The sequence below is a fragment of the Dyadobacter tibetensis Y620-1 genome (assembly GCF_000566685.1).
GTDB lineage: Bacteria > Bacteroidota > Bacteroidia > Cytophagales > Spirosomataceae > Dyadobacter > Dyadobacter tibetensis.
The window spans coordinates 519,043-576,713 of the sequence record NZ_AZQN01000004.1; the positions used below are offsets into that span (position 1 = coordinate 519,043).

Sequence of the window (57,671 nt, forward strand, 5' to 3'; positions counted from 1 at the left end):
ATCAACCTCCTGTCAGTCATGAGTGCTTTATATTTTCTCATTTTGGTAAGTTTAATGGTCGCCCTCGCATTTTTAGGAGCCTTCATCTGGTCGGTAAAAAAGGGGCATTACGACGATGACTATACCCCAGCTGTGCGCATATTACTCGACGAAGATGACTCAAAATAAACACTTCATCAACATTCCATAACTGTAATATAATCCCTATCAGTATTCTTCAACCAAGGGGGCTAGGTTATGCCCGGCCCCTCCTTGTAAACCAATTCGATTATTCACCTTCTATACCATTTCTTTTATGTCTAACGTCCCTAATCCCAGTCTGGCGTCGCTAGAGTTGGACGAGTTTCAATACGACAACCGGCTCGTAAGAGACTTTGCCATAGCCACGATATTATTTGGACTCATCGGCATGCTTGTCGGACTACTTGCGGCCTTTCAGCTCGTATTCCCCAATCTAAATCTAGACTTGCCCTATACCACTTTTGGAAGAATACGCCCCCTACATACGAATGCTGTTATCTTTGCATTTGTCGGAAATGGTTTTTTCACCGGCTTATACTATTCCGTCCCTCGAGTACTTCGTACGCCATTATGGAGTCCCCTACTTGGCAAATTCCATTTCTGGGGCTGGCAGCTAATTATATTAGGAGCAGCCATATCCCTTCCTCTGGGTTTCACCTCATCAAAGGAATATGCAGAATTAGAATGGCCTTTCGATATCGCTATAGCGGTGGTATGGGTAGCGGCGTTAATAAATATTATTATGACTACTCTGAACCGTAGAGTAGAGCATATCTATGCGGCCGTGTGGTTTTACATTGCCTCCTTTGTCACCGTAGCCATGTTACATGTGGTCAATAATATAGAAATCCCCGTAACATTCCTTAAAAGCTACCCGGTTTATGCGGGCGTGCAGGATGCTTTGGTACAATGGTGGTATGGCCATAATGCCGTAGCCTTCTTCCTTACGACCCCTTATTTAGGGTTGATGTACTACTTTCTTCCAAAGGCGGCCAACCGCCCCATCTATTCGTATCGATTGTCTATTGTTCACTTCTGGGCATTAATTTTTCTTTATATCTGGGCCGGACCTCACCATTTACTTTACACTGCGCTTCCTGAATGGGCCCAAACACTGGGAACGGTATTCTCCATTATGCTACTTGCACCCTCATGGGGCGGTATGATGAATGGACTCATGACCCTACGAGGAGCCTGGGACAAAGTACGGGAAGATGTAGTACTTAAATTTATGGTGGTAGCCATCACGGCATACGGCATGGCCACTTTCGAGGGCCCCATGCTTTCCCTTAAAAATGTGAACGCTATAGCGCATTATACCGACTGGATTGTTGCCCACGTACACGTCGGCGCTCTTGGATGGAACGGATTTTTAACCTTTGGTATACTTTATTGGCTTTTCCCTAGACTATATGCTCGCCCTTTATACTCAGCTAAGGCTGCAAACTTCCACTTTTGGATCGGTACCCTTGGAATATTATTCTATACCATCCCCATGTACTGGGCAGGATGGGTACAGAGCAGTATGTGGCAGGAATTTACGCAAGAAGGGCTTTTGAAATACCCAAATTTCCTTGAAACAGTTACTCAATTGGCTCCTTTGTATTTCATGCGTAGCCTAGGGGGTACCCTTTATCTGGTGGGTTTTGTTGTCATGATTTACAACTTGTGGATGACCGCTGCCAAAGGAACCTTTGTCCCTACAGAAAACGCTAAAGCAATGCCGCTGAAAGCAATATGGCATGCAGAGAAGAGCGAATACTGGCACCGTCGCCTTTTGGAACGCAAGCCATTGGCCCTTACAATATTCTCACTGATTGCAGTCGCTATAGGCGGTATGATCGAGATGATCCCAACCTTCCTGGTAGAGTCCAATATCCCTACCATTGCGAGTGTGAAACCATATACCCCCCTAGAGCTTCAGGGTCGTGACATCTACGTAAGAGAGGGCTGCTACGTTTGTCATACCCAGATGATTCGCCCCTTCCGTGCGGAAATTGAACGATATGGAGAGTACTCAAAGTCCGGTGAATTTGTATATGACTTCCCGCATCAATGGGGCTCCAAGCGCACCGGCCCTGACATTCAACGTGTAGGTGGCAAATATTCTGATGCCTGGCATTACAACCACATGGAAGACCCCACAAGCATGTCGCCTGGCTCAATCATGCCACGGTATGGCTGGTTGCTGGAAGATGACCTGGATACGACCACTACAGCCAAAAAGATCAGAGTGATGCAGCAGCTGGGGGTGCCTTATGAAGAAGGTTACGACCTTACTGCCAACCAAGATCTGCATCAGCAAGCGCTTGGCATCCAGTCAAGTTTGAAGCAGAATGGCATTATAACCAGTGAAAACAAAGAAATAATCGCCCTTATCGCCTATCTGCAAAGGCTTGGAACGGATATCAAGACGAACAAGAAGTAATTACGATACCCCGCTACTGCTCCATTTCAGCAGTAGCGGGTGGCCGACGGCGTCTCGCTAACTAAATCATATTAATACTGCGCATTATGAAATTCCGAAATTATCTCGAAACTATTGTAGGAGTAGAAGTATATCCTCTCATCTCTCTTATGATTTTCTTTGTCTTCTTTGTGGCTTTGGTCATTTATGTATTCCGAATAGACAAGTCGAGTCTGGACAAAATGAAAAACATACCTTTTTCAGACTCTTCCACAGCGAAATCATTGTTAGCATTCCTGACATTATTCTGCACGGGCACTGTTGCCAAGGCCCAAGAAGTTGAAAATGTTAAAAGAGCGATGAGCGGATCCGACTTTACCCTTTTCATAACCCTGAGCATTCTGTTGATCATCTTCATCCTGGTTATGATTGTCCTTGTAAACGCCTTGACAGTGCTACGGCAACTCAACCAAAAATATCATCCAGAGACCGCATCAAAAGCCCTTTTCACAACCAATTGGTGGAATAATTTCAAAGGCATTGGAGTAGCCTTGACTGAGGAAGAAAGGATTCTTATCAAAGGTCACGACTACGATGGCATACATGAGCTAGACAACCGGATGCCCCCTTGGTTACAGTCGATTTTTGTGATGACCATAATTTTTGCTCTTTTCTATTCAGCATACTATTTCGGAGGCTTTGGCGATTCTCAGCTTGTCGAGCTGGAAAAGGAAATTGCCCAGGCTAAAATTCAACAGGAGCAATATATAGCCAAGGTTGGTGCTAGTATGGATGAAAATACGGTTACCATGCTGGCCAGTGAGAGCCCCGGAGTAGAAGCCGGAAAGTTAATTTTCACTGAAAAATGTTCCGCTTGTCACGGAGTAGACGGCGGAGGAGGCGTGGGACCCAATCTTACAGACCCTTACTGGCTACATGGTGGTGGAATTAAGAATATTTTTAAGGTCATCAAATATGGAGTGCCTGAAAAGGGTATGATATCCTGGGAGAAGCAGTTAAGCCCTGCCGACATCCAGAAGGTAGCCAGCTACATCGTAACCATAGCCGGGACAAGCCCTGCCAGCCCCAAAGAACCACAGGGTGAAATATATAATAATGAAATGACTGCTGCACCCGATAGTATTATTGCATTCAAATAGCGTGAAACATGAAGGAGAAGCAATTACCAAACAGTTCCGACTCATTTCGAGACCAGTTTAACGCAGTTTCGGAGGACGGAAAAAGAAATTGGTTTTACCCACAACAACCCCAAGGCAAATGGCATGACCGTCGCGTTTGGTTTACTGTGGGTATCCTTCTCATACTTTTTGTGCTTCCTTTTCTGAAGCTTAATGGCCAGCCCCTGATTCTGCTAAATGTTGTAGAGCGGAAATTTATCATCTTTGGTGTGTTCATAGGTCCCCAGGACTACTGGCTTTTTGGGCTTAGTATGCTGTCTTTCATGCTCTTTATAGTGTTATTTACCAGCATATTCGGGAGGCTATGGTGTGGGTGGGCCTGCCCGCAAACCGTATTTATGGAAATGATCTTTCGTAAAATCGAATATGCCATTGAAGGAGATTCGGGGAAACAAAAATTATTGAATAAGGCACCCTGGAACAGTCAGAAAATAGTAAAAAAAGGGTCTAAATATCTGATCTTTTTAGCTGTTTCCTTTTTGATAGCCAATCTGCTCCTGTCCTATGTTCTGGGAGTCGATGAACTTTCCCGAATTATCCACGAACCTATAGAAGACCATCTGTCACTTTTTGGAGGGATTGTGATCTTTACGCTTGTATTTTATTTCAATTTTGCCTGGTTGCGCGATCAGGCCTGTACAGTAGTTTGCCCGTATGGGCGCTTACAAGGAGTGTTAATGGATCGTAACTCCATCGTGGTTGCCTATGACTACGAGCGTGGCGAGCCACGGGAAAAACTCAGAAGGGGGCAGGACCGTTCCGCCGGAGACTGCATCTCTTGTTATCAATGTGTAAGCGTTTGCCCCACGGGGATCGACATTCGTAATGGAACCCAAATGGAATGTATCAACTGTACCGCCTGCATAGATGCCTGTGACCATATTATGGACAAGGTAGGACTGAAACCTGGATTGATCCGGTACACTTCCGAAAATGCCATTATACAAAAATCCAAGAGGCTAATTACACCCCGGGTAATCGGATATATGGTAATTTTGGCGCTTGTTTGGAGTGTACTGGGCTATACACTCGTCACGAGATCCGCTACCCAAACGACCCTTTTCAGAGCTCCCGGAAGCCAATACATCGACAATGCCAATGGTACAATCAGCAATCTGTATACCTACAAAATATTCAATAAAACGAACCATGGTATCCGGCCCGAAATTAAGTTGGATATGCCGGAGGCTAGGCTACAATTTGTAGGACAACCCGACTGGACCTTGCCTGCTACGGGCATGTTGGAAGGAACCGTATTCATTAATATTCCAAAAACATCACTCAATAAGAGAAAGACGAAAATACGCCTTTACGTGTATGATGGACAGGAAAAATTAGAAACCCTTGAGACGACCTTTATGGCTCCAGCCAGGTAGTTTCATTTAAATCATAAAACCATGAGAACGTTCAAAATTAACTGGGGTGCTGGTATCGCAGGTTTGTATCTGAGTTTTGTAGCGATGATTATCCTTTTGGTGATAATGAGTAGTCAACAAAAAATTGATTTGGTCACCACGAATTATTATAAAGAAGAGCTGAATTTCCAGTCTAAAATAGACAAAAAAAATGCTTCTCAAACCTTAGACACTCCGCTTAGCTGGGCGGTGGGCACACATGATCTCACCATGAGTTATCCTACAATATTCGCCGACAGATTATTAACTGGAACCATTCATTTTTACTGTCCTTCTGATGATACAAAAGATCGTAAGATGCCCTTAAAATCCAGTGATCATAAACAGATAATCGCCTTATCTGAGTTGGCAGCCGGTAGGTATAAAATTGAAATAGACTGGCAGGCCGGTTCCCAGTCCTTTTGGGACGAGGGAGTAATTGTAATCGACAGAAATACCAAATTGAAAAATTTTTGATTCCAATCAGCAATATGACTTCCTCCCTACCCTTTCTGGCTCTCAGTATGGGGCTGTTAAGCAGCTTCCATTGTCTGGGTATGTGTGGACCTATAGCGCTGGCCTTGCCGGTTTATGGAGGCAGTAGCCTGAGGCAGATAGTGGGGATCCTGACCTATAATTCGGGCAGAGCCCTCACCTACGCGCTGCTGGGAATGTTGATGGGGAGTTTAGCCGCTACAATAACCTGGATAGGATATTTCCGATATCTCTCCATTGGAGCAGGCATATTGATATTGCTTAATGTAATCTATTTCTCCAAAATGGAGCGCCTGACCATGACACCTGTCATGGCACAGCGCCTAGTTTCCTGTATTAAAATATCCATGGGGAACATGCTTCGGAAAAAGAATCCTATTGGCTGGTTTTTACTAGGCTCCCTTAACGGACTATTGCCCTGTGGTATGGTGTATCTGGCTTTGGTCAGTTCCGTAGCAACGGGAGGTTCCTTTGCTGGGAGCCTGTTCATGTTCTGGTTTGGCGTGGGCACCATGCCCATGATGATCGGAATTGGATTTTTCAAACAGTATATCACCCCCTTAGTACGTGCCAGAGTAAAGCGTTTAATACCGGCTATGCTTGCCATTGCCGGCCTTTGGCTCATCATACGGGGCATCACCATCGAGTACCCAAAAAGTCAAGATGGTAATTTGCCAGTTTGCCATTCCCCTTCCGATTCTATCGGGGAAAAATAAGGATAAAATATGAGTTAGATCATGTTTTATCCTTGTCACCCTGTCTAGATTTGGGCTTACGTTCAAATACCAAATCTTAACATTATGGATAAGGATCTGCTTTTTAAATATAATGTACCAGGACCTCGATATACCAGCTACCCTACAGTCCCTTACTGGCAACAGAGCCCCCCAACCCAAACCGAGTGGAATAACCTTATCAAAGAAGCTTTCTCGTTTTCGAATCGCAATGAAGGTGTCAGCCTTTATATACATCTCCCCTATTGCGAAAGCCTGTGCACCTATTGTGGATGTAACACCCGAATTACAATAAACCACGCTGTGGAAAAGACATATATAGAATCCTTACTTCATGAGTGGAGCATTTATAAGCGTTTGTTCGAGGGACAGGAGCCTGTTATTAAAGAAATCCATCTGGGAGGTGGAACACCCACATTCTTTAGCCCCGAGAACCTTACCTGGCTTATCAAAACGGCCATGGAAGGATGTAGGATCCATCCCGAGGCTCAATTCAGTTTTGAAGCGCATCCTGGCAATACCACCGACTCCCACTTGGAGGCTCTTTACCGGGTGGGTTTCAGAAGAATCAGTATAGGGGTGCAAGATTTCAGCCCGATCGTGTTAGCGGCAATTAACCGTCATCAAACTTTCGAACAAATTAGACATCTGACTCAAAAATCCAGAGAAATGGGCTATACATCCATCAATTATGATATGATCTATGGCTTGCCCTTTCAAAAAAGCTGCAGCATGATGGAGACCATGATCAAAGTGGTACAATTAAAACCTGATCGAATTGCTTTTTACAGTTATGCGCACATTCCCTGGATTAAACCCAGTCAACGAAGTTATTCAGAGAATGATCTCCCCGATGCAGATAAAAAATTGGCATTATACCAAACCGGCAAAAACGTTTTGGAACTTGCCGGTTACCAAGACATAGGAATGGATCATTTTGCCCTCAAAAGCGACGCTCTGTTCAAAGCCAGCCAGGAAGGAAAACTCCACCGTAACTTCATGGGCTATACTGAAGCGAATACCCGAATGCTCATAGGCCTGGGAACTTCTGCGATTAGTGACACATGGTTTGGTTTTGCCCAAAATGAAAAGAATATTGACACCTATACCAAAAGGCTTCAGAAGGGGGAACTACCAATATATAAGGGACATGAACTCACTAAAGAGGACCTGATCATTAGAAAACATATTTTAAACCTGATGACCCGTTATGAAACGCACTGGCCTCAGCCCAACCAGATTTGTGAAGCCTTTAATGAAGGGTTGCAACGTATGGATGAGATGGTGAAAGACGAGCTCGTAATTTTGGAACCCTACAGACTGCGCATTACCGATAAAGGACGTGCATTTATCCGCAATATCTGTATGGCCCTGGATGCCCGCTTATGGGCCGACAAACCCATAAATCAAATCTTCAGTAAGACCGTCTGAATAAATTCCTTACGCTACTGCGTTTGTCAGGAGATAAAAGAATCTTACTCACCTGAACGATCCTAGTCCCAGCCATATGAAGATAATATTTGCTCCCTTCAACAATGTCGACTAATTTGGTATGTTAGAATTAATTTCATTAAAACATGCAAAAGTAATGACTCGGCATATCGAAATGCTGGATGCGCTATTCAAATACGCAACGGAAGGGATTGTGGTGGTCAATAAAGAAGGCGTAATTGTTAAGCTTAACCCAAAAGCCATGCAATTATTTGGCTATACAGAGGCCGAACTCACAGGCAAAAAGATAGAAGTTCTTATTCCGCATCGCCATGCACATCGGCATCAGCACCATCGCGACACCTATTTTGAGGCGCCACGAGCCAGAGGAATGGGGGGAATGCTCGACCTATTCGCACGTCGTAAAGACAATAGTGAATTTCCTGTTGAAGTGAGCCTTAGCCCCTTCAAAACAAGTGAGGGAGAGTTTGTAGTGAGTTTTGTGATCGATATTACAGATCGTAAGAATCAAGAATTACTAATTGCCGAGGCCAATCGTGAAATTACTAAGCTAAATGCCGAACTGGAAGAAAGAGTGGAGCAACGAACCCAGCAACTAGCACGTGCGATCAGGAAAGTGGAACAGTCTCAGGAAGAGGTAATGAGGGCTTTAAAAAAGGAACGGGAGCTTAATAATATGAAGAGCCAGTTTGTAACCATTGCTTCTCACGAATTCAGAACCCCACTGGCAACTATCCTTTCTTCCGCCTCGCTTATTGGCCGCTACCAAACCAGTGAGGAGGAGGAAAAGCGGCAAAAACATGTATTGAGGATTAAATCTGCGGTCACCAATCTAACAGAAATATTGAATGATTTTCTCTCTTTAGGAAAACTGGAAGAGGGTCAGGTCAAGGTTGCATCTGTAGAAACCAATCTATCCGAATTTTGTGGCGGACTTATAGAAGAGATAAGAGGTCTCTGCAAAGAAAAGCAGAACTTAAATTTTCTTCATTCCGGCATTAATTTGGTATGGCTGGATAAGCAGCTATTAAGAAATATTCTGTTCAATCTACTTTCGAATTCCATTAAATACTCAGAGCCATACCGAACCATCAATTTAATGGTGCAGGGAACCGCCGATCAGGTGCGTATTACGATCCAAGACGAAGGTATAGGAATACCGGAGGGAGATAAAGATCATATTTTCGACCGGTTCTATAGGGCCAAAAATGCAGGCACTGCGCAAGGCACTGGTTTAGGCCTCAATATTGTCCAACATTATGTTGAGCTTATGGGAGGATCCATTGACTTTCAGAGCGAAGTGGGAGTAGGTACTACTTTCGAGGTAGTCCTGCCCAATCATCATCATTTTGATGAATGATAATTAAGGAAGTGAAGCAACTTATTTTGTACCGAAGAACCCCAAAAAGTGGAAACTAAAAAAATATTACTGATAGAAGATAATCCTGAGATGCGGGAAAACACGGCCGAAATCCTTGAACTGGCCAATTACCAGGTCATTACGGCTACCAATGGAAAGGAAGGGGTTCAAATGGCACAGGAGACCGCTCCAGACTTGATAATCTGTGACATTATGATGCCCGAACTGGATGGTTATGGCGTGCTTCATATGCTGAGCAAAGACGATAATTCCAGTAGCATTCCTTTCGTCTTTCTTACTGCTAAGGTCGAAAAGGACGACTATCGCAAAGGAATGACCATGGGAGCCGATGATTATCTAACCAAGCCCTACGATGACGTCGAACTTTTAAATGCCGTTGAAATGCGGCTCAAAAAGAGCGAACGACTTAAAAAGAAATTCGAACGTACTGCCGACGGTTTGGATGAATTTATCAAAGAAGCAAAATCTTTTGACCTTATCATGAAGTTGGCGGAAGATAAAAAGGTTAAGACCTTAAAGAAAAAGGAAACCGTATATACAGAAGGCAGCTACCCGTCTCATGTTTATTTCCTACAAAAGGGTAAAATAAAAGCTTATAAATCCAACGATTACGGAAAAGAGTTTATCACTGATCTTTATAAAGAAGGAGATTTCTTCGGGTATCTTGATCTTCTTCAGGGAGAGCCCTATCAGGATACAACCATCACCTTGGAGGCCGCTGAAGTAGCCATAATCCCTAAGGAGGATTTTTTCAATTTGTTACAAGGCAGTAGGGAAGTCGCTACCAAATTCATCAAAATGCTTTCTAATGAGATCAAAGACAGGGAAGAGCGCTTGCTTCAGCTTGCTTACAACTCTGTCCGCAAGCGAGTAGCTCAAGCATTGGTGGTACTTGTGCAACGATACCAAGAAGATAAAAATAAGCTTTTTTCCATTGCCATAACCCGGGAAGATATTGCATCTATGGCGGGTACGGCCACTGAAACGGTCATCAGAACCCTTTCGGACTTCAGAGAAGAAAAACTGGTAGACATGAAAGGAAGCCTTATTACCGTATTAGAGTACGACAAACTAGCTAGGATGCGCAATTAGGCTCGGCGAAAGGTGACTGGCTCGGCTACCTTGGTGATTCGTCAAGGTAGTCGACCATAAGTTGGCCCGCACGCTGAGAGGCACCAGCTCTGCCCACCAACTCCTGCAGCTTTTTGTAATGCTCAAGTTGCTGGGTTCGTTTGGCTCCGCCTATCAGGATCGCCCGGAGCTCCGTTATTATATTTTGCTCATTCAATTCGTCCTGTATCAATTCCCGAACCACTTCTTGATCCATAATTAGATTGACCAAGGAAATGAATCGTACTTTAATAACTCTTTTGGCAATGGCATAGGAAAGTCCACTTGTCTTATAACATACCACTTCGGGAACCTGAAGCAGGGCGGTTTCTAGCGTAGCCGTTCCCGAAGTTACCAGAGCCGCCTCGGCAATATGAAGTAGGTCATAGGTAGACTCGTAAACTAGGCCACAATCTACCTGAGAAACGTATTGCTGATATAAATCCTGTGGTAGATTCTTCACTCCAGCCACAACGAACTGGTAATCCGGAAAGGCTGAACGCACCTTCAACATTTGTTCCAGCATAGCCTTCACTTCCTGCTTCCGGCTTCCTGGCAGAAGGGCTATCACAGGTCGGGGATCTGGAAGGAATCTGGAACGGAAACAGGGATCGGGTTGAAAATCCTCAATGGCATCCATTAAGGGATTTCCGACATAATCTACCTGATAATCATATTGTTTGTAAAAATCAATCTCAAAAGGGAAAATAACGAACATCTTATCGACGTTCTTCTTGATATTCAAGGCACGCTTCTGGTTCCAGGCCCACACCTTAGGGGAGATATAGTAGAAAGTCCGTATACCCTTTTTCCTGGCAAAAGCCGCCATCCGTAGGTTAAACCCTGGGTAATCTATCAGGATCAGGACATCGGGTCGATAGCTGAGGATATCCCTTTTGCATTGTTTCAGGAAGCCCGCAATTTTATGTAGATTGGCAACCACCTCGGCAAAACCCATAAAAGACGTATCGCGATAATGCATCACCAGATCGAAGCCTTCCTGGGCCATGGAATCGCCTCCCCATCCTCGGAATTGAGCCTGGGGATCTTTTGCTTTGATTCCTTTGATTAAATTCGCCCCATGTAAATCGCCAGACCTTTCGCCAGCTATGATATAATATTTCATTTGCTTCCGATGATTTCAAGGGTAGTACTCCGGGCCTTTATTATTCGCCGTAGTACTCTACGTAATTCTTCGGTGTTTCCACCAATTTGATATAATGCAGCTGGGCATTGGGTGCCACCGCATGGATTGCCGGTGCCAGAATGTTCCATATTTCCATAACAAATATCTCACAAGAGGCCATCTTCCCTTGCATAAAATCGACGTCAAGATTAAGATTCTTATGATCGACTTTATCGATTATATGTTCCTTAATAATGTCGCCTAACACTTTCAGGTCAATAACAAAACCTGTCTCTGGGTCGGGTCGACCTTTTACAGTCACGAACAGGTCGAAATTATGACCATGCCAGTTGTTATTAGCGCAGGGTCCAAATACTTCCTGATTTTTTTCTTCCGACCAATTGGGGTTAAAAAGTCGGTGAGCCGCATTAAAGTGCTCTTTTCTTGTTATGTAAACCATAATTTTGCCTTCCTTCTTGAAAATTGAGTACAAAATTACAGCTTGTATTGGTAGTTTTACGTTTCTTAATCGTAATAAGTGCATTAAAACTTTTCAGGACCGGTGCAAAACCCTGCTAACCCAAAAAGGAAAGCAAACACAAACATCTGATTATCTGTATTTTACAGGAAATTTTTAATTAGCTCGGTTGGGATTTAAATAATATATAAAGAAAACCAGAATACTATGATTATTGTAACAGGTGCCGCCGGATTTATCGGCAGCGGACTCATAGGAACCCTTAACCAACAGGGCTTCAAAAGCATTATTGCCGTCGATGATTTTTCTCAGATACAAAAGGCTGAAAACCTCGAAGGCAAAACCATTCAGGAGCGGGTTGAACGGGAAATATTTTTCGAATGGCTAGACAAGAACTACCGGGATGTCGAATTTATCTTTCATATTGGAGCTCGCACCGATACTACTGAATTTGACAAAAGCATTTTTGATAAGTTAAATGTCAATTTTTCCAAAGACATCTGGAAAGGTTGTGTAAAGTACCAGCTCCCTCTGGTTTACGCCTCATCGGCGGCAACCTATGGGTTAGGAGAACTTGGCTATGACGATAATGAAGCCGTTATCTCACAACTTAAGCCGTTAAACCCCTATGGTGATTCCAAAAACGACTTCGACATTTGGGCCCTTCAACAGGAAGAAAAACCCTTCTTCTGGGCAGGACTTAAATTCTTTAATGTTTATGGGCCCAACGAATACCATAAAGCCCGCATGGCGTCCGTAATTTTTCACGCCTTTAACCAGATTAAGGCTACAGAAAAAATGAAGCTCTTCCGCTCACATCATCCCGACTTCAAAGATGGAGAGCAGATGCGCGATTTTATTTATGTCAAGGATCTGATCGATGTGTGCTTGTTTTTTATGCGCCATCGCAAGGACTCAGGCATCTACAACCTGGGGAGTGGGCAAGCGCGCACCTTCAAAGATCTGGTACTGAACACCTTTAACGCAATGGATAAAGAACCTGTAATTGAGTTTATAGATACCCCAGCCGATATCCGGGATAAATACCAGTATTTTACAGAAGCCAATATGGCCAAGCTTCGTTCCATAGGTTACGATAAAGCCTTCCATACTTTGGAAGAAGGTGTTGAAGATTATGTAAAGAATTACCTGATGGGCCACAAATATTTATAAGGCATTTTTTAGTAACTACCAGGAGCGTTGTCGTTTTAGCTTCAGAATGACTTTAGGAACGGACAGGAATATCTAAATAGAGCTAAATTTACTATTTTTTGTCTGCCCTCAAATTCAGGCCTATTTACCTGAAAAGGCGTAATGCTGACATAAGTTATGATCTTGGTCATAACTTTGTCAGCATTTTTGCATATTTTTGGGCTTTTTAATAAACTCATCATCGCTACTCTGTGTTACTCTTTGGAAAGACATGTGCGATAATCATTAGACTATGAGCAAAGAAGAAGAATTGTTGGAAGAAATCACCAGTTCGGAATATAAATATGGGTTTGTCACCAATATCGAAGCTGACGAAGCCCCTCCCGGACTGAATGATGATATTGTCCGTTTTATCTCAGCAAAGAAAAACGAACCGGAATGGATGCTTGAATGGAGACTGAAAGCCTACCATATGTGGTTGAACATGACCGAACCAAAGTGGCCCAATGTCCATTATCCTGAAATTAATTTTAATGCGATCAAATACTACTCGGCACCTAAGAAAAAGAAGCCGGTAGAAAGTCTGGATGATATAGATCCAGAATTGAGAGATACATTTGAGCGCCTGGGAATATCCTTAAATGAGCAAAAACGAATTTCGGGAATTGCTGTAGATGCGGTAATGGACTCTGAGTCGGTATTTACCACCTTCAAAGAGTCTCTCAAGGAGAAAGGAATTATATTTTGCGCAATCAGTGAAGCCATCAGGGAGTACCCCGATTTGGTAAAAAAATATTTAGGATCGGTTGTACCGCCAAAGGACAACTACTATGCAGCCCTTAACTCAGCTGTATTTTCTGATGGATCCTTTGTGTATATACCCAAAGGTGTACGCTGCCCTATGGAGTTATCGACCTACTTCCGGATAAATGCTTCGGGCACCGGGCAGTTCGAACGTACGCTGATAATCGGGGATGCTGACAGTCATGTTAGCTACCTGGAAGGATGTACGGCCCCTATGCGCGATGAAAATCAATTGCATGCAGCCGTAGTAGAAATATTTGCTCACGAAGGAGCCAACGTTAAATACTCTACTGTACAAAACTGGTATCCCGGTGACAAGGATGGTAAAGGTGGTATTTACAACTTCGTTACCAAGCGTGGAATCTGTGATGGCGATAATTCCAAAATCTCTTGGACACAGGTAGAAACGGGGTCAGCCATCACCTGGAAGTACCCATCGGTAATTCTGAAAGGTGACAACTCCATTGGAGAATTCTACTCAGTAGCTGTTACCAATAATATGCAGCAAGCCGATACAGGGACTAAAATGATCCATATCGGAAAAAACACCAAAAGTAGAATCGTTTCCAAAGGAATTTCTGCTGGTAAAAGCCAAAATTCTTACCGGGGATTGGTAGAGGTATTTAAGCGTGCCGACAAGGCTCGAAACTTCTCTCAGTGCGACTCATTGCTCTTAGGAGACAAATGTGGAGCCCATACCTTCCCTTATATAGAGGTTAGTAATCCTTCCGCTACCGTGGAACACGAAGCTACCACCTCGAAGATCGGCGAAGATATTCTGTTCTATTGTAACCAGAGGGGTATCCCAACCGAACAAGCTGTGGCTCTAATTGTGAACGGGTATGCCAAGGAGGTACTCAACCAACTTCCTATGGAGTTTGCAGTAGAAGCTCAGAAGCTTCTGGAGATCAGTTTGGAGGGTAGTGTTGGATAAGCCCTACATTTTTTAGTAAAGATATAAACAAGAGCCTTTGATTCGTCAGAGGCTTTTTGTATTTTATTGCTTCGGTCTTTTTTGCTAACATAAAATATAGATGGCGCACGTTCCACAACTCATCGTTGATCTCTCCCTTATCCTTACGATAGCGGGTATTATTACTCTTATTTTCAAGAAGTTAAAGCAACCCGTCGTACTGGGATATATCCTGGCAGGCTTATTGGTAGGGCCTAATATATCTTTGTTTCCAACTATTTCCGACATTAAGACCATAGAGATATGGGCCGAAATTGGTGTAATTTTCCTTCTATTTAATTTAGGTCTGGAATTTAGTTTTAAGAAGCTGGTTAAAGTGGGAAGCACGGCGGCCATTACGGGCCTCTTCGAAGTGACGATGATGCTGGTGGTAGGTTTTACAACAGGCCAACTCCTAGGCTGGACCAAAATTGACAGTTTGTTTTTAGGAGGTATCATTGCCATTTCCTCGACAACCATTATTTTCAGAGCCTTCGATGAGCTAGGGCTTAAAACGCAGCAATTCACCCGTATGGTTTTCGGCGTTCTTATTATAGAAGACCTGACGGCCGTATTATTGATGGTCTTGCTATCCACCCTGTCCATCAGCCAACAGTTTGCAGGAATGGAGCTGATACAGTCCATCTTGAAGTTATTTTTCTTCCTTACTTTCTGGTTCTTGGGGGGAATATTTATCTTCCCAACCTTGCTAAGGCGGTACCGCAATCTGATGAATGATGAAAGTGTCCTGATAACCTCTATCGCCTTATGCTTTGGAATGGTACTGCTGGTAACTCAGGCAGGGTTTTCAGCGGCATTAGGAGCCTTTATTATGGGCTCTATCCTGGCAGAAACCACGCATGCCGAAAAAATCGAGCATTTACTCAAGTCGGTAAAAGACTTGTTCGGGGCAATATTTTTCATCTCGGTTGGGATGCTGATTAACCCCAATTTACTTATGGAGTACGCCTTACCCACGGCGATCCTGGTATTCGTGGTTATCTTTGGCAAAATACTCTTTGTTACCATAGGAGCCATGATATCGGGCCAGCCTCTGAAAACTTCTATGCAAGCGGGAATGAGCTTATCACAAATAGGTGAATTTTCCTTTATCATTGCCACTCTGGGTCTCTCCCTAAACGTAACCAGTGATTTCCTGTACCCTATAGCGGTAGGCGTTTCGGTAATCACGACCTTCACCACCCCTTACCTCATGCGAGCCGCTGAGCCCTGTTATGAATGGCTCAATGTAAATATGCCGGATCGCTGGAAGGCCTACCTTAACCGCTACAGCAGCGGCACCGAAAAAATAATACAATCGACCCATTGGAACCTGGTTATGCGTTCCTATGCACAAAATGTAGTCATTAATACGGTGGTAGTGATTGGTATCACTTTGATTTGCTCCAGACAGCTAGCCCCTCAGATTTACAAACGCATTTTGCCAACCAACATGACCGATGCTGCCTTGGCCGCAATCACCTTTATGCTTACGGCACCCTTTCTATGGGCATTGGTCTTTAAGAGAAACAATCGCAAGGCATATTCTGCTCTTTGGCTTAACCGTCGTTTCAGCCGCGGACCGCTAATACTATTAGAATTATCGAGGGTGTTTATCGCCATCATATTAATGGGTTTTTTGTTGAGCTCTTTCTTTGCTACTCCAACGGCCCTGCTGGTCGCCGGAGTAGTGATGACCTTAGCCATTATCATTTTCTATAAACGCCTTCAAAACTTTTATGTTAAAATAGAGGAGCGTTTTATGCAAAATTTAAACGCCCGAGAACTGGAAGGAAGCGGAAAGTCCAAAAGGCTACTCCTGCCCTGGGATGCACATTTTGCTTTTCTAGAGGTAAGCGCCGATTCACATTTTATTGGAAAATCCCTCCAGGAATTAAAGATTCGAGAAAAGTTTGGGATTAATGTCGTGCTGATAGAACGTGGAAGTAAAACCATCAGGCTACCCAAGCCTACCGAAGTTCTGTACCCTTGCGACCGGATTGAGGTTATTGGCACTGATGCCCAACTGGAAGAATTTAAAGGGCATATTGAAATCAACACCATTGACCATATGTTTCTTAATACGGATGATCTGATTGTATTGGAAAAAATTGAAATTCTGGCCGATTCTCCCTTAAAGGGTAAAAGCATACGGAACAGTAAGATTCGAGAGATGATTCATTGCATGATTGTCGGCCTGGAAAGAAATGGTGAACGAATCCTAAACCCTGACTCGAATATGATCATCGAACAGCAGGATCTTTTGTGGATAGCGGGTGATAAAAATTTGATCCGTGCGTTTTTTAATCCTAAGCCAAAGGCTGCCCATCACCCCGATATAGAAGAGACGAGCAGTAGCGCCCTCTAGGTTAGCGAAGGGCGACATCCAGGCCTTGCAGACCACCGGTATGCAGGGCCACTACGGTGGTTCCTGGTCGAAAAAACCCTTTACTCATCAGATCATAGAGTCCATACATCATTTTACCAGTATAAATTTGCTCCAAAGGAATCTGAAACCGATCTCGAAAATCTAAAATAAAACGAACCAATTCGGGATTCCACTTGCCATATCCTCCGAAATGATAGTCAGTAAATAGGGATAAGGCCAAATGAGCAGAATGATCTGAAGCAAGGTCTAAAATAACCTCCTTCAAAAACCCGCCATTTTTAAGTACAGGAAAAGCCAGTACTTGTTGCCCTGCCGACAGAAGACCGGCCGTAGTACCCCCGGAACCCACAGGAACGGTATAATAGTCAGGATGCCTACCCAACTGATCATACACCTCCTGCGCCAGCTCTCCTACCCCTTCCAGGGCCATTGTGCTGGTGCCGCCTTCCGGAATGATGTAAGGCTTACCGAACTGTCGGGAAAGTGACTCTAAATAATCTCTATTGTAGCGCAGACGATAACTCTCCCGGGATACGAAATGAAGTTTCATGCCCTGAGCTTCGCAAAAAGCCAGGGTATCCGAACGCTTCTTACCTGCCAACTCCTCCCCTCTGACTATACCAATCGTAGATATCCCCGTTAACCTGCCGGCTGCAGCCAGGGCATATAAATGATTAGAATAGGCTCCCCCAAAAGATAGAATTGTAGCGTTGCCGGAACGATGCACATCCGCTAAAGCATATTTCAATTTACGCCATTTATTGCCCGATACCAGGGGATGAATGAGGTCGTCCCTTTTCATGTACAAAGATATTCCAGCGTCCTGAGTCCATGAATCCTTTAGGGGAACCAGAGGGCTAGGAAGCGCGCCTGATAATAAGTCCACTATTTTTTAATATTTTTGTCTATAAACAGGCTTCCGCAGTTCAGTGGAAGGCCTCTAATTAATATACTGCCGAATGTCTAATGAATTACCAGAAATACCAACCGAAGAAGATGATCTGTTTGAGCACTACCGAATTGTAGTGGACAAGGGGCAGACACCAGTTCGCCTCGATAAATTCTTAAATCAGCATGTAGCGAATGCTTCCCGGACAAAAATACAAAATGGAATCGAAGCGGAAGCAGTAAAAGTAAATGACCTCGCCAGTAAAGCCAGCTATAAGGTAAAGCCTTATGACGTCATTACCCTTTCTCTGCCAGAACCTCCTCGGGAAACGGATATAATACCTGAAAATATACCCTTAGATATCATTTATGAAGATGATGTTCTCCTGATCGTCAACAAACCTACGGGTATGGTGGTCCACCCAGCACATGGAAACTGGGAAGGAACCTTAATTAACGGTCTGGTTTACCATTTTAATAACCTTCCTACGGGCCGAAATGGGGAGGGGCGTCCAGGCTTAGTACATCGCATCGATAAGGATACCTCCGGGCTATTGGTAATTGCTAAAACCGAGTTCGCCATGAGTTTTCTTGCTAAGCAGTTTTTCGATCATACCATTGAACGTACCTATCAGGCCATTGTTTGGGGTGAGCTCTCAGAAGCGTCTGGTACCATCACCGGGCATATTGGCCGTAGCGCTAAAGATCGTAGAGTCATGTCGGTATATGCAGATGGTAGTGAGGGCAAACATGCTGTGACACATTATGAAGTGCTTAAGCCTCTTCGATATGTTTCTCTAATTAAATGCAACTTAGAAACGGGACGTACTCACCAGATTCGTGCTCATATGCAATCTATAGGCCATCCGATTTTCAACGATACTGCTTATGGCGGCGACCGGATACTCCGGGGAATTTCTAATGGTACCTATAAAGCAATGGTGCGGAATTGTTTCGACGAACTCCCAGGGCAGGCCTTACATGCCAAATCTCTGGGCTTTATACATCCTACCAGTAAAGAATGGGTACAGTTCGACACCGATCTCCCAAAAAATTTCCAGAACATACTCGATAAATGGGAAAGCTATGTTCAGTATCAGTAAAATATACTAATTTAGCTATATTCCTTTTTTTAAATTTTGAATCTTAAGCAAATGAATATTACGACCCGACAAGGTACTCTAGAAGATATCCCCGCCGTTTTTGAACTCGTAAAAGAATTGGCCTTGTATGAAAAAGCACTGGATCAAGTGATCAATACTGAGGACAAAATGAGAAAAGACTTCCAGGAAAAACTCTATGAATTCTTTCTGGCTGAAGTCGATGGGAAGGTAATCGGACTCTCGTTGTATTACTACCGCTATTCTACCTGGAAAGGGAAGCGCCTATATCTAGAAGATATTATTGTAACGGAGTCTATGCGTGGAAATGGTATTGGTAAAGTGTTATTTGATGCGACTGTGGAAGCAGCCAAAGCATCGGCATGCTCGGGCATGATGTGGCAGGTTCTTGACTGGAATACCTCGGCGGTAGGATTTTATAGAAAGTACGGAACCAGCTTCGATAATGAATGGATCAACTGTAACCTAGACTTTTAGAATCATCCCCACCTAATCGAGCAGATCCGGGCGCCTTTCACGTGTCCGGATCAAAGCCTGCTCATAGCGCCAGTTTTCTATTTTCGCTTCATGTCCCGATAACAAAATCTCTGGTACTACATGGCCTTCAAATTCAGCCGGTCTACTAAATACGGGAGGAGCCAATAAATTATCCTGAAAAGAATCGGTAAGCGCGGAAGTTTCGTCGTTAAGCACCCCGGGAATTAGCCTGACGATAGAATCAACCAAAACGGCAGCACCTAGCTCGCCCCCCGACAGTACATAATCCCCAATACTGATTTCACGAGTAATAAACAGGTCGCGTACGCGTTGATCCACTCCTTTATAATGCCCACACAGCATGATAAGGTCACCTTTTAATGAAAGCTGGTTGACTATTTTCTGGTTGAGTCGTTCCCCATCGGGGGTAAGGTAAATTATTTCATCGTAATCTCTTTGTGACTGCAATGCTCTGATACAGCGGGCAATAGGCTCGATCTGCATCACCATGCCGGCTCCACCGCCGAAGGCATAGTCATCGATAGTCCTATGCTTATTGGTCGAATAATCACGCAAGTCGTGAACAACGATTTCGGCATGGCCGGCCTGTTGGGCACGCTTCATAATGGAATGAGAGAAAAAGCTGTGCAGCAAGTCGGGCACGCAAGAGATAATATCAATCCGCATCGTCAGCTATATTTTCAGACTCGTCGTTCAAATAAACATCCAACAATCCTTCAGGTAGATTGACGAATAAGGTATTTTGCTCTTTATCGGCCTTCAGAACAATGTCATGAGCCGTTGGAATGAGCACTTCTGCTCCTTTATAATCCATGCTGATCAAGTCCTGACCATTCAAAGAATAAACCTCCCTAACAATACCGAGCATTCCTAGCTCTTTGTCCAGGACTTGATAGCCCTTTATTTCGTGATAATAAAACTTACCCTCTTCTAATTCTTCGAGCTCATCTAAAGGCAGATATAGAGAAGCACCGACCAAAGCCTGGGCCTTTTCTATGGTGTCTACTTCTTCTAAGCTGACAATGGCATTATTTTGCTTCTGGATATTTAGGTCATCGATAAAATAAGGAACTAACTCCCCTTTTAACTCAACGAATACTGTTTCCAGATCATCGTAATCGTAGGCGTCGTCTACATCCATAAAAAACACTACGTTGCCCGACATCCCGTGGGTACGAACAATATAGCCTAGCAAAAAACAATTATCCTGAGTCACAGTTATATCTATTTGAGGTAATTACAATAATTTCATCGAGAAATGAAGGAACCCAGCTCCTTCCACTTTCTATTCCTCCCGCTTCCTATATAAACAAAGATGAGTCTGACGGAACACCGCAGACTCATCCTTACAGATTACTATCTATTGACTACTCCGCTGCAGGGGTTTCAGTAGATTCGTCAGCCGCCGGAGCTTCTGCCTGATCTACAGTTTCCTCAGATTCGGCAGCTACCTCAGCAACTTCCTCTTCTACAACTACAGGAGCATTTTTCTTGGCGATGGCTTCCGCACGGTTTTGACTCACCTTACGTTCCGCATCGATTTTAGCATCTTTATCGGCCTTCAATTTCTGAGCCAGGCTACCAGCTGCAGTTTCTTTACGACCGGTTTTAGAAGTAGACCACTCTTCAAAGCGAGCGTCGGCTACTTCCTGAGTGATAGCACCTTTAAGTACACCGATTTGTAAATGCTTACGTAGCATCACACCTTCATGCTGAAGGATAGAACGGGTAGTATCTGTAGGTTGCGCACCTTTTAACAACCAATCTACAGCCTTAGCCGATTCCAAAACGATGGTCGAAGGGTTGGTTCCTGGGTTATAACTTCCCAATTTTTCAATAAAGCGACCATCACGTGGTGCTCTGGCATCAGCGACTACGATATCATAAATCGCCTTCTTCTTGCGTCCGCGACGCGCTAATCTAATTTTAACTGCCATTTTCTGAAATGTTATGTCGGGATCTCGTCCCTGGTTCTAAATAGGGTGCAAATATACAAAATATTTACTTATCTATTTAATTCATTTCCAAAAGAATGTTTTTCTGCTACAGTATTTTCTACAGCAGCGGGAACAGAAGCCTCTGGCAGATAATTATCCGATGCCAAGCGACTCGTGGGTTTCTCTTCAGTGGCCTGCTTCACCCACTTTAATGCCTTGATTAGGACATCACGCCCATAAGGCACCCCATGCTTCATTATAATTTTCTCCGTTACAAGGGGAACGGCAAAATTTAAAGGTACTGGGAGACGGCGAAGTAGTGTTTTCCCCAAAATGGTGCTAACACTAAGTTCAAGACCCTGAGCAACCGGATTCTTAGGACCAGCCGTCATTAGACCCTTAGCATAACCTGTAATAGATGATTTCGATTTATTATTCATAATTCATGGCTAATTGAATAGTAGGATAACAGATAATTTTGGCATGGCTAATAGCTTCTTCAGGCGATTTCTTCATCCCCATAGCCGAAGAAAAATAGCCCCGTCATACGCATCGCAACCAGACTTATCAAATCTTACTGTATGCGGAAACGTTAGACGGAGCCATAAATTAAGTGGGTGTGTGGTTATAGGGCTCCTACGTCGCTTTTAGCCGCTTTAAGGTCTTCTACCACTTTTTCTGAGCGGTGCGCATAAGACTCTCCTTTGGACTTCAGTGCATCCACTTGGTCCATTGCTTTGGCCTTGCTTTTTTCTAATGCATCTAATAGTTCTGATGCTAAATCATTAGTCTTCTTCTTTAGCTTTTTACGGGTGTTGTCTCCATCTTCGGGAGCAACCAACATTCCGATAACTGCTCCTACTACTGCTGCCGATATAATTCCGATGAATGCTTTGCTACTTTTCATAATCTAATTTTATTTAAATGATTACTGGTTTGGAATGCTACATCAAAAAAAATATTCCAACCACTACAAAAACCTTTTCAACCTATTAATCAACCAGTTAATATGAAACAAATCCCCCACCCCTACTCCCATATTGCTGCAAAAATGGGATATCTTTCCCCAAAAGCCTTTCCCATTTACACCCCTTACCCTACCAAAACCGTCCCATATGAGAGTAACCGGTCTATTTCTGGCAAGATTCTTGTTGCTAAACATAGAAGCGATTTTGTTTATTACGGAATACTTGGCAGTTAATATAGATATTAAAGTAGAATGGTTCACCTAACCCTCTCTCTTAAAACTTATGAAACGATAAAATAGTAGTATGAAAATTGTAATTATAGAAGATGAGGAAGATTTGGGTGTTTTGATGCGAAATTTTCTCATGAATCAATTCAAATCGATATCCCCAAATACTGAGGTAAAAATAGCACATACTTTATCAGAAGGGAAGGATTGCATTGATTCACTTAAACCAGACTGGGTGTTTCTGGACAATAATCTTCCTGATGGGAAGGGTATTAATGAAATTGTATGCATTCGCTCCACATCCGTTTCAGAGAAAGTAACCATTGTAATGATGAGTGCTATGACGAACTTGAAAGAAGAAGCTTTAAGTAAGGGGGCTGATTATTTTTTGGACAAACCTATAAGCTTTGCTGCCGTTTCTCAGATCATATCCAGACAAAATCCTATTGATTTTTGAGTAAAATAAGGGTCAAAAACCTTATCAGCTTTCCCAAATCGTAGAATATTTTACGCAACCCGTGTTTCCGGCTTTTTAGCGCCACAACAGCGGACACTGAGTACCCGATTTACTCTTTCTCCCGGGCATTTTAATCTTCTGACTCCTATACTTTACTTTTCGCTTCGCTTCTACTAATGCTGGCTTACTGTCATAAGCGAGCAAGTTAAAATCTAACTCGGGTATAAAGTAATCTTCCTTGTACTTTGACACAGGTAAGGGCATAAAATGCCGTCCTGGAAAAGTAAGGGTATCGTAAACATAATCGTAAAGATAGATCGTTACAAAGCCGTCTCTGCTGTATTTAATTCCAATGTCCGAATAAGGACCATCATCACCTGTCGAAGCCACTAACCGCATCATCTCCTTTTGTTTACCTTTTGCCAGAATATCCATATTATACTGGAATACCCGGTGTAAAGAATCAATCTGCAAAGCCACACCTAAATAATACTTTGCATCTTTGAGCATCTCCCTTCCTGCAAACATCACTGCAGTATTATTGAGGGCACTTTTATCCTGATAGTTTTGGTAGCTGAGCTGAGCCTGATCATATTTTTCCCAATACCGGTAGACATTCCCTTGATTTACATTATAAAACTTCCTTGTCGGTGCCACTTCCATGGCTTTTTTGAAATCTTTAAAGGCACCTTCATACCTTTCGTTGGCCTCTTCCAATTGCCTTCTCTGTTCGTGTCTATTACCCAGGTAAGACTGAACAATACCATGATTATTATGCAAAAAAGATTTATCAGGATGCTCTGTAATCAGACTATCAAAGAGAGCCATTGCCCGATCGAGACGGTCATTCTCCAGCATTACTACCCCCCAACCGTTTTGAGCATTCAGGTTGTCGGTCTTCAAAGAGATTGCTGTTTTAAATACTGGATAAGCTTTATTAAACATATCAAAGTGAAGTAATAAATTACCATAATTACTCCACATTTCACTATATCCCTTCTCTAAATTAAGGGCCTTAGCCAGAAAGGTGCCAGCACCGCTGTATTGTTTTCTAGAGATTAAGATATTACTTAACCCACCCATAGCCTCATAACGTTTAGGATCTAGGGTAAGTGCAGTCTGAAAGGCTTTTTCCGCTACTTCTGTAAGCCCGAGGTGATAAGCAGAAAAACCTTTAGTGACAAAAAGGTCTGCATGGTAGGGATTCTGTTCACTCAGGGCCAGCGCACCAGATTCGAAATCAGAAAGTGCCTGACTGAAATGCTGCATTCCGTAATGAGCCACCGCCCTTCCAAGAAAGGCATTAGCGAAGCTGCTGTCAATTTTCACCGCTCTATCGAATAAATTGAAGGCAAACTCATATTCCCTTTTGGACAGATGAACATTTCCGATTCCGCAAAGAAGTGCAGGGGTTTCGCGCATGGTAGAGGCTGCCAGCCGGTAATATCGCATCGCTTCATCCAACTGCTGCAGACCGTAATAGGCATGACCTAATCCCAGATAAGCTTCATTTTTATATCGGGTTTCTTTCGTAGCCAGATAACGGTCAAACATTTCCCTGGCCTTACCATATTCATGAGTCGAAAGCAGGGCATTGGCATAGCGAATTTGAGCCTTAGGGTAGCGCCGAGAGACTTTCTCAAAATCCTTTACAGCCCTTTTGTCTTCCTGCTGGGACATATATAGGTCCCCCCGTAGTAGCCGATAGACCCCTAACTCATTTTTTTGTTTGATTGCAGTCGAAACTTCCTCGATTGCCTTCTCATATTGCTGGTTATGTTTATAAAAAAGCCCGCTATTATAATGCCATTTGCCCGGTTGACGACCCGCGTTCTGTCCTTCCAAATAGTTCATCCCCTCTTGGATGAGCCCTTTCTTTCCATATCCATAAAGGCTATTAATGAGCACACCGGCATTCGATTCCAGGCCTGCCCAGTCAGCCTGAGCCGATTCCAGCTTTCCCGCCATAATCGAGATTAGTCCACGATTGTATCGCATTTGATCGGGCTGCCCTGTAAAATCGGCATTACCAAATATTCTGTGGGCTTGGTGAAAGCTCCCACTAAGGGAGGCCAATACGGCTTCATTATTTTGTTTGAGCAGGGAATCGCCAACCTCGTACCGGGAGGCATGATAGCGGTCATATGCGATTTGTAATTGTCTGAGTTTTTTTTGGTATTCGGGCGCTTTCAGCAATGACATATTATGCTCTTCGAATGCCCGATTGTAATCAGGCAAAATAGCCATAAACTTTTGCTGGCAGTCGGCAAAGGTTTGTGCATATAGCCCAGCAATAGAGCCCAAATAAAGCGTCAATAGAATGATCCAACGAAGAAGACGGGTACCATGTCTTGTCATATGAATACAGGGCGGAAACGGGTTTCAGCCTTATTTAGAGGAAGGGTCAGAACAATGGCAGTAAAAATACCAATAATTTGTCTAAATCATTAACCGTTCGCTCAGAATATGCTTATTTATAACCAGTTGCTTTGAGTTTGATATTCCGAAACCATACGGAGCTCCCCCAATCTTGCAGGCCAATTCTACCGGAAAGATCATTCTGAGCAATCGGTGCAGTACTGATTTTACTATTTGCAATCTTTTGCTTCCAATCCGCACTTCCTACCTGATGCTCTTGTACAATAAATCCATTTTGTATTACTGTGAGTTTACCTTTCTTAAATATCACATGTACCGAATTCCATTCTCCAACGGGATTGATTTCCCTCAATCGGGCATTGGCAACCCCAAAAAAATCGCCAGCCCTGTGCGTATTCTCCTTGGCTCCTTCATAAATCTGATCATCCAGAACCTGAAGTTCAAGGCCTGTATTGTAGATATGGGGATATTTCTTCTCTTCTTTAACAAAAAAGAAAATTCCACTATTGGTATATTTTTCGACTTTCCAATCGGCTTTAAACTCAAAATCACCCTTAATCGAAAAATCAGTAACCAAATCACCCCCGTCCGGTGCCTTATTACCCGCCCGCTGTGGAACATGAAGCTTTAAGCTTCCCTGATCTACCAGCCAGCTTTTCCCGGGTAGCCCGGCACCGTAAACATGCCAGCCCTTTAGGTCTTTCCCGTTAAACAGCAGGGCCCATCCCTCTGTTTTTTCCTGAACCGACAAGCTGTTAATCGCTTGTGCCCAAGCAAACTTGCTACTTATGAGGCAGAGTAATCCTATTAATAAAATGCGCATGATTCGGAATGATTGGATCAATAAAAATTAAATATAAACACATCCTTCCAATTTTTCCTTATTAAATAAAGAAGGGGCAGGCCTACAATGCCCCATATTTATAAATAAAATATTGCGTCCAATTTGGGGAGAGGATTTTGATCAGGATCCTATTCTATTTAAATACATTCGATAGCCAGAACCCTGATCAAAATTACTGGCATGATTAATCTCTTAGTCATGCCAGTTATAAAAATTATAAGCTAACGGTTTCACTGGCTCCCCCCGCAACAAAGATGCGCTCGTCGCCCACCATAAGAGTGAGATCTTGCTGAGATATATTATGTACCTCCACTGTGTTTTGGGTTACCTCCACCGAGAGCAGACTGCCCCTGAAGCCAATACGAAAACTATATCGACTCCATTGCTCGGGAAGATAAGGCTTTAGCGACAAGAGTCCCTGACGCACCCGTTGGCCAGCAAATCCTTTGACTACACTCATCCAAGTACCCGCCATGGAAGTAATGTGTAATCCATCTTCGGTATCATTATTGTAGTCGTCCAAATCTAAGCGTGCCGTCCGCAGGTACATCTCGTAGGCTTTTTCTTTCAGCCCCAGCCCGGCGGCTAATATCGCATGAACGCAGGGAGATAATGAGGACTCATGTACGGTCATTGGCTCGTAAAAATCGAAGTTACGACGAATTTCATCTTGTTGGAAATCTTCTTCAAACAGATAGATTCCCTGCAAAACATCGGCTTGTTTAATAAAGCAAGAGCGGAGAATTCGATCCCAGGACCAATTCTGATTGATGGGTCGCTCGGGTGTGATATCCTCTACAGTCATCAAATGCTTGTCCAGGAACCCCTGCTGCTGTAAAAATACTCTTTTGGCATCATCATAGGGAAAATACATATGATCGATAATATGTCTCCAATCTCCCATTTCGCCATTTAGGTCAAAATTTGTTTTGAAGATCACATCATTAAGACGAGCCGAATCTTTCTCCCAAAGATTATTAATTACCTCCAGGGTATACTTCAGCGTCCAAACTGCTATGTAATTGGTATACCAGTTGTTATTGACATTATTTTCGTATTCGTTTGGCCCGGTAACACCTAACATTACGTATTTCCCCTTCTGGGTCGACCAATTTACCCGTTGCTTCCAGAAGCGGGAGATGGCAATCAGAACTTCGATACCGTATTGAGAGACATACGATTCATCGCCGGTATAGCGGGTATAATCGTAAATAGCAAAGGCGATTGCACCATTTCTGTGAATCTCTTCGAAGGTAATTTCCCATTCATTATGGCACTCCTCCCCATTCATTGTTACCATTGGATACAGAGCAGCTCCCCCTGTAAAACCTAACTTCTGAGCATTTTCTATCGCTTTCTGCAGATGTTTGTACCGATAGATCAACAGATTTCTAGCTACGCCCGACTCGGCAGTACTCAGATAAAATGGAATACAATAAGCCTCGGTATCCCAATAAGTACTACCTCCATATTTCTCACCCGTAAATCCTTTGGGACCAATATTGAGTGTTTCATCTTCTCCGGTATAGGTCTGTTGCAGATGAAAAATATTAAAACGAATTCCCTGTTGAGCCGCTTTATCCCCTTCTATGACGATGTCGTTAAATTCCCATTTTCTTGCCCAGGCAGCCTGATGTTCTGCCAACATTTGGGAAAACCCTTTCCCCGTTATTCGGTCCAGATAAGTTTTCGCTGATTCCAGGAGTTTATCCGTGTCTCCATCTGTAGCAGCCAGGTTGACGGCATATTTATACAGGGTCATTTCTTGACCAGCTCTCAGATCCAGAGTGACCGCCCCGCCTACGTATTTTTCGTTCCTAATAGGCAATGACTGGTAGTCTGTTGCCAGATCATTGATCCGAATATTGAAACGCATACCGGTAGCCACCTGAAACTGCTCTACTCCGTAAGGATTAGGTTTGGTTTCGAGAATCAAATGTCCTTCAGAAAAGCTAGTCTCTCTGTGTAACTCATTCCAGAAGGTTTCCTCATAATTGGAATCGCGGTTACGAATATTCCCGTCCAGATAAGGCGTAATGGTTACTATTTCATCGAAATCCAGTAAAGTGATGCTATACCTTATTGCAGCACCCCGATCGTCGGCCATACTACAGAAGCGGGTGGAATGAAGCTGTATCGCTCCTCCCCCAGGCAGCGTTAAGGTGACCTTGCGATCCAAGGTACCTTCTTTCATATTTAAGGTTCGGGTAAACTGCTGAATCAGACATTTATTCAAATCCAGGGTTTCCTCCCCAATTTTCACATCTATACCTACCCAGTTGCAGGCGTTGAGAACTTTAGCAAAATAGTTAGGATAGCCGTTTTTCCACCAGCCCACCCGGGTCTTATCGGGAAAGTATACCCCTGCGACGTAATTCCCCAACAGGGTTTTTCCCGAGTAGTGCTCCTCAAAATTCCCTCTTTGCCCCATACGGCCATTGCCCAAGCTCATTAAGCTTTCAGAAATCTCATTATTAGCTTCATGAAATCCTTCTTCTATGATACACCAATCGTCGTGTGTTATATAATTCTTCATACATTTCTTTTTTAAAAGTTCTTTTAACCCTTAATTACTGGTATCAAACCCCAATTGAGCTTTTAGATCATCCAGTGCCAAGCCATCAAAACCCGGTAGAACCAAATCTGCTTCTGTTAACACCGTTGTAGATCCAATACCAACCGTTTTCATCCCTGCTGCATTTCCCGCCTGAACCCCCGCCACTGCATCTTCAAAAACAATAGTTTCATAGGCTTCCACACCCAGATCCTGTGCGCCCAGCTGAAATACCTGCGGGTCGGGTTTGCCTCTGGTAACCCGATTACCATCAACAATCACTTCAAATGTTTGTAGCATTCCCAGTCTTTCCAAGATCATAGGCGCATTTTTGCTAGCAGATCCTAATCCAATTTTTATATTTCTCGCTTTCAGCTCATCTAAGAAGTTATGAATTCCCGGTAAGGCATCGCTTGGAACTATTTGTTGGCAGAGTTCCAGATAGCGCATATTTTTCTTGGCCGCACGCTCCAGCTTTTCCTTTTCTGGCAAGGATACAGACCCTAGGTCAAGAATAATCTCTAGGGATTCCATACGTCCCACACCCTTTAAAGCTTCATTTTGCTCTTCAGACAGATCAAAACCTAGCTCCTGGGCAAGTTCCCTCCAGGCAATATAATGGTACTTAGCTGTATCGACGATCACCCCGTCCAGGTCAAAAAGGCAAGCTTGTAGTGCAGGCATATCATTTCAAATTTAATATCTTGCAAAATAGTGAAAGAACAACGGAATTTTAAAAACAATCGATAATATCAATTTTGAATGGCTTGTCTAACCATATTCCTTTCAAAATGATCCTATTGAACAAGTTATCTATCAATGAATTTGAATAATCAACATAAGCTAGTCATTTATCAGATTTTTACACGGCTATTTTCCAATCAAAATATCACCAATAAGCCTTGGGGAAGTATTTCGGAAAATGGGACGGGCAAGTTTAACGACATAAATGACGCAGCTCTTACCTCCTTAAAAACCTTTGGCGTAACTCATCTATGGTATACAGGGGTTATCGCACATGCCAGCCTTACTGACTATTCCCAGTACGGAATTCGGCCATACCATCCTTTGATTGTCAAAGGAAAAGCTGGCTCCCCCTATGCCATCCGAGACTATTATGATGTAGACCCAGATTTGGCCGTAAATGTAGCACTTCGCATGCGGGAATTTGAAGAACTACTGGAACGTACTAAGAAAAACAACCTTAAAACCATCATCGATTTTGTTCCTAACCACGTGGCCAGATCCTATTGCTCCCAGGCTCGACCTGAGGGCGTAAGAGATTTCGGACAGGATGATGATCCTACCAAGGCCTTCGACCCTAAAAACAATTTTTATTATATCCCTTCTCAGGAATTTGTAGTTCCCGAGGGGCCTGCCCCTGCCATACCCATTACCGGCCCATATGTTGAGTCGCCAGCCAAAGCTACCGGCAACGACGTCTTTAATGCTCATCCCAGTGTGTACGATTGGTATGAAACGGTAAAATTAAATTACGGTGTTGATTACCTAAATCAGCAAAAAAAGCACTTTGATCCAATTCCCTCCACCTGGGATAAAATGTATGATATCCTCGCCTATTGGACGGACAAAGGAGTAGACGGATTTAGGTGTGACATGGCTGAAATGGTACCTGTGGAATTTTGGGGATGGGTAATTCCTAAAGTTAAAATGCTTAATCCGGAGATTATCTTTATCGCGGAAATTTATAATCCTGCCGCCTATCATACCTATATTTTCCAGGGACATTTCGATTATTTGTATGATAAAGTAGGCCTGTATAATACTTTGCGCCCCCTTATGGAAGGGCACGGAGATGCCAGGGAGATTACTCAGCTATGGCAAAATGAATCGGGAGATATAGCCCATCATATGTTACGATTCCTGGAGAATCATGATGAACAGCGCATTGCATCAGAGTTTTTTGCCGGAGACCCATGGGTAGCGGTTCCGGCCATAACGCTTAGCGCCACCCTACACACAGGCCCCTTTATGCTGTATGCAGGGCAGGAATTGGGTGTAAATCCCACCGAAAATGAAGGTTTTCAAGGAAAGGATGGGCGTAGTACGATCTTTGATTATTGGGGTATACCCGAAATGCAGGAATGGATCAATGGAGGAAAATATAATCTGGAAAAGCTAAATGCTCCCGTAAGGAAATTGCGCGATTTTTATGCTAACCTAAACCAGCTGATCCTCAACCATGAAGCCATTTATGCTGGGGAATTTTACGATCTACAATATGTAAACGGCTTTGGTCAGAGTCCTAATTATGACGAGCGAAAGTTATTTTCTTATTTGCGCTACACGCAAAACGAAAAATTATTATTCGTGATTAATTTTGACCGCGCTAAAACCTTTAACACCCTAGTAAAAATTCCCGATCATGCTTGGTTTGAAAACATGAAGCTGGAAAACCCGGAAAAATATCGTCTTAAATCGATTTTTCCCCTCGAAGCAATGCGCAGTGAAATTCCTGCCTCAGGGATTACGGTACAGGGACTTACCCTGACACTGAAACCCCTTGATGTCTGGGTACTCCGGATTGAAGACGTAAAGGCATAAAATTTGCCCTAAAAAAATCCAGTTAATATATAATTGAAAGAACTTGCCCATTGGCAACTATGAAAACGCAACAAAAAGGATATAGCATCGTAAGGTTTTTAAGCCTAATGAGTGGCTTATGGCTCTTATCGTTCATTTTGCTTCCGAATCTGGTTTTAGCACAATCCAGTATTCAGAAGTTATTTGACCAAAAAATGCAATTGCCCGAACATGGAGAACCAGGACTTGAAATGCTTCGTATGAGTGAGTCATTCCTGGGTACCCCCTATATTGCACATTCCTTGGAAATTAATGCCACAGAAAAACTGGTGTGTAAATTGGACGGACTGGACTGCACCACACTTGTAGAAAACGCGGTGGCTTTAATAGTGGCAAAGGAACAGGATCATAGTTACGATTCATATAGAAACGAACTAAAAAAGTTACGATACCGTAATGGAGTAATTGAAGGTTACCCCTCCCGCTTACACTATGTTTTAGACTGGATGTATGAGAATGAAAAACGGGGTCGTCTTCAGAATATTACAGCATCAATAGGCGGGATTCCTTTTGAAAAGGAAATAAATTTTATGAGTAATCATGCTGACTTATACCCGGCTTTAACACCTACTGAAGTTTGGAAAAAAATAAAAAAACAAGAAGAAATCATCAACAACAGAAAACATACTTATATCCCAAAGGCTGAAATTATGCGCGTGGAGGCCTTATTAAAAAACGGCGATATTGTAGCGTTTACTTCGACGGTGGAAGGATTGGACTGTAATCATATGGGAGTTATCAGTAAAATGGGATCCCGCGCCTATTTGATTCATGCTTCGTTGACGGATAAAAAGGTTATCCTGTCTAAAGTTCCCTTAGCAGAATATACCGCTTCTGTAGCCAAACATTCGGGAATTATTGTCGCTCGCCTTAATGCTATTACCAATAATGAATAAATTCCTAGAGATATTTGATTACGAAAAAAGTCCTTGGTTGGGCATATTGCTAAGTCTTATAGCAGGAATTATCCTGAGCTATAGCCTGATCATGGTCATAAAGGCAACAGCCCGGCGAAAGGACTGGCCCTGGGTTAGGGTAATTTACCAAAACCAGACCAATGTCCTATACTTCTTTATACCCCTTACCATTATAACGGCTGTAACCAAAGCGTATTCCGCCGTTGCACCGACCTATGGAGTCATGTACGCTATTAGTAAGGTGGCCCTTATTGCGGTAACCACCTGGCTGGCTGTCCGGATTGTTGTAATTATCGAAAAATACCTCCTAGAAAAGCTGGATTTTGCGAATGAAGATAATTTGCATGCGCGAAGACTTTTTACGAAGATCAAATTTATTAAACGCATTGTAGTCATTTTGATGCTCATTCTCGGCCTGTCAATTTTGCTGATGAGTTTTGAAAGTGTCCGTCAATACGGGGTAGGAATCCTTACCTCGGCGGGTATTTTCTCGGTGATAATCGGTTTTGCGGCTCAGAAATCACTGGCAAATCTTCTGGCTGGCATCCAGATTGCATTTACCCAACCCATTAAAATCGATGATGTTGTCATTGTTGAAGGAGAATGGGGGCGTATCGAAGAAATAAATCTAACCTATGTGGTGGTAAATATTTGGGATATGAGACGTCTCGTCCTACCTATTACTTACTTTGTCGACCGCCCCTTCCAGAACTGGACCCGAAACGATAGCGCCCTGATAGGCTCGGCATTCTTTAGGCTTCATCTCAGAGCCGATCTCCCTGTACTGCGCGAGGAACTTCATAAGATACTCCAGGAAACTCCCTTATGGGACGGTAAGGTATGGGCCTTGCAGGTAACCGACACGAAGGATCACCTGATGGAAGTCAGGGCTATCATGTCTGGCCGAAATTCCTCTATCACATTCGATTTAAGATGCCATGTTCGCGAAAAACTCATAGAATTCATGGTACAGCATATGCCAGAAGCACTTCCGAAATTTCATATTGAAGGCGTTTCACAGCCTGAGATACACACATAAAAAACTTGGTGTCCGGAATCCGGACACCAAGTTTTACTTACTACTCACCTAACTCAATCTAAATGGGAATAATCTATTTTTTCATTTCCAGAGATTGCACAGATTTCATGGCTTCTATATATCCTTACCGGCCTACTTACCCCATACCGTTTTATGATTCGAGATACCAGTAATTACCCGCACGATTGCGATAATATAGATTCGCAAGGCCCGTCAACAGAAGTCTAGCTTCTGGCTCCGCTCTTAAAAATAAGAGCCCTGGAGGCTGCTGTTGTAAAGTACTCGCCCACGCGTTAAACCACCATTAAGCTAGAATTAAAAACACATTAAAATGAAGGAAAATGGAGGATGAAAGTGGTTCCCAATCCCACCTTGGACTCTACATCTATGCTTGCACCCTGCATCATCAAAATGCGTTTGGTAAGAGCAAGTCCTATCCCAAACCCGGAACGGTCCAGGGTAGAGGCACTTCGATAAAAGGTATCAAAAATATAGGGCAGTTCTTCCGGAGCCATTCCGGCACCACGATCCTTGAAGCGAATGGTAATACCTTCATCGGTAATATCTAAAAATACCTGCACCGTCTTATTTTCACTGTATTTACAGGCATTATCCATCAAATTCACGAAGGCAGTCCTTAAAAGACTTTCATCTCCGTAACGTTTTAGCAAATCTTCGTTATCGGGAATCCCCTCAAAGACAATATCTACATGATAATCGGGATGCTTCTGTTGAACAAACTCCATGGCCTGCCAAAGCACTTCGTCGACACGAATTCTTAAAAAGGTAACTTTAAACGCTTCTTCTTCTGTTCGAGCTAATTCCAAGAGGCGATTCACCAGTTCGTTCATACTCTTAACCTCCCCCAAAATACCTTGTAATGCCTCCTGATATGTTTGGGTGTCCCTACTCTTCATGAGCGTAACTTCTACTTCCGACATAATAAGGGCGAGAGGTGTACGCAGTTCATGAGAAGCATGCGAGACGAAGTTCTTTTGCGCTACAAAAGCGATTTGCAGCCGGTTAAGCATGGAATTAAAAGTTTCTGCCAACAAGGCAAGCTCATCCCGCTCCCTGCCTACAGAAACCTTTTGGTGGAGGTTGCCCGCCGAAATCCGGTTGACCTGTTCAATAATGTCTGAAACTGGCCTGATGGCGTCTTTGGCAAACTGCCATCCAGCCACGGCCACGAGCACCAGGCAAAGTAGCCAGCCAATAAGTAAGATTTCCCGCAGACGTTGTAACTGGTCGATACCTAACAAATCCTGAGCTGCCGCTACTACCACCCAGGGTTTCGAATTATCTTTCAGGTTATGACGAATGACAATCACATCCTTATTACCCATTTTGGTTTTGATCTCCTGACCATTCCGCACCTCCTCTAATGTTGCACTGGGAAACATAAAGGCGGATTGACCATTTTTAAAGATTACTGAATCCTGATCGTCAAAAAGAGTGATTTCTTCTTCCAGTAATAAGGTGTTATTAGCCCTTTCAATTTTAACTATATCTTCCGTCGTCATTGCACCCCCACCTTCTACCAGCTGCGCTATAGTCTGTCCCCTTTCATTAAGAAAGGAGTAAAACTGCTTTTCCCTATACTGGTCGTAAAAAAAGTATATGGAAAGACAAAAGAGGGCCATTATCGACCCCACCAATAAGGTAAATAAGAGGGTTAGTCTAGACTTGATATTCATTCTTCTTTAAAAATATAACCCATACCAACTACCGTATGTATCAATTTGTTGGGGTAATCCTTATCAACTTTTTTTCTGAGAAAATTGATATAAACATCGATCACATTGGTTCCTGTGTCGAAGCGGATATCCCAGACTTGTTCGGCTATATCCACTCTGGATACAACACGACCTTTGTTGCGCATCAGATATTCTAATAGGGCAAATTCTTTGGCGGTAAGATCGATGCGGTTCCCTCCTCTCCGGGCTACTTTCTCGTCCAGATTAAGCTCCAAGTCAGCCAATGACAAAATAGATGCTCCCTGCTCCCTTCCCCCAGCACGCTGAACCAAAGCCTTGATGCGAGCGATGAGCTCTCTGAACTCAAAAGGTTTTACAAGATAGTCATCGCCTCCCGCATCAAAACCATCCAGTTTGTCATCGATCGTCCCCAGGGCCGTCAGAAATAATATAGGGGTAGTTAGTCCATCCTTACGGAGCTGCTTGGCAAGATCGTATCCATTCAATATAGGAAGGTTGACATCGAGTACGATCAAATCGAACTTATAACTGGAAGCTATTTTTTTTCCTAACTGCCCATCATAGGCGACCTCCACTTCCCATGACTGTTCTTCCAGACCTCTTTTAAGAAAACCCGCCAGCTTAGGCTCATCCTCAACAACTAATAATTTCATAATTCTATATTTCACGACAACCCCCATAAAAGGCCATCGAAGATTAATACAAGACGCATTTTATCCAATGGCACTTACTGTACGGATTCGTTCCGAAACATCAGTTGCACTTGGAGGGTTAAATATAGTAGATTCAAAAAAAGCCATTCCCTCCGGAATGGCTCCTTTAATTACATTTTAATATCAATAGTAGTCCGAATCACTTCCATAATGGTCATCCGAACCTAGGCTTCCCATTTCATCTTCTTCGGCGGGCAAACTCTTGAGCACCTTTTTGATCAGGCCTATTTGGCCAACATGATAGATATCGTGGTGCATAACACCGTGCACCAGGGTATAATAGGAGTATTCTCTGCCGGGAACATAGGTTTCCAGAAATGCATCAGAAGTTAGTTTCTGAAGTTCGGTAATCAATTCTTCCTGGGAAAGGCTAAGCTCCATCTGGAGAGCTTCCCATTCAAATTCATCCACAATAGGAAATTTCTTCCAGTCTTTATCTTTAGTGGTAATATCGAACTCCACATCTCCTTGCAGTTTGCGTACGGCAAAGATGCGCCAGGTAGTAAGGTGATAGACAATTTCCGCAATTGAATGCGAATTAGAGCTAACTCTTTTCTCCGCCATTTTGGGCGTAACGTCCCTTAGCGCTTCTACAAGGGAATTGCCAAACCACACCTCTTCACTTTCGTAGGTGTCGTTAAGCATATCGATGATTCTTAAAATTTCTTCCTTTGTTTCCATATAGTAATTCTAATACAAGCTGTCAATTTAACATTTTTTGTTTTAAAGAACCGAACCAAGGGCATCTCCTTATAGGTAATTTGGTTTCTACTCATAGTAAGTTAAGCGCCTTGCAACCATTTGAAGCCTTCGCTTGTCTCTTAAAATAAGCCTCCATAATCTGCGAAGGCATTATTTTTGGGTAAAATAAAATCTCGGAAATTAAATTTCGTTGTGTATAAAAATATTCAAACCATGAAAAACAAATTAATTAAAATTCCACTTTTCATTGCCGCTTGTGTCTTCTTTATTTCTGCCTGCAGCAAGGATCCTATTTCCGACCTATCTACTGAAGAGTCCCTGGTATATTATACGAATCGAGATAAGGCTGCTAATTTTCAACAATACAAAACCTTTAGCGTATCGGATTCCATCCTGGTGGTTCAAAATAACCGGAGCGGTTATGCACTCACCAACTTCGACAGGGATTTACTCTCTGGTCTGATTGACAATATGAAGGAACTCGGCTATACCTATGTAGGGCCCAACGACAAACCGGATATAGGATTGACCGCTTCTTATATTTCCAATACATACCTGAATGTGGCAAGCATTCCCATTTCTTCTTATTGGGGTGGATATCCCGGATATGGCGGTTATGGCTATGGATATCCCAGCTACTATCAATATTATCAGACCCAGGAGAGTTACTGGTTGGTATCGATGTTGGATTTTAAGAATGCCGATACGACCAATAAGAAATTCCCCGTGGTATGGAATGCACAAATCAAAGGCAGAGACATTGAAAATCCACAATTGGTCGACACGATGGTCAATTCATTATTCACTCAGTCGCCTTATTTGAAATTACAATAAACGCATCGCGCTAAAGCAACCCTATCAATATGAAAAATATAAAATTGAAGATATGGCTTCTGGCCATGGTACTGTTTGCAGGCTTCAGCAAGCATGCATGGGCACAACAGCAACCCAAATTATATACCCTGCCCTCTCCTTATGAGCGTTATACCTATTATTTGGCAACGGCCCGATTTGGTGGATCCATGCCGCTGGGGAAATTTTCGGAGCAATACATCGATAAATCATCGTTTCGGGATATTTCTGTTTCTCTAGAATGGGTACTCCCCAACCGTTTTTCTATAGGTGGGGAAATAGGTTCTAATTATTATGAGAAGAGACTGCCACGAGCACTATATGAATTTGGAGATCAGACCGTGTCGGCGATCCAAACCCGTACTCTGTCGCAGGTACCGATACAGGTATTTGCCAATTATCATCTGGCCCCTAAAAATGCCCGAATTCAACCTTATTTTCAGGTAAGCGGAGGCATCAGCCTGGTAGACTATAGCTTATATTATGGCAGCCTGGTCGATCAGTATCAAAAGATTAAGCCTACCTATGGAGTGGGCGTGGGCTCCAAGTTCCTGTTTAAGCCTGATGGGGCATTAGGAGCTGATATACGAATAAAGTATTCTGGTACGTCCATCAAGTATGATTATTTAGATGGAAATACCGCCACTATAGGTGCTTCTGTAGGCTTATTTTATCGTTGGTGGTAGTGCCGCCATTCTAAAGATTCCGTATGATAAGGTCCCGTGTTTCAAGTTGCACGGGACCTTTATTGTATTCCCCAATTCTAGGAAACACGCACATAGCTTCCTAACCATTTCAGATGGGTACCATATTTGTGCATGATTTCCTGAACGCTAGGATCTTCGATATGGCCCAAAAATTCCACCAAAAACCAGGCTCTGAAATTAGCTTCTCCCCGTACCGGACGACTTTCAATTTTGGTCAGGTTGATACCTTTATCATTGAAGTCTTTCAGGAAATCATAAAGTATTCCCGGGCGGTTTGTATTGGGCAGATTGGCAATAATGGTGGTTTTGTCCTCCTCACTTTTAGCATTTACTATATCTTTAGCTAAAATAAGAAAGCGGGTCTTATTCTGATCGCTATCCTCAATGTTTTCGTAGAGCATGGGAACCCCAAATATTCGAGCCGATATGGAGGAGCAGATAGCGGCAGCATCGGGTTCTTTTGCCGCCAGTTTAGCGGCACGGGAAGTAGAGTCTACCGGTATAATTTCTACCTGCTCTTCATCAAGATATTCCTTAATGAATTTACCACACTGTCTGAAAGCGATATCTTTGGAATATATTCTTTTAATATCTTTAAGGGAATCCGACTGTGAAACAAACGAAAAATTGATAGGCAACAATACTTCGGCTACAATGGTTAAATTCTTCTCCCGAAGATAATCTACGGTTTCAACCACAATACCCTCTTGATTATTTTCTATGGGCACTACGCCAAATTTAGCCCGGCCAGTTTCTACACTCTCGAAAACCGAATGGATGGTAGGAAGCACCAAATACTCACTCATAGCTCCAAAACGGCCCTCGGCAGCCTGATGGGTAAAACTACCTTCGGGACCCAGATAAGCTACGCGCTCAGGAAGCTCCAAATTTCGGGAGACGGCAAATATTTCAAAGAAAATGGCATCGATCGCTGCCCGGCTCAATAGTCCGGAATTATTCTTCTCCAATCGATCCAATATCTGTTTCTCACGCTCCGGGCGGTAAATAATGGCATTTGAGGAGCGCTTTAGCTCACCAACCTGCCTTACCACTTCCATTCGCTCATTGAGAAGTTGGAGCAACTGGTTGTCCAGGTCATCAATCTTATTCCTTAATGCTAGTAAATCCACTGTTGATTCTTTGTTATTTATAATTAATAGACCTTACGCGTATAAAAGGTCTTCTGCTTTCTATCGTTACATGGCCAGCGCCAGTTCTTCTACGGTCTTTTCAGTTTTTAGATTCTCAATAATAAATTTCTGACGGTCTGGAGTATTTTTACCCATAAAATAGGCTAATAGCTTTTGGATAGAAGTGTCCTTTTGCAAAATGATTGGCTCGAGGTGCATATCTTCCCCAATAAATTGTCCAAATTCACTCGGAGAAATCTCTCCTAATCCTTTGAATCGGGTAATTTCAGGCTTATTTCCCAACTTATTAATGGCTGCCTGCTTCTCTTCTTCCGTGTAACAATAGATGGTTTCCTTTTTATTTCTCACCCGAAACAACGGCGTCTCCAGTACATATAGATGCCCATTGCGAACAATATCAGGGAAGAATTGAAGAAAAAAGGTCATTAGCAAAAGCCTGATATGCATACCGTCCACATCGGCATCCGTGGCTATCACAATGCGGTTGAACCTAAGGTTTTCCACCCCATTCTCTATATCCAGAGCATGCTGCAACAGATTGAACTCCTCATTTTCGTACACAATCTTCTTGGTTAGTCCGAAGCAGTTCAATGGTTTTCCCCTGAGACTAAATACGGCCTGGGTTTGAATATTCCTAGATTTGGTAATGGATCCACTGGCCGAATCTCCTTCCGTTACGAATAGGGTAGATTCATAGCGTAGTTCATTTTTAATATCGGTCAGATGCAGCCGGCAGTCTCTAAGTTTTTTATTGTGTAGATTCGCTTTTTTTGCCCGATCATTGGCTAACTTTTTAATCCCGGCAAGCTCTTTTCGCTCCCGCTCCGACTGTTCGATGCGCTTCTTCATGGCATCTCTGGTCTCGGGGTGTTTATGAAGATAATTATCCAGCTGTTCCTTTACAAAATCATTCACAAAGGTACGCACAGTCGTACTGTTCGGGTCGGGAGTGATTGTATTGGACCCTAGTTTCGTTTTAGTCTGAGACTCAAACACGGGCTCCTGAACCCGTATCGCCACGGCAGCAATAATCGACGAACGTACATCTTCGGGGGCATAATCCTTTCCAAAATGCTCCCGGACCGCCCGAACGACGGATTCGCGAAAAGCACTCAAATGCGTCCCGCCTTGCGTGGTATATTGTCCATTCACGAAAGAATAATACTCCTCTCCATATTGATTTCCATGCGTCATGGCAAATTCTATGTCCTCCCCTTTAAGATGGATGATTGGGTAGCGGATAGCTTCAGGATCTGACTTACTTTGAAGTAAGTCTAAAAGTCCATTTTGAGAGATATATTTTTGCCCATTGAAAGTTATCGTTAGGCCTGCATTGAGGTAGCAGTAATTCCAGATCATATTATTCAGAAACTGAGGGATATACCTGAAGTTTTTGAATATTAAACCATCGGGCTCAAAAACCGTATGGGTTCCATTGCGCTGATTTGAAGGCTCTTCTCCAGACTCCTTTACCAGCTCACCCTGGTGAAATTCTGCCACCTTAGATTTACCGTCTCTGAATGAACTCACCTTAAAATAATTAGAAAGGGCATTGACGGCCTTGGTACCCACACCATTTAGTCCTACTGATTTTTGAAAGGCCCCAGAGTCGTACTTACCCCCCGTATTGATTTTAGAGACGCAGTCTACCACCTTTCCCAGTGGAATGCCTCGTCCATAGTCTCGTACTTCGACCCGGTGCTCGGAAATTTTTATATCGATGGTCTTCCCATTCCCCATCATATGCTCATCGATGGAATTATCTACAATCTCTTTTACCAGTACATAAATACCGTCATCAGTCGAGGAGCCATCCCCAAGCTTACCGATATACATCCCCGGACGTAATCGGATGTGCTCTTTCCAGTCCAGTGACTTAATACTGTCCTCGTCGTATTGAACGTTAGTCGAATTCTCCATATTAATATTCATTATTATCAATGCTACAGGTCGATAGAAAGTAAAATTTGTCGGGAGTCTTTATTATTTAAACTAGAATCGTAGCTTTGTATCACAAAGTACTTTTTTAACCGACTAATAGAAATTCTTTAAAAATAGGAAAAATCTAATTTACTTTGTCGAAAATATGAAAACCCAATACACACAAATGCGCCCATTGGACTGCAAAAGTAATAAGACCAATGATGGTTTAAATAAATTCAAGGGAAAACCTGGTACAATAACTCATTTTATGAACCGACTCAAGCTAATTTCCATCAGCAAGTACGCGCTTACCTATTTACTATTTTTCCTTCTTACCATTCCGGTTTTCTCTCAAGTAGTTGCTCCTTTGCCCACACAGGGGCCTACCTCCACTGGCGGACAGACTCAAGGCACGGGACAAACCGGAGCACCCCGGGGGAGTATTCCGGGCAGCAACCAACAAGGCCCCCAAGGACAACAGAATCAACCCGGACAGCAAGGCCAGCAGGGTAACCAAAGCAACCAGCAAGGTAACCAGCAAAACAACCAACAGGGCAATAACGAGGGTCAGAACCAAGCTGACGGAGATGGCGATGCCCAAAATAACGACGATCAGGGCAAGGTTAACAAAGGAACCACCAACGCCCTGTCGGCTGAAGAGCAAGCTAAGATGCTGATTCGGAATAAGATTTATGGATATTCAATTTTCGCTAATAAGAATTTCAATCCTATTCCCGACTTTCAGATAACCACTCCTACCAACTATATCGTAGGTCCTGGCGATCAGCTGAATGTTTATATATATAATTATGCAGAGGCCACTTTTGAGCTGACAGTCAATAGAGACGGTTTTGTAACTATCCCAAGGGTAGGTAATGTTTACGTCGCAGGAAGGTCGATTGAAGAGGTTCGTAAGATTATGATCGACAAGTTTGCCCGTTTCACTCCAGGGCTTATTGGCAGCGGGGGTCAAACGGCGCAAACCAAATTAATGGTCACCTTAGGGGACATTCGCAGCATTCAGGTCTATGTCTCAGGAGAAGTAATTAACCCTGGAGCCTACCAGATGACTTCCCTATCTTCGGCTTTCAATGCGCTTTATCAAGCGGGAGGTCCTAATGAAATTGGTTCATTCCGAGACGTTCGCGTGGTACGAGCTGGAAAGGTAATTACACATCTGGACATTTACGACTTCCTATCCAACGGGAAAATTGATGGAGACATTCGTCTACAGGAAAACGATAATGTCGTAGTAGGGTACTATCTGAAGCGGGTGGAAGTAGATGGACTAGTAAAACGACCAGGGTTGTTCGAATTGAAGCCCGGAGAAAAACTGCTCGACGCCATTAATTATGCGGGTGGATTTGCGGATAAGGCATATCGGGGTAGAATTAAAATTGAGAGAGTTACCACAACCGAGCGCCGTATGGTGGATGTTCCTGAATCTGAATTTGCAAATTTCGAATTGCAGACAGGCGATTTAATTAATGTAGAAACCATTCTGGATCGATTTGATAATATTGTCAGCATCGATGGGGCAGTTATGCGGCCGGGCAATTATGCCTTGGAAAATAGCGGATCCTTGAAAAAGCTGGTGGAAAATGCCCAGGGCCTTCGTGAAGATGCCTTCGTGGGCCGTATCAATGTTTTGAGAACCCGTACGGATCTGACAATTGAAAATATCTCTTTAAACTTTGCAGACATTCTTAATAATTCCGTTCCCGATTTGATATTGAACCGTCTGGATCAAGTAATTATTCCTTCTAAGTTTGAAATGGCCCAGTCGGCAAGTATATCCGTAGAGGGAGAAGTGAATAACCCTAAATTCTCTGAAAACGAAGGAAAATTCGCTTACACGTCCAATATGACACTGGAAGACGCTCTGCTGTTGGCTGGAGGGCTAAAGGAATCGGCATATGCTTCGGAAGTAGAGGTAGTGCGTAGGAAAAGAAACAGTCCGGCAGGAGCTGCGAATGCTCAGATTGCAGAGGTGTTCAAGTTTAATGTGGACCGGGATTTATCCATGAATAGTAATGAGAGTCACTTCGTACTCTACCCCTTCGACCAGATTATTGTACGTAAGTCACCCAATTATGTAGAACAGCAATCCGTATTTGTGGAAGGAGAAGTGTTAGTAAATGGCCCATTCAGTATTGTCAATAAAAACGATAAGATCAGTGATATTATCAATAGAGCGGGTGGACTTACCGAGCTTGCCTATCCAGAGGGTGCTACTTTGCTGCGTCGTACGGTTGTAACAAGCCTTCAGGACGCTACCGATTTTTTGGCCGAAGAAGCTAGTACCAAAAGTATCAAAGAAGGCAAAATAATTGGCGATCAACCCAATGTAAAAGAAGAGTCGATTGGTATCAAACTAAAGAATATCTTGAAAAACCCAGGCTCCTTTGAGGATCTTGTCGTGCAGGAAGGAGATATCATTCGTGTACCTAAGCGACTAGAAACGGTGCAGGTAAATGGGGCCGTTCTTTATCCGACAACGGTTAAATACGGTAAGGGACTTAATTTCACAGACTACATTTCGCAATCTGGAGGGTTTACGGTGTCCTCTCTTCGAAAAAGCTCTTATATCAAATACCCTAATGGAAATATTGATCGGACCAGGCGTTTCCTTGTCTTCAATGTTTATCCTCGTGTAGAACCCGGATCTGAGATATTTGTACCTCTTAGGGCTGCACCTACCCTAACCCCGCAACAAGCAATTTCGTCGACTACAGGTATATTATCGTCGATCATGACCCTAGTAGTAACAATTCTCGCTTTCCGCACGATTAACTAATTACCATGGCACAAAGCACACAGACCGTACCAGACGACCAACTTACACCCAAAGACGTGGTGGAGAAACTGATTCTAATCAAAGACTCCATTCTGAAGAACTGGAAATATATCCTCATATTCCCTTTAATTGGCTTAGGCATAGGATATGCCCTCGATCAGATACTAAAAAACCCCACCAAATATGAGGCGGTGGTCGTTTTTAACCTGGGAACCGGAGGACAGAACAGTGGCATCGGGGATGTTGCTGGCCTGCTTGGGCTAGGGTCGGCACCTGACGCCAATATATTTACTGGTGAAAACTTCTTCTATTTTGTTAAGTCCCGTCCCGTTTTGGAACGAAACTTAATGAAAGAAGTGGAGGTGGAAGGCAAAAAAATGATTTTGGCCAATTATTACATCCAGACCAGTGGAATTAAGCACGATGAATGGGAAGATCGTCCCGACATGCATAACTTTCAGTTCAAAGAAAGAGACCCTTCTAAACTAGAACTTAAGGATCGTGTGGTACTCAACGAGCTGGTGACGAAGGCTGCCGGGGATACCGAGATTGGAACCCTGGACCGAAAATCATCCTTTATTGCCCTGGCAACCAGCATGGAAAACGAGCTTTTGGCTGGTCTTTGGGTGACTAATCTGCTGGATACCGTTGAAGAAATGTATACGGAAAATCAAACCCAGAAAACTAGAAAAACCAGGGACCTACTTCGTCGGAGAGCCGACTCTCTGGCCACTGTGCTAGGCATAACTGAAAACAAACTTGCCAGGCAGATGGACAGTAATCAGCAACTGATATTTGCTGCCCCAAAATTACAAACCAGTAGTACGGAGCGTAAATCTACATTTATTCAGCAGCTATATTACGAAGCCTTAGGCAGTGTTGAAAAAATGAATGTTTCACTGGTTCGTGAATCACCACTATTCACTAAAATTGAAGACATTAAAGTGCCGCTCGACATGAAGTACGAAGAGGCTAAGCGAGCTAAAATTGGCGCATTGGCTGGATTGCTCATTGCTTTCGTTTTCATCTATTTCAGAACTGTGTTCACCTCAGTACCCAAACAAGAGCAACTATAAATCACTATCATGCAGCATAATATAACCATAAAGGCCGGTGGTTCGGAAAAAGATTACTGGAAGGATTTATGGCTCAACCGCCAGTTATTATTGATTTTATCTAAAAGAGATATTTCTGTTCGGTATAAACAAACACTTTTGGGAGTAGCCTGGAGCGTATTACGCCCTCTGATGACCATGACGGTCATGGTGTTTGTATTTAGTTACCTGGCCAAGATTAAGAGCGATCCGGGTATCCCCTATCCGCTTATGGTGCTGAGCGGCTTGACCATCTGGACATTTTTTGCGAATACCTTTACCCAGATCAGCAATAGTATACTAATCAATTCCAATCTGGTTTCCAAGGTCTACTTTCCCAGACTACTGATGCCCCTCAGCTCGATTGCTGTCGGATTGGTAGACTTTCTGATCACCTTCGGGATATTTTTACTACTCACGGCTTTCTTTCAGCATCCACTGAGTGTAAACCTGATTTACTTACCTTTTTTCGTACTCCTTACTTTCGTTACAGCACTGGGATTCGGTTTGTTTTTTGCCGTCCTGAATGTTCGTTTCCGTGACATAGGTCAACTGATCCCATTTATGGTGCAAGTGGGTATGTACGCTTGCCCTGTTGCCTATAGCAGTACACTTGCGCAAGGGACATGGTTCGAAAAATACTATAATCTTAATCCCTTGGTAGGGATTATTGATGGCTTTCGGTGGTGCCTTCTTGGCGATAAGGCTTATTTCAATCCCGATAGCCTTTATTCTACCGCTATTATCTCAACTACCGTATTGATACTTTCACTGATTTATTTCCGTAAAAAGGAAAATAGTTTCGTTGATCATATCTAATTAGCTATTTTTGTTTATGTCTGTAATTGTAGCTGAAAATATCAGTAAGAAATATATCATTGATCATCAAAAAAAGAGTGGGTCTTCCAGTCTTAAGGATATCGTATCCGAAAAATTTGATGGCATGTTCAAGTCAAAAGATGGATCCAACTCGACTAAAGAAGAGTTTTGGGCCTTAAAAGACGTGAACTTCAGTATCGAACAGGGCGACCGTATTGGTATTGTAGGTCATAATGGCGCGGGAAAGTCAACGCTTTTAAAGATTTTAAGCCGCATCACTGAACCCAGCACCGGAGAAATACGCATACAGGGGCGCATTGCCAGCCTCCTGGAAGTCGGTACTGGTTTCCATCCAGAGCTTACGGGCAGGGAGAATATCTTTTTGAACGGGGCCATATTGGGTATGGCTAAAAGAGAAATCAAGCAGTCATTCGATGCCATCGTTGATTTTGCAGGCGTAGAAAAATTTCTGGACACCCCTGTGAAACGCTATTCATCTGGTATGTATGTCCGTTTGGGTTTTGCTATAGCCGCCCACCTCAATCCAGAAATCCTTATTGTAGATGAAGTACTGGCGGTTGGAGATACGGAGTTCCAGAAGAAATGTCTGGGAAAGATGCGGGATGTCTCCGAAAGTGGCCGTACGCTTTTGTTTGTAAGCCATAACCTAACAGCAATTCAAGCCCTTTGTAACCGTGCCTTTTATTTTGAAAAAGGACGACTTATTGATCAGGGCGATACGACTCATATCGTCACCAATTATCTTAGTAAGGTATCGCATAAAACTCTGGAGAAACACTGGGATCATATCCATGATGCTCCGGGGAACGATGAGGTTCGTATCAAAAGCTTTAAGGTGACCCCGGAATATCAGGATAACCTTTCGCATATCGATGTTAGAACGCCCGTCGACTTCGAGTTTGAGTTCTGGAATATGGTGGAAGGAGCCAACTTGAATTTAAGTATGCATGTCTATACCTTCACAGGAGAATGTATTTTCAATGTAGGCACTACCTCTCAGCCATTTGGACAGGGTATAGTAAAAGGAGTATGCCGGCTTCCGGGAAACTTCCTCAACGATGGCTCTTATGTGGTATCCATGATGATCGTAAAAGACACCAGTACCGTATTGTATAATATGGAGGAGGCCCTCGTTTTCGACATTGAAGATTACCGGGAAAATGTTACTTGGTATGGCAAATGGCCAGGATATATTCGTCCTCAACTTGATTTTTCCATTCAACAATCTGAACATATAGTGAATGATTAACGTCACTAAAACCTTCTTACCCGACCAGGAGCAATATCTTAAATATGTGCAGGGGATTTGGGAGCGGGGTTACCTTACCAATAACGGGCCTTTGCTGCAGGAGTTGGAACAACAGCTCAAAGATTATCTAGGAGTAAACCAGCTCTACTTTTGTACGAATGGAACCATCGTTTTGCAGATTGCTATTAAGGCATTGGAACTAGGAGGTGAAATTATCACCACTCCCTTTTCTTATTGTGCCACCTCGAATGCCATTCTGTGGGAGAACTGTCAACCTGTTTTCGTCGACATAGATCCGAAGTCATTCAATATTAATCCCGAACTCATAGAAGCTAGTATTACGCCTAAGACAAGCGCCATATTAGCCACTCACGTATATGGAAATCCCTGTGATGTAGAGGCCATTGAAAGTATTGCTACTAAACACGGCCTACGCGTTATTTACGATGCTGCTCATGCCTTTGGGGTGATCTACAAAAACAAATCGCTACTCTCTTATGGGGACATCAGCACCTGTAGCTTTCATGCGACCAAGGTGTTTCATACGATCGAAGGAGGCGCCCTTATCTCCAACTTGCCTGAACTGGATGGGAAACTGCATCTGCTCAGGGCATTTGGCCACCAGGGTGATGAAGTATACTTATATGCTGGTATCAACGGAAAGAACTCCGAATTCCATGCAGCCATGGGCTTGTGCAACTTGCCACATGTAAAAGACATAATTAAAGCCAGGTCCGAAATTTTTGACTGGTACGACCAAGGACTTAATTGGGACTTTATTTCCCGACCTACCCTTGCGGAAGGTGTGGAATATAACTATGCCTATTACCCGGTAGTATTTGAGTCTGAGACAATACTAAAAGGGGTACTGGAAGCTCTTAAAGTAGAAGATATTATTCCACGGCGCTATTTTTATCCGTCGTTGAACACCTTGGAATTTATGCCCGATGCCGCTAGCTGCCCGGTGTCCGAAGATATTTCGCTTCGGGTGATATGCCTGCCGCTTTATGTAGGATTGCCCCAGGCCGATGTAATAAGAATCTGTAATATTATTAACGATTATCTGTCGCCATAATCTTATGGTTATTTTATACTGGATTACCTTTATTGCTTTTATTTTTGGAATTGGATGGGTGGCTTCTAGGATCGCTCAATCTTCCTTGTCCGAATGGATAATCACAGGCTTTGTCCTTTTCACGGGCACAGTCGTCCCCTCGGGCTTCCTGCTCTCAGCCTTAGACCTTACTGCCAGCACCCCTGCTTGGATACTGTGCAATTATTTAATTTTAAGTCTTCATTATTTTCTGTGGAAACGGCTGTTAAGCAACGCTAAACCGTTTGAAATAGGTGCCCTGCTAAAAGACCGTGCACGTACCTTTAAGATTTGGTTTTCAGAGCTGTCAGCTTATCTGAAATTCCTTTTCCTTCTCCTATTTGCGACTTTTGCTCTGGTTGCAATTACCAATCTTATATTGGTAATATTTACTGTCCCCAACGAATGGGACAGCATGACAGGCCACCTCAACAGGGCTGTTCGTTATATACAGCGTGGCACCATGGCTCACTTCGGAGGAACCAATTGGAATATGGATACCTACCCGAAGAGCGTCACTGCTATTCAGATCTATACCTATCTGATTAGTGGAAAAATCGAAAATGCCTTTAAATTTATTCACCATCTCTCCTATTATGTCACCCTGGTATCCGTCTTTGGTATCGCCCAGCGAATAGGGAGAAATTTGTCGGCCAGTATTTTTTGTGCCTTAGCTTATGGCTTTTTCCTGGATTTTTTAATGCAGGCCGTTACCACCGAAACAGACAGTGTGCTCACAGCCTATCTTAGCTGTTTATTATACTTTTTATTTACATATTATGCCACCCGGAATAACAAATATCTGTATCTGTCCGGCATGGTTTTCGGCTTGGTTCTTGGCCATAAGGTTACCTTTGTTCTGTTAATGCCTTCTGTTTTCGTCATTATGTTGTATACGGTGTTTCTGGCACCAAACTTCTCCGTTTTCTTTCAGAGGTTTTATAGACTGGCCCTAGCCATCGTACTGGCTGTTATGGTATATACCTTACCCACAGGATATATTAAAAACATTCAAACTTTTGGTCATCCCATTGGCCCTCCCACTGCGCTGAAACATCAGTCCGTAGAGCGTGCTGGTACCATTCAGAATCTATTGAAACAAGGTAGTCGTAATGTCGTGCGCTATGGCTACGACTTCTTTAATCTGGATGGCATAAGAAATGCGCAATGGGGCTACGATCTGAATACCACCATCCGGAAGCCGATCGTATGGCTGGAAGACCGACTGAATTTACGCCTAGATGAGGAGACGTCATATTCCATAGTACCCTTTTCCTTTCAACGTAGATTCGACTTTTATAATGCCAACCCTTATTGGGGTGTTTTCGGCTTTGCCCTTATACTCCCGCTCATTTTATTAGTCCTACTACGGGTCCTATCATCGAGGGTGCACTGGTTTCTTGCTCTGGCGTTTGTACTGCATTATATGGCCATATCTTATTCAGCCGCCTACGATCCGTTTAAAGGCAGGTATTTTATTGAAACAGGGTTGTTTGGGGTCCTCTTCCTGCTCTTACTGTTTAGCAATCACCGACTTTCAATCTTAAAGCCGCGCAGGAAAATTTGGAAAGGATATATCGCCTTGGTGGTAATTTTAGGCTGTATTTCTGCAGTCATGTCTGTTTATCTGAACGTTCGCTGCCTACCCATCTCAGCATACGGTCACCAATCTGCACTCACCATGGACCGCATTGAATTTCAGACCTTTGCCCGTCCTGACATTACCCAAGCTTATAAAAACTTCGACTCCATTGTTCCTCAGGATGCTGTGGTAGCATTAGCCACCATTAACGATGATTTTGAATATCCACTGTATGGGAAGAAACTGACACGAAAGTTAATAACAATCAATCCCTTCGAACAAGGATTGCAGCCCATACCAGAAGAAGCGGAATATTTATTTTATGATCGCAGCGTGGTAAACGATACCAGTCGGATTAAAGCATTACCTACTGATATACGCCTGGGCTCCGACACGACCATGGTCAATCTTATTGTAAAAGGCGAAGATCATTATCTTCGTAAATTAAAATAAGCCCATTTGTAACAGCTTCAGGCTGTTACCCTAAGCTTAAAACCACACGCCCTATGACTTTAGGAATTATGCAGCCCTATATATTCCCTTATATAGGATATTTTCAACTGATCAGAGCCGTAGACAAGTTTGTCGTTTACGACGATGTGAACTTTATCAACAAAGGCTGGATCAACCGCAACCGGATATTGGTAGGGGGACAAGCGCATCAGTTTACGATTCCACTTAAGGAAGCGAGTCAAAATAAGTTGATCCTTGAAATTGAAATATCCAAAGATCAGTCCTGGAAGAAGAAGTTACTGAAGACTTTGCAACAATCATATCAGAAAGCTCCTTATTTCGACTCCGTTTATCCGGTAATCGAAGAAATAATCCAGGCTCCACATACCACTATAGCCCAATTGACCGTTTCTGCTCTGGAGCGGCTTTGTAAGTTAATGCAAATTGATACTGAGATCGTCCCTACCTCTACCCTATTTAATAATACTCACCTTAAAGGCCCGGATCGAATTTTGGATATCTGCAAACAGGTTGAAGCAGATCGTTATATCAATGCCATAGGTGGAATGGAACTTTATGATAAAAAACGTTTTCAAGAGGAGGGTATAGGCCTGGCATTTATTAAAAGTAAGCCCATTTCTTACCAACAACTAAAAAATGAACACATTCCTTGGCTTTCAATCATAGATATCCTTATGTTTAATGAACAGAAAGAATTGAATGGGTTTTTAGATCATTACGAATTAGTTTAATATATGTCCAAAGTAATCATTTTCGGAGTACTAGATACGGCCGAGCTCGCACACTACTACCTTCAAAACGACTCTGAGCACGAGGTGGTTGCCTTTACGATTAACAAGGAATACATCGAATCTACGGAGTTCAAAGGATTGCCGGTGGTGCCATTTGAAGATATTGAAAAAACATACGATCCTGCCGAATATAAATTTTTTGCGCCCATGACCGGGCGAAATATGAACCGGAATCGAGAAAATATCTATCAGCAGGGTCTGGATAAAGGATATGACTTCATTTCTTATATTAGCTCTAAAGCGACCATATTTGACAGGAGTCTCATAGGCAAAAATTGCTTTATATTAGAAGACAATACCATCCAACCATTTACCACCGTAGGCAATAATGTGGTGATGTGGAGTGGGAATCATATAGGTCATCATGGTAGAATTCAGGACCATGTTTTCTTCACCTCTCATGTGGTACTCTCAGGTCACTGCGTAGTAGAATCTTACAGCTTTTTTGGTGTCAATAGTACGATTCGTGATTATACTAAAATCAGTCAGGGGACGCTTGTTGGGATGGCATCTGCCATCACCAAGGAAACGGAGGAATGGGGAATATACATAGGCAATCCCGCTAAAAAGGTTCCTGGAAAAAAGAGTTATGAGGCATATTAAGCATGTGTATTTTTCAGTTGCACCAACAGAAAATATTGATCAGGAAGATTCTTAAAGCGGTAGGTTCATGACGCAGAAAAAAATATTATTTGTTTGCCACGATGCCAACAGGGCAGGGAGTCAATTATTACTCCTCCAACTGATCAGGCTGTTAAAGGAACGTAATGTACCTATGCACCTTCTCCTATGTGATGGGGGGGAGCTGGAAAAGGAATTTGAACAGGTCATCAGCATCACACGTCATTACCACCAGAACCCCGATGGAACTACCCAACCCATTACCGATAAATTCTTAAAAAAGGTTAGTCTTTACAAACTCTACGAGGAATATAATATTCAGAAAGCTAACGACCGTACCATTGCGGAGCTAAAAAGCCAGAACATTGGGGTGCTTTTTATCAATTCGGTGGCCAATGCTACGGTCTATCATGATTTCCTTAGGTTTTTCCATGATCTCCCGGTAGTCCTTTTCGTCCATGAACTGGCCATGTCAGTCAAGATTTACTCGGACGAAAAGCACCTAGGCTTCCTCCTCCGAAAAACGGATCACCTCATTGCTGTAGCCCAAACCGTAGCCAACTTTTATGTTAAGAAGTATGATTTCCCGATACGGAATGTCAGTACTTTTACCCTGATCGATCACGAACTGATTGATCAAAAGACGGCACATATTCAACATGGTGTTTTAGAAACTAATTATAAAATACCCCAGGAGGCCATCATAATTGGGGGCTGTGGGAATGCCGAATGGAGGAAAGGGAACGATATATTCAACTGGATAGCACGTAAAGTGATCCAAACTACCAGCCCATTACCCGTCTATTTTGTATGGGTAGGAGCGGGTCCGCAACATGAGATCTATGAGCTTATCGAAAGTGATATTCGCCTTATGGGACTTTCTGATAAGATTATATTGATTCCACCGACCCCCCATGTACTGGACTACCTGAACCGCTTTGATGTATTGCTACTTAGCTCCAGGGAAGACCCCTATCCTCTGGTAGTACTGGAAGCGGCCCTGCAAGAGATTCCGGTGATCTGCTTTAAGGACGCAGGAGGAGCTCCTGAACTTATCGAAAAAGATGCAGGTTTTGTAGTCCCATTCCTAGATATCGATGCCGCTGCTGAAGCGGCAATTAAATTGGTCCTAGACCCTGCCCTTCGCGACAGCATGGGCCAAAGAGCCCGCCAAAAAGTACTGGAACGACATAATACCGTCAAAAGCATCGGTAATATAGAAGCCATCATTCAAAAGTTTATACCTTTGCAGGTTTCGGAAAAGCAGAATCAATGACCATTGCCTTTACTATTTGTTCGATCAATTACCTGGCTCAAGCCCGTACGCTGGGAGACTCCCTTAAAAGGACGAATCCAGATGTTCAGTTCTTCATAGGACTGGTCGACAAACTGGAAGGAGTAGCCTTCGAAGAAGCCTACCTTCCGGAATATCCGATGATTGAGATCGATAAAATCGAGATTGAAGCGTTTCAGGAAATGGCCGATCGGTATAATATCACGGAGTTGAATACCGCTGTAAAGCCATTTTATTTCACCTATTTCTTCAGGAATTATTCCGACGCAACAAGGGTTATTTATTTTGATCCTGATATAATTATCTACCAACCTCTTACGGAACTATTGAATCGGATCGACCAGTTTGGTGCCGTACTCACCCCTCATATCCATAGTCCTATAGAGGATCGGCTCACACCCAACGAGCTTCATCACCTCAACACGGGAATTTACAATCTGGGTTTTGTTGCTTTTGGACGAAACCAGGCCAACATCGATTATCTGAAATGGTGGGAGGAAAAGCTCCGCTATGAATGCTATATAGATTTATGCAATGGGTTATTCACTGACCAGCACTGGATGGACTTTCTGCCTATTTTCGTTGACGGGGTTCATATAGAAAGGAGTCCCGGATATAATGCCGCCTATTGGAATTTGCACGAACGTACTTTCTCGAAGACAGAGAAGGGATTTATGGTTAACGAAGAATATCCTTTAATTTTCTTCCATTATAGTGGTTACGATCCGGCAAAACCTGATATTCTCTCCAAATATCAGGATCGCTTTGAACTGGCACAACGGCCCGACCTTACGGAGCTTTTTTCTATCTATCGGAATCAATTGGTTGACTTGGGTAATGCCTATTATCGCAACTTTCCCTGCTGGTATATAAAGCCTGTGACAGTAAAACGTTATGTAAGGGTACGGAAATGGATGAAAAAACCATTCGAATACGTAATTAATCAGTTACAAACTACTTAATGAGAGAACTGGTTACCGTTGCCATTCCCCTTCTGAACGCAACACTATCACCCACAGAAGAGGACATTCTCGCTAATAGCATGTCTATGTTGAGACAATATCCCATCATATGGCTCTGTGCCGAAGGAACTACCCCTCCTGCACCTGACTGTATGCAAAATACAACTACGTCGGTATTTCACTTTCCAGTAAAATATTTCGAATCGAAAGCTGCATTTTCTAAGCTGCTACTCATGCCCGATTTTTATGAGCGATTCAGCTGGGCGGAGAATATGCTCCTACATCCACTTGATACTTGGATGATAAAAAATGAACTACATTACTGGTGTAAGCAAGGATACGACCTGTTGATGACCGCTCCCAACTGGAACCAGAGCACGATAAAGGATAATCTTGCCGGACAGTTTGCCAGATTTACGGGTCCCAGCCTCAGCCAGAAACAAGCCTTAGGCAATGCTTTTAACGACTCGGGCTTTTTTCTTTGCCATATCGAGAAAATCTCGGCAGCCATTCAGGCCACCAAAAAGGAGGCCTATGCCTACCGCCATGACAACAGCATCGCCAATGCCGACCTGGTATTCTTCGAACTGGTACCTAATCGTATTCTACCACGTTTGAGAAAACCCACGCGTATAGTACAAAAGTTCTTTGCCCAGCAGCTGACCGTTGCCGAAATGCTGATTAGTGGCAAGTCTAAAAATATTCCCTTCGTAATCACCGGCGTCAAGCAACCCTCTGACATCGAAAGGGTCAAACAAATTACATCCATCAGCCTCTAATAGAGTCGACGAACATGAATATATTTTATACTGTTTGCAATCGTAACTCACTCTGTCATGCCTTAGCCCTTGCTGAGTCGGTTAACCGCCACCATCCCAACGACAAATTTGTTTTGGGCTGGGTGGATGACGTAATCCCGCCCCAGTTGCCTGAAGGAGTAGAATTAATGGAGGCCAATAAACTGGAAATACCACAGTGGGAGTCTATGAAGACACATTATTATACGTACGAATTGCTCCCAGCCACTCGCCCATGGTTTGCCAGTAAGCTTATAAATCAAGTGAGTACCAACGATCGTCTAATATTTTTGGCTCCTACCATGTTACTTTGGATGGACGGTAACAATCTCCTAAACCGATCTGAAGATGCCTTATTTACCCCTCAGATTACTAGACCACTGGCCAGCAGCGAAGCCCTAAAAGATCACCAAATATTAAATACGGGGATGTTTCATGCGGGTTCCTGGATGCTTAGGGACACTACCCAAACCAGGACCTTCCTGCAGTGGTGGGCCGACCGGACACAGGATAGGGCCTTCTTCGATCTTTGTAATGGAATGTGTATGGATCAATTATGGCTTAATTTCGCCCCAATTCACATACATAGCTGGGGTAAAATGGATGAGGATAGCTGGCATTATGGTCTCAATAAAATTCCCTTACGTGATTTATCCCTACAAGGCCAACAGCCCTATGTCGGAAGGACGGCGGTGGTTGCTACAGATTTTGCTGGCCTGACCTTTTACGATCCTATCTGGTCGGATTATAATGGCACCATTAGGGGTAAAAATGGGTTCAGTACCCTGTTCAATGCTTACCAATTGCAGCTCGACGGCCTCAAAACAGTATATGGCCTGGGCGGCAACCCTGGTTATGGAAAGATAGCACAAATCAGTGCCAACCGGAATCTGCGCAACCATATGGCAAAGAAAATAAAATCGATCACCACTTTTATTGACAATTACTAGCTCATTTTTCGTTAGCTATAGGAATATATGACCTTTTTAAAAACACATACACAAGGATTAAGGGACTTACTAAGCTCGAAACCTGCCCAGTCGCCCCCCATCAATAAGGAAGAATTTCCTAAACTGACGATCATCACGCCCTCATACAATCAGGCTGATTTTCTGGAACGTACTATTTTAAGTATATTAAACCAAGGGTATCCCAACCTGGAATATATGATAATCGATGGAGGGTCCACCGATCATAGTGTAGAGGTGATTCGTAAATACGAAAAATACCTGGCCTACTGGGTTTCCGAGAAGGATAAGGGCCAGGTAGATGCGATTAACAAAGGGCTGGCTCGAGCCACTGGAGATTACATAGCGTTTCAAAACTCAGACGATGTGTACTTTCCCGGAACCTTGATACGGTTTGGAAAGGCAGCAATCCAAAAAGCCGATGACATCCTTTTTGGAGACTTATTTATGATCGACACAGATGATGAAGTAATTGAACTCCTTAAAACGACCTCCTACAGTCTGAGGTGTCAACTTTTAGAAGGTATGCAAATCCACAATCAATCTCTGTTTTTTAAAAAGAAGTTGGTAGATCTATACGGCCCATTCGACCCTAAATATCGTTTCGCATTCGACTATGAATTTATCCTACGGTATACCATCCATGAACAGGCCAGTGTCCGAAAGGTGGATGGACTGGCTGGAGCATTGCGCATCCATGCAGATGCTAAGTCGTCTACCATAGCCACAGTGGGAGTCAGTGAACATGAGCAGATCAAAAAAACATATCTTGACATGAGTTCTGTAGCACCCAGCAAATTAAACTACCTTTGGTGCAGAATTCGCAAGATCTTGTATTTTGCAGGCAGCTTCGATTTTAAATACATACTATATAGGACCAGCAAATGAACTGGAGTTTATTAAACGTTTTGCAAAATTTTACATACCTGCGGTATTCCCTGGGTATTATGATGATGTTCAATGGTTTTCCTCTGATTTTTTTTATTCGGGACACCTTGAAAATCGGGCCGGCCAGCAGTGTATTCACCGCTGCATTTATGATACTGGCTCTTTTGCTAATGACTCCTACCCATCTTTTCAAAAGGTTATATAAACCCAATCCTATACTATTCAATCTGGGGGTAGGTTTCCTCTTTATTGCTTTTTACTATTTCTGGTTTATCAATGCCTCAGGCAAGCCTGTGGCCGATATAGGTAACTTTGTTTTTACGGGCGCCTTTATCGTGTTATTATTGCATATGCCCAATGACATAAGGGACACCTTATTGATCATGATTTTCCTGGTCTCACTTTTTGCTAATCTCACCTTAGTATATTCACTTCTGACCGATCCTAACTGGACTCCGGGGATGCGGGCTGCCGTCAATTTCTCTAATGAGGAAGCACAACCGGGAGGCAATCCACATATCACCGCCAGGAATGGAGTGATATGTTTAGTATCGGCCATGGTCCTGCTCAGTCAGACGAAGGGTGTTCTGACCAAAATATTTCTTTTCTTTTGTGCCTTATTTAGTATAGGGGTGGTTATACTTTCCTTGGCCAAATCAAGCTACCTGGGTATAGGCCTTATGATTGGCGCCTATCTGATTTTCAAATTCAAATCTAGGAATATACTCACCGCTATTGGAGGACTTTTCAAATTCAGCAACCTGTTGATATTAGTAGCAATATTGATCGGAATAAATTATTTTCTGAGCCGATATGGAGATATTTATTATCTGGTCATGGGCTATTGGGACGTTTTTGAAAATCGAATCATGGACGTTATCTTCACCTCTACCGGATTACGACTCACCGAAACCGCCGATGTTGACCA

The 57,671-nt window shown here is 43.2% G+C and carries 52 protein-coding genes (1 of these 52 running past the window's edge); 35 read left to right on the top strand and 17 right to left on the bottom strand.

Annotation, left to right across the window (positions count from 1 at the left end):
- Positions 1-18: 18 nt before the first annotated feature.
- The 9 genes from ccoS to X939_RS0114095 all read left to right on the top strand — a co-directional run bounded on the left by ccoS (position 19) and on the right by X939_RS0114095 (position 10,175).
- Entirely contained in the window at positions 19-168 is a 150-nt protein-coding gene (ccoS, locus tag X939_RS0114055) for a cbb3-type cytochrome oxidase assembly protein CcoS (RefSeq protein ID WP_025763922.1), read from the top strand.
- Between the two features lie 127 nt (positions 169-295).
- The gene (gene ccoN / locus X939_RS0114060) at positions 296-2,449 is read left to right on the top strand and encodes a cytochrome-c oxidase, cbb3-type subunit I (RefSeq protein ID WP_025763923.1); all 2,154 of its coding nucleotides are present in this window, start codon (positions 296-298) and stop codon (positions 2,447-2,449) included.
- An 86-nt stretch (positions 2,450-2,535) separates the two neighbouring features.
- Positions 2,536-3,588 carry a cbb3-type cytochrome c oxidase N-terminal domain-containing protein gene (locus X939_RS0114065; protein WP_025763924.1) on the top strand — a complete coding sequence of 351 codons (1,053 nt, stop codon included), beginning with the start codon at positions 2,536-2,538 and terminating at the stop codon, positions 3,586-3,588.
- An 8-nt stretch (positions 3,589-3,596) separates the two neighbouring features.
- Positions 3,597-5,003 carry a cytochrome c oxidase accessory protein CcoG gene (gene ccoG, locus X939_RS0114070; protein WP_025763925.1) on the top strand — a complete coding sequence of 469 codons (1,407 nt, stop codon included), beginning with the start codon at positions 3,597-3,599 and terminating at the stop codon, positions 5,001-5,003.
- A gap of 21 nt (positions 5,004-5,024) precedes the next feature.
- On the top strand, positions 5,025-5,498 hold the full coding sequence (locus X939_RS0114075; protein ID WP_025763926.1) for a FixH family protein: 474 nt from the start codon (positions 5,025-5,027) through the stop codon (positions 5,496-5,498).
- Between the two features lie 14 nt (positions 5,499-5,512).
- Positions 5,513-6,232, top strand: a complete 720-nt coding sequence (locus tag X939_RS0114080) for a sulfite exporter TauE/SafE family protein (protein ID WP_025763927.1) — start codon at positions 5,513-5,515, stop codon at positions 6,230-6,232.
- 84 nt (positions 6,233-6,316) lie between these two features.
- Positions 6,317-7,681 (top strand): oxygen-independent coproporphyrinogen III oxidase, encoded by a 1,365-nt coding sequence (gene hemN, locus X939_RS0114085; protein ID WP_025763928.1) that lies wholly within the window; start codon positions 6,317-6,319, stop codon positions 7,679-7,681.
- A 157-nt stretch (positions 7,682-7,838) separates the two neighbouring features.
- A complete protein-coding gene (locus X939_RS0114090) occupies positions 7,839-9,062 on the top strand; it encodes a PAS domain-containing sensor histidine kinase (RefSeq protein ID WP_229236061.1) in 1,224 nt (407 codons plus the stop codon).
- A gap of 48 nt (positions 9,063-9,110) precedes the next feature.
- The gene (locus X939_RS0114095) at positions 9,111-10,175 is read left to right on the top strand and encodes a response regulator (RefSeq protein WP_025763930.1); all 1,065 of its coding nucleotides are present in this window, start codon (positions 9,111-9,113) and stop codon (positions 10,173-10,175) included.
- Between the two features lie 25 nt (positions 10,176-10,200).
- Here X939_RS0114095 and lpxB read toward each other — a convergent pair whose 3' ends face one another.
- Positions 10,201-11,319 (bottom strand): lipid-A-disaccharide synthase, encoded by a 1,119-nt coding sequence (gene lpxB, locus X939_RS0114100; RefSeq protein ID WP_025763931.1) that lies wholly within the window; start codon positions 11,317-11,319, stop codon positions 10,201-10,203.
- Positions 11,320-11,359: 40 nt separating this feature from the next.
- On the bottom strand, positions 11,360-11,779 hold the full coding sequence (locus tag X939_RS0114105; protein WP_025763932.1) for a 6-pyruvoyl trahydropterin synthase family protein: 420 nt from the start codon (positions 11,777-11,779) through the stop codon (positions 11,360-11,362).
- A 225-nt stretch (positions 11,780-12,004) separates the two neighbouring features.
- Between X939_RS0114105 and rfaD the strand changes: the two genes are divergently transcribed.
- From rfaD to X939_RS0114120, 3 genes are all read left to right on the top strand, one after another.
- On the top strand, positions 12,005-12,970 hold the full coding sequence (rfaD, locus tag X939_RS0114110) for an ADP-glyceromanno-heptose 6-epimerase (RefSeq protein WP_025763934.1): 966 nt from the start codon (positions 12,005-12,007) through the stop codon (positions 12,968-12,970).
- A 271-nt stretch (positions 12,971-13,241) separates the two neighbouring features.
- On the top strand, positions 13,242-14,687 hold the full coding sequence (gene sufB, locus X939_RS0114115; RefSeq protein WP_025763935.1) for a Fe-S cluster assembly protein SufB: 1,446 nt from the start codon (positions 13,242-13,244) through the stop codon (positions 14,685-14,687).
- 100 nt (positions 14,688-14,787) lie between these two features.
- A complete protein-coding gene (locus tag X939_RS0114120) occupies positions 14,788-17,073 on the top strand; it encodes a monovalent cation:proton antiporter family protein (RefSeq protein WP_025763936.1) in 2,286 nt (761 codons plus the stop codon).
- A 1-nt stretch (position 17,074) separates the two neighbouring features.
- Here X939_RS0114120 and X939_RS0114125 read toward each other — a convergent pair whose 3' ends face one another.
- Positions 17,075-17,980 (bottom strand): 1-aminocyclopropane-1-carboxylate deaminase/D-cysteine desulfhydrase, encoded by a 906-nt coding sequence (locus X939_RS0114125; RefSeq protein ID WP_025763937.1) that lies wholly within the window; start codon positions 17,978-17,980, stop codon positions 17,075-17,077.
- A gap of 73 nt (positions 17,981-18,053) precedes the next feature.
- Here X939_RS0114125 and X939_RS0114130 point away from each other — a divergent pair, with 73 nt between their 5' ends.
- Together X939_RS0114130 and X939_RS0114135 are read left to right on the top strand one after the other, a co-directional pair.
- Complete coding sequence (locus X939_RS0114130; protein ID WP_025763938.1) at positions 18,054-19,085, top strand: RluA family pseudouridine synthase; 1,032 nt, start codon at positions 18,054-18,056, stop codon at positions 19,083-19,085.
- A 51-nt stretch (positions 19,086-19,136) separates the two neighbouring features.
- Positions 19,137-19,580 (top strand): GNAT family N-acetyltransferase, encoded by a 444-nt coding sequence (locus X939_RS0114135; RefSeq protein ID WP_025763939.1) that lies wholly within the window; start codon positions 19,137-19,139, stop codon positions 19,578-19,580.
- Between the two features lie 12 nt (positions 19,581-19,592).
- Here the strand turns inward: X939_RS0114135 and trmD are convergent, their stop codons facing one another.
- The 5 genes from trmD to X939_RS0114165 form a co-directional block, all read right to left on the bottom strand.
- Positions 19,593-20,267, bottom strand: a complete 675-nt coding sequence (trmD, locus tag X939_RS0114140) for a tRNA (guanosine(37)-N1)-methyltransferase TrmD (RefSeq protein WP_025763940.1) — start codon at positions 20,265-20,267, stop codon at positions 19,593-19,595.
- Positions 20,257-20,817: a ribosome maturation factor RimM gene (gene rimM, locus X939_RS0114145; protein WP_025763941.1), complete on the bottom strand. Its 561-nt coding sequence runs from the start codon at positions 20,815-20,817 to the stop codon at positions 20,257-20,259. The genes trmD and rimM overlap by 11 nt, the downstream gene beginning before the upstream one ends.
- Before the next feature lie 151 nt (positions 20,818-20,968).
- On the bottom strand, positions 20,969-21,538 hold the full coding sequence (locus tag X939_RS0114150) for a 30S ribosomal protein S16 (RefSeq protein WP_025763942.1): 570 nt from the start codon (positions 21,536-21,538) through the stop codon (positions 20,969-20,971).
- Positions 21,539-21,606: 68 nt separating this feature from the next.
- Positions 21,607-21,978 (bottom strand): hypothetical protein, encoded by a 372-nt coding sequence (locus X939_RS22445; protein WP_025763943.1) that lies wholly within the window; start codon positions 21,976-21,978, stop codon positions 21,607-21,609.
- Between the two features lie 185 nt (positions 21,979-22,163).
- Complete coding sequence (locus tag X939_RS0114165) at positions 22,164-22,445, bottom strand: YtxH domain-containing protein (RefSeq protein WP_025763944.1); 282 nt, start codon at positions 22,443-22,445, stop codon at positions 22,164-22,166.
- A 102-nt stretch (positions 22,446-22,547) separates the two neighbouring features.
- Between X939_RS0114165 and X939_RS0114170 the strand changes: the two genes are divergently transcribed.
- Positions 22,548-22,739: a hypothetical protein gene (locus tag X939_RS0114170; RefSeq protein WP_025763945.1), complete on the top strand. Its 192-nt coding sequence runs from the start codon at positions 22,548-22,550 to the stop codon at positions 22,737-22,739.
- A gap of 70 nt (positions 22,740-22,809) precedes the next feature.
- Complete coding sequence (locus X939_RS0114175) at positions 22,810-23,190, top strand: response regulator (protein WP_025763946.1); 381 nt, start codon at positions 22,810-22,812, stop codon at positions 23,188-23,190.
- A 75-nt stretch (positions 23,191-23,265) separates the two neighbouring features.
- Here X939_RS0114175 and X939_RS0114180 read toward each other — a convergent pair whose 3' ends face one another.
- The 4 genes from X939_RS0114180 to pgmB form a co-directional block, all read right to left on the bottom strand.
- Positions 23,266-25,548 carry a tetratricopeptide repeat protein gene (locus tag X939_RS0114180; protein WP_025763947.1) on the bottom strand — a complete coding sequence of 761 codons (2,283 nt, stop codon included), beginning with the start codon at positions 25,546-25,548 and terminating at the stop codon, positions 23,266-23,268.
- Between the two features lie 112 nt (positions 25,549-25,660).
- Entirely contained in the window at positions 25,661-26,392 is a 732-nt protein-coding gene (locus tag X939_RS0114185) for a 3-keto-disaccharide hydrolase (RefSeq protein ID WP_025763948.1), read from the bottom strand.
- 235 nt (positions 26,393-26,627) lie between these two features.
- Entirely contained in the window at positions 26,628-28,949 is a 2,322-nt protein-coding gene (locus X939_RS0114190; RefSeq protein ID WP_025763949.1) for a glycoside hydrolase family 65 protein, read from the bottom strand.
- Between the two features lie 30 nt (positions 28,950-28,979).
- Complete coding sequence (gene pgmB / locus X939_RS0114195) at positions 28,980-29,651, bottom strand: beta-phosphoglucomutase (protein ID WP_025763950.1); 672 nt, start codon at positions 29,649-29,651, stop codon at positions 28,980-28,982.
- A 135-nt stretch (positions 29,652-29,786) separates the two neighbouring features.
- On the opposite strand from pgmB, the gene X939_RS0114200 reads away from it, so the two are divergent.
- The 3 genes from X939_RS0114200 to X939_RS0114210 are packed head-to-tail and all read left to right on the top strand — an operon-like array spanning position 29,787 to position 33,527.
- The gene (locus tag X939_RS0114200; protein ID WP_025763952.1) at positions 29,787-31,532 is read left to right on the top strand and encodes an alpha-amylase family protein; all 1,746 of its coding nucleotides are present in this window, start codon (positions 29,787-29,789) and stop codon (positions 31,530-31,532) included.
- 59 nt (positions 31,533-31,591) lie between these two features.
- Positions 31,592-32,467, top strand: coding sequence for an N-acetylmuramoyl-L-alanine amidase-like domain-containing protein (locus X939_RS0114205; protein ID WP_025763953.1), 876 nt, complete (start codon positions 31,592-31,594; stop codon positions 32,465-32,467).
- Positions 32,460-33,527, top strand: coding sequence for a mechanosensitive ion channel family protein (locus X939_RS0114210; RefSeq protein ID WP_025763954.1), 1,068 nt, complete (start codon positions 32,460-32,462; stop codon positions 33,525-33,527). Before X939_RS0114205 ends, X939_RS0114210 begins: the two co-directional genes overlap by 8 nt.
- 326 nt (positions 33,528-33,853) lie before the next feature.
- Here X939_RS0114210 and X939_RS0114215 read toward each other — a convergent pair whose 3' ends face one another.
- From X939_RS0114215 to X939_RS0114225, 3 genes are all read right to left on the bottom strand, one after another.
- Complete coding sequence (locus tag X939_RS0114215) at positions 33,854-35,224, bottom strand: sensor histidine kinase (protein ID WP_025763956.1); 1,371 nt, start codon at positions 35,222-35,224, stop codon at positions 33,854-33,856.
- The gene (locus X939_RS0114220; protein WP_044199429.1) at positions 35,221-35,898 is read right to left on the bottom strand and encodes a response regulator; all 678 of its coding nucleotides are present in this window, start codon (positions 35,896-35,898) and stop codon (positions 35,221-35,223) included. Before X939_RS0114220 ends, X939_RS0114215 begins: the two co-directional genes overlap by 4 nt.
- A 183-nt stretch (positions 35,899-36,081) precedes the next feature.
- On the bottom strand, positions 36,082-36,639 hold the full coding sequence (locus tag X939_RS0114225; RefSeq protein WP_025763958.1) for a DinB family protein: 558 nt from the start codon (positions 36,637-36,639) through the stop codon (positions 36,082-36,084).
- 234 nt (positions 36,640-36,873) lie between these two features.
- On the opposite strand from X939_RS0114225, the gene X939_RS0114230 reads away from it, so the two are divergent.
- Both X939_RS0114230 and X939_RS0114235 read left to right on the top strand, forming a co-directional pair.
- The gene (locus X939_RS0114230; RefSeq protein WP_025763959.1) at positions 36,874-37,494 is read left to right on the top strand and encodes a DUF4136 domain-containing protein; all 621 of its coding nucleotides are present in this window, start codon (positions 36,874-36,876) and stop codon (positions 37,492-37,494) included.
- A gap of 29 nt (positions 37,495-37,523) precedes the next feature.
- A complete protein-coding gene (locus tag X939_RS0114235) occupies positions 37,524-38,198 on the top strand; it encodes a hypothetical protein (RefSeq protein ID WP_025763960.1) in 675 nt (224 codons plus the stop codon).
- A gap of 77 nt (positions 38,199-38,275) precedes the next feature.
- Here X939_RS0114235 and pheA read toward each other — a convergent pair whose 3' ends face one another.
- A complete protein-coding gene (gene pheA / locus X939_RS0114240) occupies positions 38,276-39,349 on the bottom strand; it encodes a prephenate dehydratase (RefSeq protein WP_025763961.1) in 1,074 nt (357 codons plus the stop codon).
- A 66-nt stretch (positions 39,350-39,415) separates the two neighbouring features.
- Positions 39,416-41,290: a DNA topoisomerase IV subunit B gene (locus tag X939_RS0114245; RefSeq protein WP_025763962.1), complete on the bottom strand. Its 1,875-nt coding sequence runs from the start codon at positions 41,288-41,290 to the stop codon at positions 39,416-39,418.
- A 166-nt stretch (positions 41,291-41,456) separates the two neighbouring features.
- Here X939_RS0114245 and X939_RS0114250 point away from each other — a divergent pair, with 166 nt between their 5' ends.
- From X939_RS0114250 to X939_RS0114315, 14 genes are all read left to right on the top strand, one after another.
- The gene (locus X939_RS0114250; protein ID WP_229236062.1) at positions 41,457-44,090 is read left to right on the top strand and encodes a polysaccharide biosynthesis/export family protein; all 2,634 of its coding nucleotides are present in this window, start codon (positions 41,457-41,459) and stop codon (positions 44,088-44,090) included.
- A 5-nt stretch (positions 44,091-44,095) separates the two neighbouring features.
- The gene (locus X939_RS0114255) at positions 44,096-45,166 is read left to right on the top strand and encodes a hypothetical protein (protein ID WP_025763964.1); all 1,071 of its coding nucleotides are present in this window, start codon (positions 44,096-44,098) and stop codon (positions 45,164-45,166) included.
- Positions 45,167-45,175: 9 nt separating this feature from the next.
- Positions 45,176-46,003, top strand: a complete 828-nt coding sequence (locus X939_RS0114260) for an ABC transporter permease (protein WP_025763965.1) — start codon at positions 45,176-45,178, stop codon at positions 46,001-46,003.
- Positions 46,004-46,019: 16 nt separating this feature from the next.
- Positions 46,020-47,273, top strand: a complete 1,254-nt coding sequence (locus tag X939_RS0114265; protein WP_025763966.1) for an ABC transporter ATP-binding protein — start codon at positions 46,020-46,022, stop codon at positions 47,271-47,273.
- Positions 47,266-48,348, top strand: a complete 1,083-nt coding sequence (locus tag X939_RS0114270) for a DegT/DnrJ/EryC1/StrS family aminotransferase (RefSeq protein WP_025763967.1) — start codon at positions 47,266-47,268, stop codon at positions 48,346-48,348. The genes X939_RS0114265 and X939_RS0114270 overlap by 8 nt, the downstream gene beginning before the upstream one ends.
- Positions 48,349-48,352: 4 nt before the next feature.
- Positions 48,353-50,401, top strand: a complete 2,049-nt coding sequence (locus X939_RS0114275; RefSeq protein ID WP_025763968.1) for an ArnT family glycosyltransferase — start codon at positions 48,353-48,355, stop codon at positions 50,399-50,401.
- A 53-nt stretch (positions 50,402-50,454) separates the two neighbouring features.
- Positions 50,455-51,153 (top strand): WbqC family protein, encoded by a 699-nt coding sequence (locus X939_RS0114280; RefSeq protein WP_025763969.1) that lies wholly within the window; start codon positions 50,455-50,457, stop codon positions 51,151-51,153.
- A gap of 3 nt (positions 51,154-51,156) precedes the next feature.
- Positions 51,157-51,816: an acetyltransferase gene (locus X939_RS0114285; RefSeq protein ID WP_025763970.1), complete on the top strand. Its 660-nt coding sequence runs from the start codon at positions 51,157-51,159 to the stop codon at positions 51,814-51,816.
- 67 nt (positions 51,817-51,883) lie between these two features.
- Entirely contained in the window at positions 51,884-53,110 is a 1,227-nt protein-coding gene (locus X939_RS0114290) for a glycosyltransferase family 4 protein (RefSeq protein WP_025763971.1), read from the top strand.
- The gene (locus tag X939_RS0114295) at positions 53,107-54,090 is read left to right on the top strand and encodes a glycosyltransferase family protein (RefSeq protein WP_025763972.1); all 984 of its coding nucleotides are present in this window, start codon (positions 53,107-53,109) and stop codon (positions 54,088-54,090) included. The genes X939_RS0114290 and X939_RS0114295 overlap by 4 nt, the downstream gene beginning before the upstream one ends.
- Positions 54,090-54,869 (top strand): DUF5672 family protein, encoded by a 780-nt coding sequence (locus tag X939_RS0114300; RefSeq protein ID WP_025763973.1) that lies wholly within the window; start codon positions 54,090-54,092, stop codon positions 54,867-54,869. Before X939_RS0114295 ends, X939_RS0114300 begins: the two co-directional genes overlap by 1 nt.
- A 14-nt stretch (positions 54,870-54,883) precedes the next feature.
- Positions 54,884-55,837 carry a hypothetical protein gene (locus X939_RS0114305; RefSeq protein ID WP_025763974.1) on the top strand — a complete coding sequence of 318 codons (954 nt, stop codon included), beginning with the start codon at positions 54,884-54,886 and terminating at the stop codon, positions 55,835-55,837.
- A 27-nt stretch (positions 55,838-55,864) separates the two neighbouring features.
- Positions 55,865-56,743: a glycosyltransferase family 2 protein gene (locus X939_RS0114310; RefSeq protein WP_025763975.1), complete on the top strand. Its 879-nt coding sequence runs from the start codon at positions 55,865-55,867 to the stop codon at positions 56,741-56,743.
- Between the two features lie 20 nt (positions 56,744-56,763).
- A protein-coding gene (locus X939_RS0114315) for a hypothetical protein (RefSeq protein ID WP_131694743.1) crosses the window boundary here: on the top strand, positions 56,764-57,671 show its 5' portion. It continues 397 nt past the right edge of the window; only the first 908 of its 1,305 coding nucleotides appear in the window; it begins with the start codon at positions 56,764-56,766; the stop codon falls past the right edge of the window.

Excerpts from the sequence above, each read along its gene's own strand:
- ccoS (WP_025763922.1), top strand. The coding sequence starts at position 19 with ATGAGTGCTTTATATTTTCTCATTTTGGTAAGTTTAATGGTCGCCCTC.
- ccoN (WP_025763923.1), top strand. The coding sequence starts at position 296 with ATGTCTAACGTCCCTAATCCCAGTCTGGCGTCGCTAGAGTTGGACGAG.
- X939_RS0114065 (WP_025763924.1), top strand. The coding sequence starts at position 2,536 with ATGAAATTCCGAAATTATCTCGAAACTATTGTAGGAGTAGAAGTATAT.
- ccoG (WP_025763925.1), top strand. The coding sequence starts at position 3,597 with ATGAAGGAGAAGCAATTACCAAACAGTTCCGACTCATTTCGAGACCAG.
- X939_RS0114075 (WP_025763926.1), top strand. The coding sequence starts at position 5,025 with ATGAGAACGTTCAAAATTAACTGGGGTGCTGGTATCGCAGGTTTGTAT.
- X939_RS0114080 (WP_025763927.1), top strand. The coding sequence starts at position 5,513 with ATGACTTCCTCCCTACCCTTTCTGGCTCTCAGTATGGGGCTGTTAAGC.
- hemN (WP_025763928.1), top strand. The coding sequence starts at position 6,317 with ATGGATAAGGATCTGCTTTTTAAATATAATGTACCAGGACCTCGATAT.
- X939_RS0114090 (WP_229236061.1), top strand. The coding sequence starts at position 7,839 with ATGACTCGGCATATCGAAATGCTGGATGCGCTATTCAAATACGCAACG.
- lpxB (WP_025763931.1), bottom strand. The coding sequence starts at position 11,319 with ATGAAATATTATATCATAGCTGGCGAAAGGTCTGGCGATTTACATGGG.
- X939_RS0114105 (WP_025763932.1), bottom strand. The coding sequence starts at position 11,779 with ATGGTTTACATAACAAGAAAAGAGCACTTTAATGCGGCTCACCGACTT.
- rfaD (WP_025763934.1), top strand. The coding sequence starts at position 12,005 with ATGATTATTGTAACAGGTGCCGCCGGATTTATCGGCAGCGGACTCATA.
- sufB (WP_025763935.1), top strand. The coding sequence starts at position 13,242 with ATGAGCAAAGAAGAAGAATTGTTGGAAGAAATCACCAGTTCGGAATAT.
- X939_RS0114120 (WP_025763936.1), top strand. The coding sequence starts at position 14,788 with ATGGCGCACGTTCCACAACTCATCGTTGATCTCTCCCTTATCCTTACG.
- X939_RS0114130 (WP_025763938.1), top strand. The coding sequence starts at position 18,054 with ATGTCTAATGAATTACCAGAAATACCAACCGAAGAAGATGATCTGTTT.
- X939_RS0114135 (WP_025763939.1), top strand. The coding sequence starts at position 19,137 with ATGAATATTACGACCCGACAAGGTACTCTAGAAGATATCCCCGCCGTT.
- trmD (WP_025763940.1), bottom strand. The coding sequence starts at position 20,267 with ATGCGGATTGATATTATCTCTTGCGTGCCCGACTTGCTGCACAGCTTT.
- X939_RS0114150 (WP_025763942.1), bottom strand. The coding sequence starts at position 21,538 with ATGGCAGTTAAAATTAGATTAGCGCGTCGCGGACGCAAGAAGAAGGCG.
- X939_RS22445 (WP_025763943.1), bottom strand. The coding sequence starts at position 21,978 with ATGAATAATAAATCGAAATCATCTATTACAGGTTATGCTAAGGGTCTA.
- X939_RS0114165 (WP_025763944.1), bottom strand. The coding sequence starts at position 22,445 with ATGAAAAGTAGCAAAGCATTCATCGGAATTATATCGGCAGCAGTAGTA.
- X939_RS0114170 (WP_025763945.1), top strand. The coding sequence starts at position 22,548 with ATGAAACAAATCCCCCACCCCTACTCCCATATTGCTGCAAAAATGGGA.
- X939_RS0114175 (WP_025763946.1), top strand. The coding sequence starts at position 22,810 with ATGAAAATTGTAATTATAGAAGATGAGGAAGATTTGGGTGTTTTGATG.
- X939_RS0114180 (WP_025763947.1), bottom strand. The coding sequence starts at position 25,548 with ATGACAAGACATGGTACCCGTCTTCTTCGTTGGATCATTCTATTGACG.
- X939_RS0114185 (WP_025763948.1), bottom strand. The coding sequence starts at position 26,392 with ATGCGCATTTTATTAATAGGATTACTCTGCCTCATAAGTAGCAAGTTT.
- X939_RS0114190 (WP_025763949.1), bottom strand. The coding sequence starts at position 28,949 with ATGAAGAATTATATAACACACGACGATTGGTGTATCATAGAAGAAGGA.
- pgmB (WP_025763950.1), bottom strand. The coding sequence starts at position 29,651 with ATGCCTGCACTACAAGCTTGCCTTTTTGACCTGGACGGGGTGATCGTC.
- X939_RS0114200 (WP_025763952.1), top strand. The coding sequence starts at position 29,787 with ATGAATTTGAATAATCAACATAAGCTAGTCATTTATCAGATTTTTACA.
- X939_RS0114205 (WP_025763953.1), top strand. The coding sequence starts at position 31,592 with ATGAAAACGCAACAAAAAGGATATAGCATCGTAAGGTTTTTAAGCCTA.
- X939_RS0114210 (WP_025763954.1), top strand. The coding sequence starts at position 32,460 with ATGAATAAATTCCTAGAGATATTTGATTACGAAAAAAGTCCTTGGTTG.
- X939_RS0114215 (WP_025763956.1), bottom strand. The coding sequence starts at position 35,224 with ATGAATATCAAGTCTAGACTAACCCTCTTATTTACCTTATTGGTGGGG.
- X939_RS0114220 (WP_044199429.1), bottom strand. The coding sequence starts at position 35,898 with ATGAAATTATTAGTTGTTGAGGATGAGCCTAAGCTGGCGGGTTTTCTT.
- X939_RS0114225 (WP_025763958.1), bottom strand. The coding sequence starts at position 36,639 with ATGGAAACAAAGGAAGAAATTTTAAGAATCATCGATATGCTTAACGAC.
- X939_RS0114230 (WP_025763959.1), top strand. The coding sequence starts at position 36,874 with ATGAAAAACAAATTAATTAAAATTCCACTTTTCATTGCCGCTTGTGTC.
- X939_RS0114235 (WP_025763960.1), top strand. The coding sequence starts at position 37,524 with ATGAAAAATATAAAATTGAAGATATGGCTTCTGGCCATGGTACTGTTT.
- X939_RS0114245 (WP_025763962.1), bottom strand. The coding sequence starts at position 41,290 with ATGGAGAATTCGACTAACGTTCAATACGACGAGGACAGTATTAAGTCA.
- X939_RS0114250 (WP_229236062.1), top strand. The coding sequence starts at position 41,457 with ATGAAAACCCAATACACACAAATGCGCCCATTGGACTGCAAAAGTAAT.
- X939_RS0114255 (WP_025763964.1), top strand. The coding sequence starts at position 44,096 with ATGGCACAAAGCACACAGACCGTACCAGACGACCAACTTACACCCAAA.
- X939_RS0114260 (WP_025763965.1), top strand. The coding sequence starts at position 45,176 with ATGCAGCATAATATAACCATAAAGGCCGGTGGTTCGGAAAAAGATTAC.
- X939_RS0114265 (WP_025763966.1), top strand. The coding sequence starts at position 46,020 with ATGTCTGTAATTGTAGCTGAAAATATCAGTAAGAAATATATCATTGAT.
- X939_RS0114270 (WP_025763967.1), top strand. The coding sequence starts at position 47,266 with ATGATTAACGTCACTAAAACCTTCTTACCCGACCAGGAGCAATATCTT.
- X939_RS0114275 (WP_025763968.1), top strand. The coding sequence starts at position 48,353 with ATGGTTATTTTATACTGGATTACCTTTATTGCTTTTATTTTTGGAATT.
- X939_RS0114280 (WP_025763969.1), top strand. The coding sequence starts at position 50,455 with ATGACTTTAGGAATTATGCAGCCCTATATATTCCCTTATATAGGATAT.
- X939_RS0114285 (WP_025763970.1), top strand. The coding sequence starts at position 51,157 with ATGTCCAAAGTAATCATTTTCGGAGTACTAGATACGGCCGAGCTCGCA.
- X939_RS0114290 (WP_025763971.1), top strand. The coding sequence starts at position 51,884 with ATGACGCAGAAAAAAATATTATTTGTTTGCCACGATGCCAACAGGGCA.
- X939_RS0114295 (WP_025763972.1), top strand. The coding sequence starts at position 53,107 with ATGACCATTGCCTTTACTATTTGTTCGATCAATTACCTGGCTCAAGCC.
- X939_RS0114300 (WP_025763973.1), top strand. The coding sequence starts at position 54,090 with ATGAGAGAACTGGTTACCGTTGCCATTCCCCTTCTGAACGCAACACTA.
- X939_RS0114305 (WP_025763974.1), top strand. The coding sequence starts at position 54,884 with ATGAATATATTTTATACTGTTTGCAATCGTAACTCACTCTGTCATGCC.
- X939_RS0114310 (WP_025763975.1), top strand. The coding sequence starts at position 55,865 with ATGACCTTTTTAAAAACACATACACAAGGATTAAGGGACTTACTAAGC.